Genomic DNA, 57,671 nt, shown 5'->3' on the forward strand with positions numbered 1-57,671 from the left:
CGGTAATTAAAATCTCCGCCACGGCGTTGAGCATCTGCGGTTCCAGTCCCAGACGCTGCGCATTATCCCGGCAGTGGGCCCACTGGCGCAGATGATTGATCCACATTTTGTGCGCCTGATAGCCTGTTTCGTGACCTTCTGACGCTGAAGCGCGCGTTGGTTCGTCGGCAAAGAGATCGATCGCGTCATTAAATAAACCGCTAACCTGTTCTTCTCGCGACTGTCGGGTGCGCAGCAACGCTTCGAAGTTCTGTACCGGCGGTAACAGCCCGGCCAGCAGGTCGCCATGTCTGGCGGCCTGGGCCTGAAGACGCCGGATCACGGTTTCAACCGGTAGCCGCGCGTCATCAAACATCGGTAACAGATCGCGCACGCGGCCCCGCAGTTGTTCGCGTAACGCCTGTAAGCGCGCCTGTCGCTGTGGTGCCGATGTCGCCTGCGATAACCACTCCACCAAACGCTGCATACTGTGTTTATCCAGCGCCTGCAACGTTCCCCAGTGCACGCCAGGTTTACCCATCAACTGCTGGACGGCTTCATCCAGATTTTGCTGGGTGGCAAAACGGGCATCCTGTGGAGTAATAGCCCAGACGACGCCGGGTAACGCTGATTCATGCTGCGGCTGCGTGGCGTTAACCCACTCCAGTAAGTGACGGGCGGCGGTGGACGTTTGCGAGCGAGATGCCAGAGCATTGCAAATCACCAGAACATCGGGCTGTACCTGCTGACGGTAATGGGCCAGCATCCAGCCTAATTTCGCCCGCCATAACGGATGAGGATGACTGTCTGGCGCGACCGGAATATCCAGTAAATCAACGTTATCCAGTACGCTGTTTTCAACGGTTAGCACCAGTTCGCGGGTAAGCAGCGCCAGAGAATCAAGCGAAAGGCTGACCGCATTGAGCAGTCGGCCTTCCTTAACCGGATGCACCACCACATCGCTTTGCGTATCGCTGGCGGTTAGCGCCATTTGCGTCAGGAAGTTTTCCGCCGGTAAGCCAAAATGATCGACCAGCAGGCTGAGCGGCGCCGCCAGTTCCCCGGCATGGCTGGTTTGTTGCAACATATGCGCCAGCGCCAGCCATTGCTGGGTGATCTCCGGCTGCTCTCCCCACAGTAATGCCCAGGCGTGCGCCCGTGTCGTGAGATCCAGTGCAGGCAAGAGCGAGGCAAAGTGTTGCCATGTCGCATCATCAATATGTTGTCTGGCGGACGGCAGGCAAGAGCGCCAGAAACTCGCGATGGTCGCAACCTCTTCAGCGGTAACGCCGGGGACGGGCTGCGGTTGGCGAAGCGATTGCCATTTCTCCAGGCGTGATGTGATAATGGATTTTTCAACCTGGCGACAAACGGGGGACGAGCTGGTCCAGGCAATAAAGATCTGCACCAGTTCGGCTTCACTGATCAAGCGCAGGCGCAACGGCCAGCCGTTCTCGTTTGAAAAAATGTCGCGCGTAAAGCGAATAGCCATATTCGCTGGCGCATGACCCGGATTGATGTGGCTGAAATAATCATAGTCACGGTCCGGCGTGATAATTTCCAGCTTGCCATTCTCGTTACCGCATAGCGTCGTTAACAGATGCGCTTTTGCGGATTGCGCATACCCGTACAGACCAACGCAGCCATGTGACGCGCAGGCGGCGTTGAGCGCTGACTCATCCGCCGCGGCAAGCGTAAGTTGCGCCAGCAGAGCGTCGGCTTCGTCATCCAGTCGCGTTGCGTAACGGCGCGTGTTGTTAACCCACTCGATAACAGCCTGGGTGGCGTTTAACGGTTTTGTCATTTCAGGTATACACTCCCGCTATCTATCCAGTAGTGGCTGCCGCTGTGGCGACGGTCAGCCAGCGTATTCAATTTTAATGTCAGCGCATCGGCGGCGACCGGCGTCCCGTCCTGGAGCCAGGCATCACTTAATATGAACGATTCCGGGGCGCTATCTTTGCTACTGCCGCGTAATTTCAGTCGCACATTCAGTACACCGTCGCCAGCGATGGTTTTCGCCAGTTCGGCGGAGTTAATGCTCAGGCAATAGAGTGGGGTTGCCGGCCAGCGACTGTTCGCCAGTTGACGAAAGCCCAACGTCACGTTGCCGCGTAGCGGAAAATGCAGGCGAGCGTCCAGCGTTGCGCCGGGTTTATCCAAATCGATCTCGTGATACCAGATATTTTCATCGCGAAGGGTATTAACGGTATTATCCAGTACGCCGAGATAACGCACAGTCGAATACGCGCCGATATCAGCCGCTTTAAAATTGAAACGCGGCAGACGTAAGTCCAGCGCCAGGCTGCATAACATCGCGCCCACCGCAGCAGTGGATTTTGGATTACCGATACGCCCTTGTTGACTGAAGGGATACCATTCATGTACCTGATACTTATCCATCCACACAATGCGATTAACCGGCACCGGTTGTAAGTGCCGGATGAGCGCCTGTACGCCGGGTAAGCAGGTCGGTCTCCCCGTCACCAGCAAGATATCGCAGTGATAGTGGGAGATCGCTTCGCAGACCGCATGAAGCGGCGTTGTCAGCGTAAACTGACCGGCCAGCAGAGCCTCCTGAAGCTGGCTAAACTGGATTTGCAACGGCACATTGAATATATCAAATGTCGGCGAACCAGACGGTAAGGCATGATCGATCGCCTGCTGGATATAGTTCATCACGTTGCTCGTTGGGCGGCGGATCAGCAGATCGCCAAATGTTGCATGTAAACCAGCAAACGGATCGTTAATGTCGCTTTGCTCCCAGGCGGAAAGTACCGCATGGCCCAGCGGCATAAATAATTGCAGCGCCGTTTGCTGGCGCAAAATGGCCTGAGTATCAATTCGTCCCGAATCGCCAAATAAGGTCGCCAGCAGGGCGGCGGCATCCGTAACGCCTGCCCGTTGCAACGCCGTTTGCAGGGAAGGGAGTACGCAACGCTGAATGATATCCAATAGCAGATCGTCCCCGGCGACTTTAAAACCTTCGCGAAACAGGAGATGAGGCGTAATTTTTACATTGGCCCCCACGCCGTCATCTAACTGATAGTGAACGATCGCCATATCCGTCGTGCCGCCGCCGATATCAATCGATGCCACGCGCAACGCGCGCCCGGGGACGACGCCGGGTTCAGGCTGGCGATCCGGTCTGGCGAGCGCATTAAAAAAGGATTCGGTACGCCCGGCGTAATGCGAAATGGCTTCGTTATAAAGCCATACCAGTTGGCCGCAACTTGCTTCATCCCATTCCATCTGTATTTCTGGTACCGGCACCACGCTTTTTTCACGCTGCTTAGGCGTGGTGAAATCCTCATCCTGCGGATGCCAGCCCATGGCTTTCCAGACCAACGCCAGTGCTTCAAACATTCGCTGGCGGAAAATTTCTCGCTCCTGTTTCGGCATGGCGGAAGGCAGCGTTAAAATCAGGGTGCGTAGCTGGCGCGGCGAGGCGGGAAAGCCGAGCCGCAGCCGGGTGGCGACGCTGTTAATTTGCCCCAGCGCCTGAGCCAGAATTTCGCACAACATATGCGTCATCAAGGTGCTACGGCTGTATTGCGGCGAAAAAACCGGTAGCCTTTCTTCATGCGGCAGGCGGAATAACGGCTGTCCGTCATCGTTCATCAGATTCATCAGCGGAAACGCGGTGGCAAGCGGTTCGCGCTGCGTTTTACCGTGGATCTGGCTAAAACGCCAGTCCTGCAAGGCGGGGGTTTCATCCCACAGGTAGCGGCGCGGGCTGGAGATGCCGCTGCTGCCTTCGGTGCCCACACGCTGCATAGCAAGGGCGCGAGCCTCGTCGCCCACACGCACAATGGAAGGCCACACAAAGGCGTCGTCTCGTCCGCTTTCGACAGAAAAGTGTTGCTTGCCAAAGCGTGCTTCCGAGAATTCCACCCGGCTGGTAAATAAAGGATCGTTCAGAAACTGCGGCTCGCTTAAAGAACGCACCTGAAGCTCTGCCGTCTGGCGTAACCCGTCATTCGCATCGCCATGATCCTCGATCAAGACGCCGCAGGTATGCGTATTGCCGACATCCAGAATCAGATCGACCGGGATTGCGGGCGTGCTTAACGTATGTGTCACAAACTTTACTTCCGGCACCGTAAGCTGTTCGCCTAACAGCGTCAGTAAATTCAACCAGTGCGCCTGATACTCAAAGCTACGCAGCGCTTGTTGTATGGCCTGTTCCGGACGGTTTTCCACCTGTGAGGCATACTGAAGAAACGACTCGCGCAGCCAGCCGTCAATCCATGTCTGGTCAAGAAAAACGGCAACTTCTTCATCGCGCCAGGCGAGCGCAAAACGTGTGCCATTGAGCAGATCGTTTTCGCAAGGCGCCAACGCCGCAGGCATATTTTTTGCCAGTTGACTGTCGAAGGCGAGGGTGATGCGGTGTGTGTTTCCGGCGCTATCTGGCTCGCTGAGTTTACGTACCTGAATGCGCGCCCAGTTATCCGGCCCGTCAATAAAGGTACGCGGCGGATTAAAACGCAGGAACGGCAGGGGGAGCCAGATTCCGTCGAGTACATCCAGAGAATAGTGCAGCGTCTGAGTGCTTTCCGGTTTCACGACTTCGGGTTGGCCGCCAGCACGTCCAGGCAACGTGTAGCGCCCGCTGGTCAGATCAAAATCGAGGCGCAGTAGCGGGCCGTTTGCCGTTTTGCGCACAAAACGTCCGTAGTGGGCCGACTCTTGCGGCGTTAAGCCAAAATCAAGAAACTGGACGCCGCTGTTTGCAATGAGCGTGACGCTCTGTTTGTAATCACACAGATTGACCAACATAAAATCAGGCACCTATCTTTTTAAACGTCAACGGAATTGCCGCGTGGTCGCCATAACGGGCGGTACAGGTTGCGACGTCATTGACGCCTGCTTTACAGGTAATTTCCGGCATCGGATAACGTGAACCGTCGGTGCAGCGCGCATTGCCGCGACTTTTAATCATCAGCTCGCCCGTTTGATGCAGACCAGAGAAAATTTCCGCCCGACAAACCACGTTATCGCCATGTACTACGCGCGCGATACCTTTGTTATTTTGGATCTGATAACGCAGAGAGGGCGGCTTGCCGGTAATCGGATCTTTGACATCCACGCTGACCCGCCAGCTACCGTTTAAAAAGCGCGTGGTTCCAAGCTTCATCTGCGTACTGTCCATCACCAGCGCGTCTTTGGGGATAGCGGCAATGATAACAGGCGCTTCCGGCAGCGGCGCCGCTTTGGGGGCGGGCGTCACCTCAGCGCGATGCAGCGGCAAATGCGCCGTGAGTTCAGGCAAGGGGGTAACGTCAGTTTTCGCGGTAGCGACAGGCGCGGCGCGAACAGGAGAGGCCCCGTCAACGGATGAAGATGGCCAGAAAAAAGGCGTGGCGACGGCGGCGATAACCACGGCAGCGACAGGTAAGCTCCACAGCGGTAGACGGCGAGCTCTTTTCGCCTCAGCAACCGGGATAGGTGCGGCAGGCTTCGGCTCGCTAACGATAACGGGCAGCGCAACAGGTTCCTCCGGCATTTTCGGCGGCTCAATGACAGACGTTAACAAAGGTTCATCCGCCTGACTAAATGCCGCCTCTACCAACGGCTTTGCTTCGGGTTCCGGCTCCGGCTCGACCAGAGGGATGTCGGGGATTGCCTCGGTGACCCGCAGGCAGTCCAGCACATCATCGCGTGTATTTTCGTTGAGATTAACGAATCCCCAGAAGGTGATAACCGGTTTGCCGTTAACCAGGAAAACATGATTTTCGCCGGGAAATTGCGTCGCTTTCTCAAGTAGCGACCCAAATAGCTGAAGCGCTGTTTTACCGGATTGCAGACTTTTTCGACTGAGTGCAGCCGCGCTTTCAAAAGTGCTGGCTAAATAACGTAAAGCCCGAGAACGTGTCTCTTCGTCAGCCGCTTTCCACGCTATCGCCTGACCTTCAATCGGCGAATACCAGTCAACCCGATCGCCATTATCGTTAAGTTGCGGAATCGCCAGACAGTCAACCATCGCCTGCTGTTTACGCAGACGAAGCGTTTCGCGAATTTGCAATGCTGATTCAAATACGGCCTGACCGCCGCCGCCCACGGCCTGATAATCATCCAGATTGCCGCTGCGCAAGAGAGATTTTGCCACGTTGTTATCCCTTAGACTTCTTCACGCGTCTACTTTACGGGGTCTATACGCAAGCAAACGGCGGAAGAAAGGCAAAAAGGCGCGAATTCTCGGTCTATTAAGCCCCGTGTTTCCACTTGACGTAAGTTAAATCAGGAGGGCGGCGGCGAATTACCGCATCGGGCGACAATAACGCGTATAATAGGCGAATCATGCTGTTACAGAATAAAGAGTAGGAGAGCTTATGTCGCACCTGGAGGAAGTGAGCGCCCGCGTGGATGCCGCCATCGCGGAGAGCGTAATTGCCCATATGAATGAATTGCTGATTGCCTTGAGCGATGACGCTGAATTACGTCGCGAAGATCGTTATGTGCAGCAGCAGCGTTTGCGCACGGCTATCGCGCATCACGGCAGGCAATATCAAGAAGATCGGGACGCGCGCCGCGAGCAGCTCACCAAAGGCGGCACGATCCTGTAACCCATTAAAACTGGCGCTTCGCAATCAGCCATGCGCCAATGACCAGCAACAGCGCGCCAAACGCCGGCCCGACCATTGCGCGTAACGTGACGCCGTGGCTACGCGCGATATCCAGCGCCAGTCCGCCGATTAACTGGCTGGCGACCAGTACCGCGATAGTCGTCGCGGCGCCAACGTTCTGATACCCGCTAATGCTGGCAAATACAAAAAATGACCCCAGAAAACCGGGGATCAATGTCCACCAGCGCACGCTGGCGACCAGCTCGCCGAAGCCCGTAGCGCCTTGCTTAAACCACAATATCGTCACAAATAAAACGATCCCTACCAGCGAGTTCAACAGCATAGCGATCAGAATCGTCGATGATGTCTGCGTAATACGCACCATAATACTGTTTTGTACCACCAGCCCGACGCCGGCGGCGATCAAAAAGATAAGCGTCAGCGACTGGTTCATCAGCAGGCGTCCGGCGCGGCGTGTTCATCAAGCTGGAGCTGCATAAACGTAAGATCTAACCAACGGCCAAATTTTACGCCGACCTGCGGCATTTGCGCGGTAACGGTAAATCCCAGCGAATGATGCAGGCGTATCGAGGCGGCATTCTGTGACTCAATACCGGCCACCATCACATGCTTGCCGCAGCGTCGGGCTTCGTCGATCAGTCTGCTGAGCAGTTTTCGCCCCAGTCCTTTCCCCTGGTGCGCCGGATGAACATAAACCGAGTGCTCGACGGTATAGCGAAAACCGTCGAAACTGCGCCAGTCGCCAAATGATGCATAGCCAGTCACCACGCCATTTTCTTCGCTTACCAGCACCGGATAGCCCAGTAATTGACGGGCCTCATACCAGGCAAGGCGATTATCCGTATCGACCGTCCGATCGTTCCAGATGGCCGCAGTATGTAATACCGCATGGTTATAGATTTCGGTAATCGCGGCGCAGTCTGCTTTATCGGCAAAGCGAATCGTCATAGGGAACCCCAGGGAATGTTTACGATAGTGTTAGAAATACTATTGAAGGCGGCATAAATCAACGAATTAGCGCAAGAATTCATATTTAGCGAGAGGGGAAAGAAAGTCGTTCATAAAAGCGCACAGCCTGATATCTGAGAGTGTTTAACTCCCTCAGATAGCGAATGTTCGACTATTATTGATGGATTATGCCAGGCATGAGGAGAATAGAATGAAGCAACAGACCAACCGAAATCGTCGTTGGGTTTTGGCCTCGCGTCCCCACGGCGCGCCGCAGATGGATAACTTCCGCCTCGAAGAAGATGACGTCGCGACGCCCGGTGAAGGGCAGGTGCTATTGCGTACCGTTTTTTTATCACTCGACCCTTATATGCGTGGCCGCATGAGCGATGAACCCTCTTATGCGCCGCCTGTTGAACCTGGCTGCGTTATGGTTGGCGGTACGGTCAGTCGCGTTGTCGCGTCAAACCATCCTGATTACCGACCAGACGAATGGGTGTTGAGTTACAATGGTTGGCAGGATTATGACATTTCAGATGGCGAAGGGTTGGTAAAGCTGGGTGATAATCCGCAACATCCTTCCTGGTCGCTGGGGATTTTAGGAATGCCGGGGTTTACCGCCTATATGGGGTTACTGGATATCGGCCAGCCGAAAGAGGGCGAAACGCTGGTTGTCGCCGCCGCCACCGGCCCCGTAGGCGCAACGGTTGGGCAAATTGGCAAGCTGAAGGGCTGCCGGGTCGTGGGTATTGCTGGCGGCGCGGAAAAATGCCGTCATGCGACAGACGTTTTGGGATTTGATCTGTGCCTTGATCATCACGCTGATAATTTCCCACAACAGCTTGCGCAGGCCTGCCCGCAGGGTATCGATATCTATTATGAGAATGTCGGTGGTAAAGTCTTTGACGCCGTCTTACCGCTACTGAATACGTCGGCGCGGATTCCGCTCTGCGGTCTGGTCAGCGGCTACAATGCGACAGCGTTGCCGGACGGTCCAGACAGACTGCCGCTGCTGATGGCGACATTACTTAAAAAGCGTATTCGTCTGCAAGGTTTTATCATCAACCAGGACTATGGTCACCGGATACATGAGTTTCAGCAAGAAATGGGGCGTTGGATCAAAGAAGGGAAAATACATTATCGGGAGCAGATTACTGATGGGCTGGAAAATGCGCCAGAAGCGTTTATGGGGCTGCTGGCGGGGAAGAACTTTGGCAAAGTCGTGATACGTTTAGCGGACGATGCGTAAAGAAAAAATGGCGGCATTATGTCGCCATAAAAATGTGCAAATTTTAAAATTGCGGCTTTACTTATATTCATCATTCAGATCGCGGTGGGGCAGCTTATCTCCCTCAGCGGCCTGAACCGGTCAAAAATCTCGATACATGAAGGAATGACGGAGATAAAACGGTTGCCATAAAGAAACCTGTATTGTTGTAAAAGATGAGAATATCACGCAAGTAAATTATCACTTTTATTTATTTGGCCGTTCAGGCCTGGATTATCTTTTTTACAATTAAGTTCCGAAACTTCTTCGGGACTCGATTGCGATGTTGTTCTGCCAAGAGGTGAAGGAAGGAAAATGCCGGGTACGGAAAAAACACAACATATAAGCCTGACCACACAGGTTGAAAATCGGTTAAAGCATCAATTGTCTATTGGCGCATTAAAACCAGGCGCAAGGCTTATCACTAAAAATATCGCTCAAGAGTTAGGCGTCAGTATTACGCCAGTGCGTGAGGCCCTGTTAAGGCTGGTCTCTTCCAGTGCTTTGGCGGTGGCGCCAGCACAGGCGTTTATGGTGCCGGAGATCTCGCTGCAAAGTTTGCTGGAAATTAATACGATTCGTACTGCCCTGGAGGAGATGGCGGTGGTCGCCGCTGCGGGTAAGATTACCCCGGATCGCGAGCAGACGCTGAATGCGCTATTAGATGAATTTCAACAGGCGCTGGAAAGTGGCGTTATGGAGAAAATTCTTTTGGCCAACCGCGCATTCCGCTTTGAGATCTACCACTACGCGGATATGCCAACGCTGTATGCCATGATCGAGCAATTATGGGTACGCCTGGGGCCAAGCCTGCATTTTTTATATGATAATTTTAAACTTGATGATTATCAAGACGGCGTTAGTCTGTACAGAAAATTGCTTAATGCGTTAGTGACAGGTGATAAAGAAGCCAGTCGCCACTGCCTACAGAACGTTTTGCAACAAAACGTAGCGACGATTAAAAATCAGTACTTCATGTAACCTTTATGAAACTATGACTTATCAATAGCGGGGATTCCCCGCTATTGCCGGATATTTATTCAAATTGCCATGCCAGATTAATCCCCACGCCATAGTTACGCCCTGGCGCTGGCTCATAATATCGGCCATTAGATTCATTAACGATCACCGAACCGATATATTCTTTATCAAATAGATTATCTACCCGCCCAAAAATATCGACGGTAAGCTGACTGTAATTAAATTTATACCCTGTATTTAGTCCAACAACGGTATACGAAGGCACTTTGGCGGTATTTTCATCATTGGCCATGATATCGCCCATATAACGAACGTCTGTTCCGGCGTACCACCCCTCATCCGGGATAAAACCTAATGAGGCGAATCCCATATTACGGGCGATGCCGGGCATCCGGTTTCCATCACAGTTTTGCCCCTGACAAACGTTACTGCGATAGGTCGCATCCAGCCAGGTCCATGATGCTTTCACCCGCCAGTCGCCGGCGAAGCGCTGGTCCAACGCGAGCTCTGCGCCCTGGCGGCGTGTTTTGCCCGCGTTTTTGTAGGTAGTGCGTCCTCCCATACTGCTGGCGACGACAATTTCATCATCAGTATCGGTTTGAAATAACGCGGCGGTCAACAAGCCATTGCCAATCCGCGTTTTACTGCCGACTTCCACCGTATCATTGGTCGACGGTTTGAGGTCAAAGTTGAACCCGCTTTGGCCGTCAGCGCGATAAGAAAGTTCATTGATAGTGGGAGTTTCAAATCCGCGACCGGCAGCAAGATAGAGATTCCAGGCGTCAGTTAACGCATATTTTAGCGATCCGGCGGGTAGCCAGTGGTGATAGCTGGCGTCGCCGCTGTCATCGCCATTGCCGGGCGCGATATAGTGATCATTAGAATCGAACCACACGGAACTGTAGCGCACGCCAGCATCCAGCGAGAGTTTTTGCGTAAGCTGCCACTGGGTTTGCAGATAAGGATCGACATTCCACATCAAGTTACGCTCATCCCGGCGTAAATCGCCTTTATGCCCAAACTCAGGGGTGCCGTTGTTGAGACGGAAGTTATTGTAACCCTTGCGGTTTTCGCTCATGTTTTCATAGTTTACTCCGCCAGTGAAGGTGACCGGCACACCTAATTCTCCCCGGTGAGTCCAGCGGGAATCAATGCCCTGATAGTGGCGTTGCAGTGTAATTACGCCGCCAGCCTGGGCTGGTTTTAGCTGTGCCACCAAGGGAATAGACTGGTATTGCGTGGTTTCCCGCTCTCCGGCGTAGGCCATCACGCTGATATCATCCTGCGCGCTGAGCTGACGTTCATAACGCAATCCTGCCTGAGTTTGTTTGATGGTTTTACGCGTATTGTACTGTTCAGCGCGCGGCGCCTGTTGCGGATCGGCTTTCCATTCAGATTCGGTAAGTCCGCCGGGATCGTCCGCCTTAATGTCCACACTATTAAAAATCAGCGAGAGTTTACTGACATCGTCAAGGCGCACGCCCAGTTTGGCATTAGCCAGATTTTTTTGCGCGCCGCTGTGATCGCGGTAGCCGTGGGTGGTGAAACGGGTAGTCGATACCGTGTAATCCACGTCGCCAGGCTGTGTGCCGTCACCCATCGCGCCCGTGGCTTTTAGCCCATAGCGCCAGCTTCCATAACTGCCGTAGTAGCTGCTGGCCTCAAGGGTAGGCGGCTGTCTGCCGGTTTCGGTGGTGACATTTATCACGCCGCCGGAAGCATTGCCGTATAGCGCTGAGAAGGGGCCGCGTAACACTTCAACGTCTTGTATGCTGTTAATATCAATATTCGAAATCTGGCCTTGTCCATCCGGCATGGTGGCGGGAATGCCATCAACATACAGACGAATGCCGCGCACGCCAAAGGCGGAACGCGAGCCAAATCCACGGATAGAGATTTGCAGATCCTGCGCGTAGTTCTGCCGGTTTTGCACCTGCAATCCCGGGACGCTGGTTAAAGACTCAGATAAATTGACGCGCGGCGTCGCCAGACGCATGTCTTCTCCCTCAATGACGCTAACGGCGGCAGGTGTATCCAGTTCGGATACGGTTTGCGGCGTTGCGGTGACTATCATGGTTTGTTCATTGGACGTGCTGGCGGCCTGAAGGACCGGGGAGAAGGTCAGAGGCAATAAGAGGGCGGGATAAAGTCGCTGTCTAACGGAAATAATTTTCATGAAAATGCCGGATAAATGTAAGCGTATCAACGGAAAACGTGACATTAAGGGTAGTCAATATGTAAAGTTTTGAAATTTTAATCGCACATTAAGTTAAGAAAATGTGCGGTATTTAAGAGCCATGACATTCGCAGGCGAGGAAAAGCTCCACTTTCTGATAAATAATGATTATTATTCTCAACTTATAATAAGTGCGGAACGAAGATCCCGCGCAGCGAAGTAGTGTGAAGCAGCTATACACGTTTTTATCAAAGGGAGTCGTCATGCACTTACGTCATCTTTTTTCGCCGCGCCTGCGTGGTTCTTTATTGTTAGGTTCGCTCCTCGTCGCATCCTCATTTAGCACGCTGGCGGCGGAAGACATGCTGCGTAAAGCGGTAGGCAAAGGCGCTTATGAGATGGCCTGGAGTCAGCAAGAAAACGCGCTCTGGCTGGCTACATCGCAAAGCCGTAAACTGGATAAAGGCGGCGTAGTTTATCGTCTCGACCCGGTGACGCTGGAAATCACGCAAGCGATTCATAACGATCTCAAGCCGTTCGGCGCCACCATCAATGCCGCGACCCAAACGCTGTGGTTTGGCAATACCATTAACAGCGCTGTTACCGCGATTGATGCCAAAACGGGTGATGTAAAAGGTCGTCTGGTACTTGATGCGCGCAAACGTACTGAAGAGGTTCGTCCGTTACAGCCCCGTGAGCTGGTTGCCGATGCGGCGACCAACACGATCTACATTAGCGGTGTTGGTAAAGAGAGTGCTATTTGGGTAGTGGATGGCGAAACCATCAAACTGAAAACGACGATCGAAAATACCGGCAAAATGAGTACGGGTCTGGCGCTCGACAGTAAAGCGCAACGCCTGTACACCACCAATGCGGATGGCGAATTTATCACCATCGATACCGCCAGCAATAAAATTCTCAGTCGTAAGAAGTTGCTGGATGACGGTAAAGAACACTTCTTTATTAACCTGAGTCTCGATACCGCAGGTCATCGCGCGTTTATCACCGACTCGAAGGCGACTGAGGTTCTGGTTGTCGATACCCGTAATGGCAATATTCTTGCCAAAATCGCGGCGCCTGCCTCTTTGGCCGTCCTGTATAACCCGACACGTAACGAGGCGTATGTGACGCACCGTCAGGCAGGGCAGGTCAGCGTGATCGATGCGAAGACCTATAACGTTGTTAAAACGTTCGATACGCCGACGTACCCGAATAGCCTGGCGCTATCGGCAGACGGTAAAACGCTCTACGTCAGCGTGAAGCAGAAATCGACACGTGAACAGGAAGCGACGCAGCCGGATGATGTTATTCGCATTGCTCTGTAAATAGGGTATGGAGGGGGAAACCCCTCCAGTCATCTCTTTAAACGCACCGATACGCCTCGTTACACCCCGCCGATAGCCTGATGATTCTGTGAGAATTACACTGCCTTTTTGCTGTAGTTAACTCATTATATTCACGAGGAAAATATGAAAAAGTTATTTATATGCTCAGGTTTGGGCATGATGTTTTTTATGCTTGCGGGTTGTACAACCAACTATGTGATGACGACGAAGAATGGGCAAACGATCGTAACTCAGGGTAAGCCACAGTTAGATAAAGAGACGGGGATGACCAGTTATACCGATCAGGAAGGCAACCAGCGGGAAATTAACAGCAATGATGTGGCGCAGTTGATTAAGGCTGACTAAGCATTGGGCGCGATGCGGTGTTGGCGGCAACGCGCATTAAACCCGGCAGGCCTGGGGCTGCCGGGGAAGGGTAATGTTATGTCGCTGCTTCTTCTTTCAATACGACACTCTCTGTCGAATCCGCCGTCACTGGCGCAGTTCGATGGATCTCCGCCACGCGACGTCGCACGCCAAACCAGCCGGCGACCAGCAGAATGGCGATCAGCGGCAACGAGGCGATAGTGTAAGTTCCATTCGGGTAGTCAAACGCCATGAGTACCAGCACGCTTAGTAAAAACAGCAGCGTTAGCCAGGAGGTAAAAGGCGCGCCGGGCAGTTTAAAACTGACGTCTGCGGCTTTGCCTTCTTTTATCGCCTGGCGTAAACGCATCTGGCACACCATGATAAACGCCCACGACGCGATAATGCCGAGCGAGGCAAAATTAAGAACGATCTCAAACACGCGGGAGGGGACCAGGTAATTCAGGAACACGCCGACCACGTAAACCACCAGAGTCGCCAGAATACCCGCATAGGGCACATGCTGACGGCTCATTTTCGCCATGAATTTCGGCGCGGAACCCCCCATCGACATTGAACGTAAAATTCTCCCCGTACAGTAAAGCCCGGAGTTCAGGCTGGAAAGCGCGGCGGTTAACACCACGATATTCATAATACTGCCGATATAAGGCACGCCAAGTTTAGAAAAGAAGGTGACAAACGGACTTTGCCCCGCCTGATAGGCGTTCCACGGCAGCAGCAAAACCAGCAATACGACCGATCCTACATAGAAAAGACCAATACGCCAGATCACGCTATTGATGGCTTTTGGCACCATCGTCTGTGGATCTTTGCACTCCCCAGCGGCGGTACCGACCAGTTCAATCGACGCAAAAGCGAACACCACGCCCTGAATCAGTACCAGCGCGGGCAACAGGCCGTGCGGGAAAAAGCCGCCATTATCTGTAATCAGGTGAAAACCGGTGGCATTACCCTCAAGCGGTTGACCGGTACCGAGAAAAATCGTGCCTACCACCAGGAAGATAACAATGGCGAGTACTTTTATCAGCGCGAACCAGAACTCCATTTCGGCAAACCATTTTACGCCGATCATGTTCATGGTACCGACAATGGTTAACGCGCCGAGCGCGAACACCCATTGCGGAACGTCGCCAAATGCGCCCCAGTAGTGCATGTATAACGCCACTGCGGTGATATCGACGATACCGGTCATCGCCCAGTTAATAAAGTACATCCAGCCTGCGACGTAGGCCGCTTTTTCACCCAAAAATTCACGGGCGTAGGAGACGAAGCTCCCGCTGGAAGGGCGATGCAATACCAGTTCGCCCAGCGCGCGTAAAATGAAAAAAGAAAAAATGCCGCATATCAGATAGACCAGCGCCAGTGCCGGTCCGGCCATTTGCAATCGGGCGCCTGCACCTAAAAATAAACCGGTGCCAATCGCGCCGCCGATAGCAATCATCTGAACCTGACGATTCCCCATCGCTTTGTGATACCCCTCTTCATGGGCGTTCAGCCAGCGTCGTTTCGCCGCATGTTGTTCTGCGGCGTGCGTAGTCTGTGTTTTCATTACGTTACCTGTTATAGCCTGTCCTGACAGAAAAATTCCTTATGCCGCGACGGGCGCTCACCAATCGATTGCCTGCAATGGCGAATGCCGCTTTTCCCTGATTCTGTGACAGGGATAAAACCGCCGGCGGAGCATCCTACCTGCAATTGTTAAATGACGCAAAACATACGGAAAGAACAAAATGAGGATGTCGTGTTTATTTGTGCGGTCAGATGTGGTGCGGTGTGGTCACGATTCAGCCAGATAAGCTTTCAGCACAAATCCGCAGTGATTGCGCTGCGCAATAATTAACCAGCGTTAATCCCTGCAGGGATTTATGGTCATAGATATGACCTCGAACGATAAACCACCTGACGATATTGAAGCAGCATAAGATAAGGCCGTTGCGTCTGTTATTCTCATTTTCTCCTGAAAATGTATGCCTTTGAGCAATTTTGTTGATTGACATATCGTCATAATGAGAGAGGAGTAGGACATATAAAGCTATTGAGCAAAATTTGAAGGAGTAGGATATGCCACATACATCAGTTTCTACCTATGGCAGAGCTTTATCAGGAAATAAGCTACCTCATGTTGCTGCAGGAGATTATGAAAATAAATTATCAACAAAAATCATGAAAGGCATCTTGTATGTGCTTACCGCAGGACTGGCCTACGGATTTACGCGAGTAATTGAACATTATTGCAATGTTACGCCTAAAGTTGAGGAGTTCTGTGCCAATGCAGGGAATATCCATGATCACCTTGCTGATGCTGTATGTGATGGACTGTATGCTGTAGATGTCGAGCTTTCTGATGGTCGGAGGTTAATATTCGAACAACTCTCGCTGATAGCTGGAGGTAAGCCAATCGTCAGGATATCGGATGGCGAACATTCCGTTGAGGTTGAGGGAACCTTTGAAGATATTTGTATGAGACTGGAAGAGGGCTTTTTAGAAGCGCCAGCGTACTATCATTATGATATTGATAAAGACCATAAAACCGTCAGAGAACGAATAGCAGCATATAATGCCTTACCTCAGGCATTAGGCGCCATTCCGAGTTTAGAACATTATATCGCTCGGGCCAGCGACATGCCGGAGGCGAAAGCGCAACGGGCGGCCGACATAAAAGAGCGTTACCGTAACTATTTGGACACTTATTAAAAAGCGTTTATGTTTAGCCAGTTTTGTTAGAAATCAGACTCGCTGAGCTGGCGTTAAAAATTTTAACACGCCGCTATTTTGGCGGCGTGTCGCAAAGAGATTCTCAGAACCCGATTTCCGTTTGTACGCCAAAATTCCACGTACCTCCGGCGGCTGTAGCCGACCTGTCTTATTTTTTCAAAAGTATCCAACGCTATTCCACGGATAGGGTATCCTGTTGCGCAGCGATATCCGCCTCAGCCTGTGTGCCGAACGCAAGCATTAATGTTAATGGAAGCCTCAGATGACCTCTTTTTTACATGCTTATTTTACGCGATTACATTGTCAGCCGTTGGGGGTTCCTACGGTTGAAGCGCTCAGAACGCTTCACTTAGCGCACAACTGCGCGATTCCTTTTGAAAATCTGGATGTTCTACTGCCTCGTGAAATACAGCTCGATGAGACGGCATTAGAGGAGAAACTGCTTTATGCCCGACGCGGTGGATACTGTTTTGAACTGAATGGCCTGTTTGAACGTGCGTTACGCGACATCGGTTTTAACGTCCGAAGCTTATTGGGGCGGGTCATTCTGTCTCATCCCGCCAGTTTACCGCCACGCACGCACCGTTTGCTGCTGGTTGATGTTGAGGATGAGCAGTGGATCGCAGACGTGGGGTTTGGCGGCCAAACGCTAACCGCGCCGCTTCGTCTGCAGGCTGAAATTGCTCAGCAAACGCCGCATGGCGAATACCGCCTGATGCAGGAGGGGAGCACATGGATTTTACAATTCCGCCACCATGAGCACTGGCAATCGATGTACTGTTTTGATCTGGGGGTGCAGCAGCAGAGCGATCATGTGATGGGCAATTTCTGGTCGGCTCACTGGCCGCAATCCCATTTTCGTCATCATTTGTTGATGTGCCGCCATTTGCCTGATGGCGGCAAGCTGACATTAACGAATTTCCACTTCACGCGTTACCACCAGGGACATGCCGTTGAACAGGTCAATGTACCGGATGTACCGTCGTTGTATCAGTTACTTCAGCAGCAGTTTGGTCTCGGCGTAAATGATGTAAAGCACGGTTTTACCGAGGCGGAGCTGGCCGCGGTAATGGCTGCATTTGATACCCATCCGGAGGCGGGAAAATAATTTTTTGCCGCGAGGATTTGCGGGCCTGACAAAGATTAAAAAGTAATAGCCCATTCGGCATGAAACAGAATGACCGCCTGGCCGGAGATGGTGACGTTTTCCGGCTGGTTATCGCGAATGGTGACGGTAACATCAACAGTACCCTCTTTGCCTAAAGCGCGCCCCTGATGGCCTTGAATCTGCAGCGTTTTACCGTCATGCGCCATCAGGCCATGATGGACGAGCCATGCCCCCATCGGGCCATTGGCGTTTCCCGTTACCGGATCTTCCACAATTCCTATCGCCGGGGAAAACATTCGCCCATCGGTTTCGTTTTTTCCCGGACGAATCTGGAAAGGAAAAAAGCCGTTACAGCCAATTTGCTGGCTGATTGCCGTCAGGGCTGCCAGATTCGGAGAAAGGGCATCAATATCAACGTCTGGTTTGAGCAGGATCATCACTTTTGCATGTCCTGTTGAAGCCACCTGAATTGGCGCTCCCGGCACGATATCATCTTCAGTCAGGTTCAACGCGGTGATGATGGCAGCCCGAATCTCTCCGACTAGCGGTGGTTCAAAAGAGGGCTGACCTTGTTCCAGCGTGATGCGATAGTCGTTGTGTTCGGCATGAATTTCAACGCGATGACGGCCCGCTAACGAGGTTTGCCAGACGGTGGTGTTTCCCAACCCCAGTACCGTTGCCCGAACATAATGCGCGGCCACGGTGGCATGACCACAGATGGGGACTTCTACTGTCGGTGTAAAGTAGCGTATGCGCACATCACTCTCTTCGCTTTTTAGCAAAAAGGCGGTTTCCGAGTGACGAAGTTCACGGGCAATCAGCTGCATCTGCGCGTCGCTTAGCGTATCCGCATGTAAGACAACGCCAGCAGAGTTGCCGCGAAAGGGTTCGCTGGTGAAGGCGTCAACATGGTAAATCTGCGGTTTCATTGATGTTCTCCTTTGACTGAAGAATCATCATAGCCTGTGCGTTGCCGAATGACGACGCCCAGGCGTTTTTCTTTGCCCGGTAGCGTACCCCCGGGCAAAGAGAATTAGCGGCGGGTACGAACAATCTGGTAGCGACGGGTGAAATACTCAAACGGCGCGCTCCAGACATGAACCAGGCGGGTGAACGGGAAGAGCAGGAAAATAGTCATTCCCAGCACCAGATGAACGCGGAAAACAAACGCCACACCGCTCAGCATTTCCGAAGACCCGCCGTGGAAGGTGACAATACTTTGCGCCCAGCCCACCAACTTCATCATTTCGCTGCCATCCGGATATTGCGCCGAAAACGGAATGGTGCTCAGGCCAAGCAGGCACTGAATCAGCAAAATGCTCATGATGATAATATCAGGTGTAGTGGATGTCGCCCGCACACGCTGATTGGTCAGACGACGCCACAGTAATCCCGCGCCGCCGATCAACGTTAATACGCCGCACACGCCGCCGAGGATCATCGCCATCTGCTGTTTTACCGCAATTGGCAGGAACCAGGCATACATCCAGTGTGGCGTCAGCATCCCGAACAGATGGCCAAAAAAGATCCCCAGAATGCCAATATGGAACAGATTCGACCATATCACCATCCCACGCTTATCCAGCATCTGGCTGGACGACGCGCGCCAGGTATATTGTCCGTAGTCATAGCGCAGCCAACTGCCGAGGAAGAATACCGTGGCGCAAATATAGGGGTAGATGTCGTAAAAAAAGACGTTCAGGTACTGTATCATTTCGGGCCTCCCGCGCTGACGTCGACGTACTGCGGCGCCGCGTCCTGGCTAAAGCGTCGTTGATAATGGTGTAACGGTGAACTGTCACAGGTCGTGGCGTTATCTTCGATAAACTTCACCTGTTCTTCTTCCCAGACGGCATCCAGTGCCTGACGGGTATCATCCCGCGATTCCTGAACAATCTGTTTGGTGACACTGTCACTTGTAAGCGTACTGCCCGCCAGCGTCAGCAGGGCGTCAAACAGTTGATACCACGGCGCTCCTCGCTGTTTCAGACGACCGCCCAGCAGCGCCAGAATAGGGGCAATATTCTGTAATCCCTCGCGAGCTTCCGCTTCCGGCAACACGCTTAAGTACTCCAGATAGAGCGGCAGATGATCCGGCAGTTCGCGGCAGTTGAGCTGCAGGCCCACGGTTTCATACTGGCTTAACAAATCGACCATCGCCTGGCCGCGATCGCGGGACTCCGCATGAACATGCTCGAATAACAGCAATGAAGTGGCGCGCCCGCGGTCAAACACTTCACACCATTCTGCTTGTTTATCCAGTAACGGCGCATAAAGCAGCTCGCGAGTGAAGTCGGTCAGCATTGGCGCATCGTGTTGGATAAGGGCAAGCGCTTCATCCCGACATTCCCACAACTCGTCGTCCGGATACTCCATCAACAGGCCAATCGCTTTGAGGATTTGCATTATTCCCCCTCCGCTTTATCACGCACTTCGGTGATATTGATGGCATCAATACGGCTACTGTTGAACAGGTTGAATTTGGTATCCGAGCCGTGACAACCGTCGCCAAAAGTAAAGCCGCAGCCGTTGCGCTCCGGAAAGGCGTCGCGCGCCATTTCCCGGTGGCTGGTGGGAATGACAAAACGATCTTCATAATTGGCAATCGCCAGGTAGCGATACATCTCTTCAACCTGTTGTACGCTCAGACCCACTTCGTCAATCGCGCGGGTATCCGTCACGCCTTCAACCGTCTGCGAGCGCATGTAGTGGCGCATCGCCATCATCCGCTTTAGCGCCCGAATGACCGGGCCGGTATCGCCCGCGCTGAGCATATTGGCCAGGTACTGGACCGGAATACGCAGCGTCTCCACCGCTGGCAGAATATTGCCATTGTGCGGCAACCCGCCCGCGTCGGCGTATGACTGGATGGGCGATAGCGGCGGTACGTACCAGACCATCGGCAGGGTACGGTATTCCGGGTGCAGCGGAAGCGCCAGCTTCCAGTCCATCGCCATTTTGTACACCGGCGACCGTTGGGCGGCGTCGATGACGTTTTGCGGGATGCCCTGTTTAAGCGCCTCTTCGATGACCGCCGGATCGTGCGGATTGAGAAACACATCGCACTGACGTTCATACAAATCTGTCTCGTGTTCGGTACTGGCCGCGTCTTCAATCCTGTCGGCGTCGTAGAGCAGAACGCCAAGATAACGGATGCGCCCGACGCAGGTTTCCGAGCAAACGGTCGGCTGGCCGGATTCAATACGCGGATAGCAAAATATGCATTTCTCAGACTTGCCGCTCTTCCAGTTAAAGTAGATTTTTTTGTACGGGCAGCCGCTGATACACAAACGCCAGCCCCGGCATTTATCCTGGTCGATTAGCACGATGCCGTCTTCTTCACGCTTATAAATAGCGCCACTTGGGCAGGTGGCGACACAACTGGGGTTCAGGCAGTGTTCGCACAGGCGCGGCAGGTACATCATGAAGGTGTTTTCGAACTGACCGTACATCTCCTTTTGTATGTTGTCGAAGTTACGGTCGCGGGCGCGTTTTTCAAACTCGCCGCCGAGCAGCTCTTCCCAGTTTGGCCCCCAGATCACCTTGTCCATCCGTTTTCCGTCAATCAGTGAGCGAGGACGGGCTGTGGGCTGATGCTTACTCTCCGGCGCATGATGTAAATGCTGATAATCGAAGGTAAAGGGTTCATAGTAATCATCGATTTGCGGAATCACCGGGTTGGCGAAAATTTTGCTAATTACCCCCATTTTGCCGCCCAGACGGGGCCTTATCTTGCCATTAACATCACGAACCCAACCGCCTTGCCACTCCTGCTGGTCTTCCCAGTTTTTGGGATAGCCGATGCCCGGTTTAGTTTCGACGTTATTGAACCATGCGTATTCCATCCCTTCACGTCCGGTCCAGACGTTTTTACAGGTGACGGAGCAGGTGTGACAGCCAATACATTTATCGAGATTCAGTACCATCCCAACCTGTGAGCGTATTTTCATTTTTTCGCCTCCTGTACCTGATCCCGGCCCTCATCATCCAGCCAGTTAATGTTTTTCATTTTCCTGATCATGATGAATTCATCGCGATTCGAACCCACGGTTCCGTAATAGTTGAAGCCGTAAGCCAGTTGCGCATAGCCGCCGATCATATGCGTCGGTTTTGGACAGACCCGGGTCACGGAGTTATGGATCCCGCCGCGCATCCCGGTCACTTCCGAGCCCGGAATGTTCATAAGCCGCTCCTGGGCGTGGTACATCATGGTCATACCCGGCGGAACGCGCTGGCTGACCACCGCACGAGCGGTAAGGGCGCCATTAGCGTTGAAGGCTTCAATCCAGTCGTTATCTTCAATACCCAATTCACGGGCATCGGCTTCGCTGATCCAGACAATCGGCCCGCCGCGCGACAAGGTCAGCATCAGCAGGTTTTCGCTGTAGGTGGAGTGAATTCCCCATTTTTGGTGCGGCGTCAGGAAGTTAAGCGCTTTTTCCGGGAAACCGTTGGGCGGAATTTCTCGCATTTCGCTGACGCTGCGGGTATCAATCGGCGGACGATATGCCACCAGGCTTTCGCCAAAAGCGCGCATCCACGCATGATCCTGATAGAGTTGTTGCCGCCCCGACAACGTACGCCACGGGATCAGTTCATGTACGTTGGTATACCCGGCGTTATAAGAGACATGTTCGCTTTCCAGTCCTGACCAGGTCGGGCTGGAGATAATTTTGCGCGGTTGCGCCTGGATATCACGAAAGCGAATTTTCTCATCTTCTTTATTGATGGCCAGATGGGTGTGCTCGCGCCCGGTCATCTCGCCCAACGCCTGCCAGGCTTTCACCGCCACCTGGCCGTTAGTTTCCGGCGCTAAGGCAAGAATCACTTCCGAAGCATCCAGCGCGGTGTCTATTCGCGGACGTCCTTTCGCCGGGCCATCGTGTTTGGTGTAATTGAGCTTACCGAGGAAATCGACTTCATCTTGCGTATTCCAGGCAATCCCCTTACCGCCGTTGCCTAATTTATCCAGCAGGGGACCCAGCGAGGTAAAACGTTCATAGGTGGCCGGATAATCGCGTTCAACCACGACGATATTGGGGGCGGTCTTGCCCGGAATAAGTTCGCACTCGCCTTTACGCCAGTCGAGAATATCAAATGGCTGCGCCAGTTCCGCCGGGGAATCATGCTGGAGCGGGTGTAACACCACATCGGTTTCCTGTCCGAGATGTCCGACACACACTTCAGAAAAGACGCTGGCGATACCTTTGTAGATCTCCCAGTCGCTTTTGGATTCCCAGGCAGGATCGACCGCGGCGGAAAGGGGGTGGATAAACGGATGCATATCCGAGGTATTCATATCGTCTTTTTCATACCAGGTGGCGGTCGGCAAGACGATATCGGAAAACAGACAGGTACTGGACATACGGAAATCAAGCGTGACCAACAGATCGAGCTTGCCCTCAATCGCGGCGGACTGCCATTCCACCTCTTCAGGCTTAATTCCTTCGCTGGAACCCAGCGCTTCGCCCTGAATACCGCTGTCGGTGCCCAGCAGATATTTGAGCATATACTCATGACCTTTCCCGGAGGAGCCGAGCAGGTTAGAGCGCCAGACAAATAAATTTCGCGGGTGATTATGACCACTGTCAGGCTGTTCGCAGGCAAAACGGATAGCGCCTGATTTCAACGCCTGCACGGTATAATCCGCCGCAGACAGCCCGGCTTTATCGGCGCTCGCTTTCACGCTGAGCGGGTTAAGATTAAGCTGCGGCGCCGAGGGTAGCCAGCCCATACGTTCCGCGCGCACGTTGAAATCGATCAGGTGTCCGGAAAATTTAGCCGGATCGGCCAACGGCGACAGCAACTCTTGCGCAGTCAGTTTTTCATAGCGCCACTGGCTGGCATGGTTGTAGAAAAACGAGGTACTGTTCATCTGACGCGGCGGGCGATTCCAGTCCAGCGCGAAGGCCAGCGGCAGCCAGCCGGTTTGCGGCCGCAGCTTCTCCTGGCCGACATAGTGCGCCCAGCCGCCGCCGGTTTGTCCAACACAGCCGCAGAACACCAGCATGTTAATCATCCCACGGTAATTCATATCCATGTGATACCAGTGATTCACTCCCGCGCCGAGGATGATCATCGAACGACCGTGAGTTTTATGGGCGGTCTCGGCAAATTCACGCGCAATAGTTTCGATATGTCGACGCGGCACGCCGGTAATCTGTTCGCCCCAGGCCGGCGTGTAGGCTTTTACGTCGTTATAATTATTGGCGCTATGGCAGTCATCCAGGCCACGATCCAGCCCATAATTAGCCAGCACCAGATCGTAAACGCTGACGACCATCCGCTCGCTACCGTCCGCCAGAGCCAGGCGTTTCACCGGTAACTGACGTACCAGCACCGGTTCCTGCCGCACGCTGCGAAAATGTGGGTTTTCGTTACCGCCAAAATAGGGGAAGGCGACACCCGCCACGTCATCATGCTGACCAAGTAAAGAGAGCGACAGTTCAGTTTCGACGCCCGCCGCCACCGGTTCCAGGTTCCATTTTCCCTTTTCGCCCCAGCGAAAACCGATAGAACCATTGGGCGCGACCAGTTCGCCCGTACTGTTGAGCGCGACGGTTTTCCATTCCGGATTATTGGCTTCTCCCAGTCCATCCACCAGATCCGACGCGCGCATCATACGCCCCGGTACATAACTGCCGTCTGCGCGCTCATCCAACAGGACCAGCATTGGCATATCGGTATAACGGCGGCAATAGTTAAGAAAATAGTCGCTGGGATTATCGAGATGAAACTCTTTTAAAATGACGTGACCCATGGCCATCGCCAGCGCGCTGTCAGTACCTTGCTTTGGCGCCAGCCACTGATCGCACAGTTTAGCGACTTCGGAATAGTCCGGGGTGATGGCGATTGTCTTGGTGCCTTTGTAGCGCACTTCGGTAAAGAAGTGGGCGTCCGGGGTACGCGTCTGCGGCACGTTAGAGCCCCAGGCAATAATGTAGGCTGAGTTATACCAGTCGGCGGACTCCGGCACGTCAGTCTGCTCGCCCCAGGTCATTGGAGACGCGGGCGGAAGATCGCAATACCAGTCATAGAAGCTCAGGCAAGTACCGCCAAGCAATGACAGATAACGTGTTCCGGCGGCGTAAGAAACCATCGACATCGCCGGAATAGGTGAAAACCCCGCCACACGATCCGGACCATAGGTTTTGATTGTCCAGACGTTAGCGGCGGCAATGAGCTGATTCAGCTCTTTCCAGTTCGAACGAATAAAGCCGCCATGTCCGCGCACCTGTTTGTAACTTTGGCATTTTTGCGGGTCGTTCATTATAGATTCCCATGCCAGTACCGGATCGCTGTGCCGGGAAAGAGCCTCGCGCCACAGTTCTATCAGCCGCTTACGCACCAGAGGGTATTTCAGACGGTTGGCGCTATAGAGATACCAGGAGTAGCTGGCGCCGCGCGGGCAGCCGCGCGGTTCATGGTTCGGTAAATCGGGACGCGTGCGCGGGTAGTCGGTTTGCTGGGTTTCCCACGTCACCAGACCGTTTTTGACATAAATTTTCCAGCTACAGGAGCCCGTGCAGTTGACGCCGTGGGTTGAGCGCACGATCTTATCAAACTGCCAGCGCTGGCGATAACTGTCTTCCCAGTCGCGGTTGGTATGCATCACCTGACCATGGCCGTCGGCAAAGGTATCGCCTTTTTGTTTAAAGTAACGAAAGCGATCCAACAGTTTACTCATGACATTTCTCCTGCTTCGATAAATTTTCCGCCATCCTGTCTATTTGGCGTTAAACCATTGCCGGATGGCCGTCCTACAGGTGTGTATGTTGTTATTGTTGTTTAGGCTTACGACGCCCGTAGACCAGCCAGGTCAGCAGGACGCAAGCGAGGTAAAACAGCAAAAAGATTTTCATAGCGCCCACCGGCGAGCCGGTCAAGGCCAAAGAGGTGCCAAACGCTTTTGGAATAAAGAAGCCGCCCACAGCGCCAATAGCGGAGATAAAACCGAGCGCGGCGGCGGTATCCGTCACCGCTTCGCGCTGCGCCTGCTCATCGCTCCCGCCGCGCAGTTTGACGTTGTAGAGCGTGATCTGACGGAAGATCACCGCAATCATCTGGAAGGTAGAACCGCTGCCGAGACCCGCTGTCAAAAATAGGCCCATAAAAACAAGATAGAACGCGCTAAAGCTGCCCGCGCCGGAGCCTGGCAGCGTGAGGAATAGCAAGGCGGTAAACAGCGCCATAAAGATAAAATTAATGAGCGTGACGCGAACGCCGCCGAATTTATCGGAGATCACGCCGCCTGCCGATCGCGCCAGCGCGCCGATAAAGGGGCCAAAGAACGCCAGTTGCAGAATGTTTACGTCGGGAAATTGCGTTTTGGCGAGCATGGCGAAACCTGCGGAAAAGCCGATGAATGACCCGAATGTCGCCAGGTACAGCAGGCTAAGCAGCCACAGGTGCAGACGTTTTAGCACCGGCAATTGCGAGGCGACAGACGCTTTTGAACTGCCGATATCGTTCATACCAAACCAGGCGGCAAGCGTCGCGACAGCCAGTAACGGCACCCAGATCCAGGCGGCGTTAGTGAGGGCGAGCAGGGAGCCATCAGGTTGCGGCACGCCCTGGACGCCTAAAAAAGTAAATATCGGCAGAAAAATAACCAGCGGCGCAATCAACTGCATCACACTGACGCCAAGATTTCCCAGTCCGCCGTTAATACCCAACGCGCTACCTTGTCTGGCTTTTGGAAAGAAAAAACTGATGTTGCCCATACTGGACGCGAAGTTTGCCCCCGCAAAACCGCACAACAGAGCGATGAGCATAAATACCCCGAAAGGGGTGGCGGGATTTTGCACGGCGAATCCCAGCCAGGCGCAGGGAATAATCAATATTACGGTACTTAATACGGTCCATTTACGGCCACCAAACAGTGGCACCATAAAGGAGTAGGGAACGCGTAATATTGCGCCGGAAAGAGAAGGTAATGCGGTTAATAAAAAGAGTTGGTCGGTGGTAAAATTAAATCCAATTTTATTGAGGTTGACGGCAACAGCGCTAAACAACATCCAGACGCAAAATGCCAGGAGCAAACAACTTACTGAAATCCATAAGTTTCTTCTGGCGATGCCTTTCCCTTTATTCTCCCAGAAGGCTGGATTTTCGGGTCGCCAGTCACTCAAGAGATAACGGTTATAATTCTCGTTTTGTCGTGTCATTTTACCCCTCACATGCGCATATCATTTGAGAAAAAACACAAAAAAGAGACAGAGCGTCACGCGCTCTTTTGAGAACTTATTGAAGTTTTTTTAGAATATTGAGTGAAAGAATAGATAAAAAACCAGGCCAGCGCGGCGCGAAGAGGAGATATAATGTTTCTTAATTGTTACTATTTGTAAACTAAAAGTGATTTTTATTAAATTATTTGTAACTTTACGCAAAGAGTTCAAGCGTAATCATCCGATCCAGATGGTATTTAAACGCGGGATCGGCCATTTCCGGAATACCCAGCACATACATACCGTCCAGCCCGCACACCAGTGCGATAAGCCGCCAGGCGATATCCGTGGCGTTAGCAGTAAACGTAAATTCTCCTGCCTGTTTGCCCTGCTCGATAATTGTGACCGTTTCCTCATGCCACATCTGCATCGTGAGAAGATAAGCATCTCTGATGTGCGGATCCCGATCGGCCAGAATTTGCGCCTCTCGCCACAATTTTATGTAAGGCTCAAAGCCGCCGTCTTCGCTACCCAACATAGCGTGAAGCCGTGCACGCCAGGTGGCGGGCGGCGGAACTTGCCCGGCATCAAGCAGGGTGCGGATCAAATGGACAAAGGCCAGCGCTTTGAGCTCGCCCGCCGAGCTGAAGTGGTGATGCACCTGGCCGGCGGCGACATCGGCTTCTGATGCGATTCGTCGCACCGTCATGGCGGTAAACCCCTCTGCCAGCGCCACGCGCATCGCCGCTTGCAGGATCACTTTGCGGCGTTCATCCCGGTTAAGGTAACTCATATTTTCCCCACATTAGCCAATGCGCGCAGTGTAACAAAAAGCTGGACATTCGTTCAACTTACCGTAGGATCCTGAAACTGGACAAGCGTCCAAATTTGAGTTTTTGAAGGGAGAGTTATGTTTCGTCAGTGGTTAACGTTAGTCATTATTGTGCTGGTCTATATTCCTGTCGCCATTGATGCCACGGTCTTGCATGTCGCCGCTCCGACACTGAGTATGACACTGGGGGCCAGCGGCAACGAGCTGCTGTGGATCATTGATATTTATTCTTTGGTCATGGCTGGCATGGTGTTGCCGATGGGCGCGCTTGGCGATCGTATCGGTTTTAAACGCCTGCTGATGCTGGGCGGGACGCTCTTTGGCCTGGCATCATTAGCGGCGGCGTTTTCGCATACCGCCAGTTGGCTTATCGCCACCAGGGTATTACTGGCTATTGGCGCGGCGATGATTGTACCGGCGACGCTGGCCGGGATACGCGCCACCTTTTGCGAAGAGAAGCATCGCAACATGGCGCTGGGCGTCTGGGCAGCGGTAGGTTCGGGCGGAGCGGCGTTTGGACCGCTCATCGGCGGCATCTTATTAGAGCATTTTTACTGGGGATCGGTTTTCCTGATCAACGTGCCGATTGTGCTGGTCGTCATGGGCTTAACCGCCCGCTATGTTCCTCGCCAGGCGGGCCGTCGCGATCAACCGCTCAATCTTGGCCATGCGGTGATGCTGATTATTGCCATTTTGCTGTTGGTCTATAGCGCTAAAACCGCGCTGAAAGGGCATCTGTCGCTGTGGGTTATCTCGTTTACCCTGCTTACCGGCGCGTTGCTCCTGGGACTCTTTATCCGCACACAGCTTGCGACATCGCGTCCGATGATTGATATGCGACTATTTACCCATCGCATTATCCTGAGCGGCGTCGTGATGGCGATGACCGCGATGATCACTCTGGTGGGTTTTGAGCTTCTGATGGCGCAAGAGCTGCAGTTTGTTCACGGGCTATCGCCTTATGAGGCCGGGGTATTTATGCTGCCGGTGATGGTCGCCAGTGGATTCAGCGGGCCGCTTGCGGGCGCGCTGGTCTCGCGTCTGGGACTACGGCTGGTCGCGACGGGCGGCATGGCGTTAAGCGCGCTGAGTTTTTATGGCCTGGCGATGACGGATTTCAGCACCCAGCAATGGCAGGCCTGGGGGCTGATGGCGCTGCTGGGATTTAGCGCCGCCAGCGCATTGCTGGCTTCCACGTCGGCAATTATGGCCGCTGCGCCGGCAGAAAAAGCGGCGGCGGCCGGCGCGATAGAAACGATGGCTTATGAACTGGGCGCGGGACTGGGCATCGCCATTTTCGGTCTGTTGTTAAGCCGTAGCTTCTCCGCGTCTATCCGTCTGCCTGCCGGGCTTGAGGCGCAAGAGATTGCCAGAGCGTCATCTTCAATGGGAGAAGCCGTGCAGTTGGCGAATAGCCTACCGCCCACGCAGGGGCAGGCAATACTGGACGCCGCCAGACACGCCTTTATCTGGTCGCATAGCGTGGCGTTAAGCAGCGCCGGGAGTATGCTTCTTTTGCTGGCGGTAGGGATGTGGTTCAGCCTGGCAAAAGCCCAACGCCGATAACATAACGCCTGATGAGATAAGCGCTTAATGCGCTAGCTGGCAGGGGGAGTCCATTTCCTCAACCTCTTTACCGCTGAGGCGTGCGTATTGCCCCGTCAGTCGCCAGAAGGCAGGCTGGGTTTCGGTATAAATTTCCGCAGCCAGAATCAGCCGACGGCGATCAACTTCGTTCAGTTCCAGTAAGGTCCAGGGAATAAAATAGCGATCGGTATCGGTAAGCCGAAACCACAGCGGACACCCGCAGCCGGAACAGAAGTAGCGTTCGCCGCGCGAAGAGGATGAAAAGTATGGCGGTTCCGGGGAAAGGGGGGCTAGCTGTGGTTGCCCGCAGGCTTCCAGATACATGGCTATTCCACCCGACCATTTTTGACACAGCGTACAATGGCAGGCATAGACATCCAGCATTTCGACGTCAACGGTAAAATGGCTCTGTCCGCAAAGACAACGACCAGTGAACGTCTGCACGGCATACTCCTTATGACCGAGTCTACATCAAGAGAAAAAGCCAGCCCTGAAAGGACTGGCTTTGTATTCAGACTACAACAAAATTAGAACTGGTAGTTCAGACCAACAGCAACGATGTTGTCAGTGCTGATCTGCGCAACATTTTTAGTGAAGTTGGTGTCATCCAGCAGGTTGATTTTGTAATCAACGAAGGTGGACATGTTTTTGTTGAAGTAGTAGGTAGCACCGACATCGATGTACTCAACCAGATCCTGGTCGCCGTAAGCACCCAGATCTTTACCTTTGGATTTCAGGTAAGCAATGGACGGACGCAGACCGAAGTCGAACTGGTACTGAGCAACAGCTTCAAAGTTCTGAGTTTTGTTAGCAATACCGTCGATTTTACCGAATGTGGTCATATTCAGCGTTTCGGAGTAGGTGGTCGCCAGATAGATATTGTTCGCATCATATTTCAGACCAGCAGCCCACACTTCCGCATTCTGGCCAGAAGCATACAGGCCATTGGTGCCGTTGCGCACCTGACGGTCAGTACGGTCAGACTTCGCATAGGCCGCACCCACGCCAAAACCTTCGTACTCATACGTTGCGGACAGACCGAAACCGTCGCCGTTTGCTTCTACTTCATTGTCACGATCGTTTTTGCCCTGATACTGCGCGGCAAAGTTCAGACCTTCAACCAGACCGAAGAAATCGGTGTTACGGTAGGTGGCAACGCCGGTAGCACGCTGGGTCATGAATACGTCAGTCTGGGTCCAGGTATCGCCACCGAACTCTGGCAGAACGTCGGTCCATGCGCCGATGTCGTAAGCAACGCCGTAGTTACGACCGTAGTCGAAAGAACCGTATTCAGCGAATTTCAGACCAGCGAATGCCAGACGGGTTTTGTCTTTGTCGGAACCTTCAGATTCAGTACGGTTGCCTTTGAATTCATATTCCCACTGGCCAAAACCAACCAGTTGGTCATTGATCTGCGTTTCGCCTTTAAAGCCCAGACGCGCGTAAGTTTTGTCACCATCACTTCCGTTATCATCAGAGAAATAATGCTGAGCGTGAACTTTACCGTACAGATCCAGTTTATTGCCGTCTTTGTTATATACCTCGGCTGCATTTACAACGCCTGCTGCCAACAGGGAAGTCACTGCCACTGCCACTAACTTAAGTTTCATTTTAATAATCCTTATAATTTTCTTAGCGTGTTTCCTCAACCATTGTTAAACGAGGCGTTTGTCAATGGCAGACTATTTTTAAATGACGGAGTGGCATAAGTTCAATAATAAGTTTCATAAGATTACAAATTATTTTAATTTGTGTGATCGAGATCTCCTTAATACATTTGAGAGTATTAATTCAAATAGGGACTGTCTAATAAGATATATTTTCGGAGGGGACTATTGGGCTGTTTATGGTTTTATTTTTGGTAGTAACGATTGATTATTATATGCACTAATAACAGTTGCGAGCTAACGTTAATTATATATTTGTTAATATAATTATATCATTACATTAACATATTTAACGATTTTATAAAATTCATTTTTACCAGCGCAATCCTGGTATGGCGCAGGAGGAACACGTGAAAATGGAAAATCGTCAAATACGCACAGGCAATAGATAAAAGCGTAGTTGTGTTATGAAGAGTGTCAAGGTACAGCGGGTCGATTTAATATCAATATCGGCCCGCCCGTCGCTATTAGCGCCGCCGCGTTGCCAGCCAACAAAGTAGTGAACCTACGCAAACCATGACTGCGCCTTGCCAGAAGGAGAATGACAGTGGTGAGCTGAGTAACAGCGCTGCCAGAGCAGAGGACATGACGGGGGTAAAATAAGACCCTACGGCCATGATAGTCACATTGCCATGAAGTATGCCCACATTCCATGCTGCGTAGGCAAACCCCAACGTTAATGCCGCGGTAAAAAGTTTAGCAATCACCGGTAGGCTAAATATCATGGCAGGTTGCGGCGTAAGAAAATAGTGTAACCACAGCGCCACGGCGGTGAGTAACACAAAGACGGTGATACCGTTAAAACCACGCGCATATTTATTTGTGACAGTGCAGTACGTCGCCCATATAAACGCCCCAAGAAATGCCAGGAAATAACTTAGCGGACTGGTGGCGACATTGCTGATAATTTCTTCGGCATTAAGACCATTCTCGCCCCCCAGAACCCAGCAAACGCCAGTAAGTGCAATAAGCAATCCAGGAACAATAAGCCAGTTAGTTTTTTGCCCGTTAAAAAGAATGGCAAACAGAATGGTCAGGCTGGGCCATAAATAGTTAACCATGCCGACTTCGATAGCCTGATGGCGAGTGGCGGCATAACCGAGAGAAAGCGCCAGGCATATTTCATAACTGACAAACAGTACACTGCCTGCGATGAGGTATCGCCCCGGGAAACGACGGATATCAGGTAATCCGACGGTAAAAATCAGCAGCAGGCCGCTTAATGAATAGATCATGGCTGCGCCGCCTACCGGTCCGAGACCTTCGCTGACGCCGCGAATTAACCCAACCATCGTGCTCCACAGAACGATGGCAACAAGCCCTATTAGCGTTGCTTTTTGTGATGTCATGCTTTGTGACTGTCCTGAATACCACGCAAAATAAACTGCCACTTATAGCACTTTTTCCGGGGGCGATGCCATGCAGTGTCATTTTTTAGTACCTCCCTGGAGTTATTGCAGTTTAAAAATAGGGCTATTTAGTAGCGGAACCGTTTCAATATTGATTTGACGCAAAAAAGTTATCGATTTTGCTGTTAGTTTCCTCGCGAAGTTATACACGCATCCTGGACTGAGGTTTTGCTGCAGTTCGAAGGAGGCGTGCATCCGTGGAAAAAAGAGGAAAGCAATGGACGTCAGCCGCAGACAATTTTTTAAAATCTGCGCGGGCGGTATGGCGGGAACAACGGTGGCCGCACTGGGTTTTACCCCTAAAATGGCCCTGGCTCAGGCGCGAAACTATAAGCTGTTGCGCGCAAAAGAGATCCGTAACTCCTGCACATACTGTTCCGTAGGTTGCGGGCTATTAATGTATAGCCTGGGAGATGGGGCAAAAAACGCGAAAGAAGCGATTTACCATATTGAAGGCGACCCGGATCATCCGGTAAGCCGTGGCGCGCTGTGCCCGAAAGGGGCCGGTTTGCTGGACTATGTTCACAGTGAAGATCGCCTACGCTATCCGGAATACCGCGCGCCGGGTTCCGACAAGTGGCAGCGCATTAGCTGGGATGACGCTTTCACTCGTATTGCTAAATTAATGAAAGCCGACCGCGACGCCAACTTTATTGAAAAGAATGAGCAGGGCGTCACGGTTAACCGCTGGCTCTCTACCGGAATGCTGTGCGCCTCGGCGGCCAGCAATGAAACGGGTATGCTGACGCAGAAGTTTGCGCGTTCTCTCGGTATGCTGGCGGTAGATAACCAGGCGCGCGTTTGACACGGACCAACGGTAGCAAGTCTTGCTCCAACATTTGGTCGCGGTGCGATGACCAACCACTGGGTGGATATTAAAAACGCCAACGTCGTGATGGTGATGGGCGGCAATGCCGCAGAAGCGCATCCGGTGGGTTTCCGCTGGGCGATGGAAGCGAAAAACAATAACGATGCGACGCTGATTGTCGTTGATCCACGCTTTACGCGTACGGCGTCGGTGGCGGATATCTATGCGCCAATACGTTCCGGTACAGACATTACCTTTCTGTCCGGCGTTTTGCTGTACCTGATCGAAAATAACAAAATCAACGCTGAATACGTTAAGCATTACACCAACGCCAGCCTGCTGGTGCGGGATGATTTTGCCTTTGATGACGGTCTTTTCAGCGGCTATGACGCCCAAAAGCGTCAGTACGATAAATCCTCCTGGAACTACCAGTTCGATGAAAACGGCTATGCCAAACGTGATGAAACGTTGACGCACCCACGCTGTGTGTGGAATCTGCTGAAGCAGCACGTTTCGCGCTATACGCCGGACGTCGTGGAAAACATTTGCGGTACGCCGAAAGCAGACTTCCTGAAGGTGTGTGAGGTGTTGGCCTCTACCAGCGTTCCGGATCGCACTACCACCTTCCTGTATGCGCTGGGCTGGACGCAACATACCGTCGGGGCGCAGAACATCCGTACCATGGCGATGATCCAGTTGCTGCTCGGCAATATGGGGATGGCTGGCGGCGGTGTGAACGCTTTGCGCGGCCACTCTAATATTCAGGGTTTAACGGATTTAGGACTGCTCTCCACCAGCCTGCCGGGTTACCTGACGCTACCGTCAGAAAAACAGGCCGATCTGCAAACTTATCTGGCAGCGAATACCCCCAAAGCGACGCTGGCCGATCAGGTCAACTACTGGGGTAATTATCCTAAGTTCTTCGTCAGCCTGATGAAATCTTTCTATGGCGATGCGGCGCAGAAAGAGAATGACTGGGGCTTTGCCTGGCTGCCTAAGTGGGATCAGTCCTATGACGTGATCAAATATTTCAACATGATGGATAGCGGGAAAGTCACCGGCTATTTCTGTCAGGGCTTTAACCCGGTGGCGTCCTTCCCGGACAAAAACAAAGTGGTGCAAAGCTTAAGCAAACTGAAGTATCTGGTCGTTATCGATCCGCTGGTGACTGAAACGTCAACGTTCTGGCAGAACCACGGCGAATCTAATGATGTTGATCCGACAACGATTCAGACCGAAGTCTTCCGTCTGCCGTCTACCTGTTTTGCGGAAGAGGATGGCTCTATCGCTAACTCCGGTCGCTGGTTACAGTGGCACTGGAAAGGTCAGGACGCGCCGGGCGAAGCGCGTAACGACGGCGAGATTCTGGCCGGTATTTACCATCGTCTGCGTGAAATGTATCGCGCAGAAGGCGGTAAAGGCGCCGAACCACTATTGAAGATGAGCTGGAACTACAAGCAGCCGGATGAACCGCATTCAGAAGAAGTGGCGAAAGAGAACAACGGCTATGCGCTGGAAGATCTCTATGACGCCAACGGTACACTGCTTGCCAGGAAAGGCCAGTTGTTGAGCAGTTTTGCATTACTGCGCGATGACGGTACGACATCCTCCTCCTGCTGGATTTATACCGGTAGCTGGACGGAGCAGGGCAACCAGATGTCCAGACGTGATAACGCCGACCCGTCAGGGCTTGGCAATACACTGGGTTGGGCGTGGGCGTGGCCGCTAAACCGTCGCGTATTGTATAACCGCGCTTCGGCTGATCCGCAGGGTAAACCGTGGGATCCAAAACGGATGCTGATCCAGTGGAACGGCGCGAAGTGGACAGGGAACGATATTCCGGACTTTAACAACGCGGCGCCGGGGAGCGGGACCAATCCGTTTATCATGCAGCCGGAAGGGCTGGGACGTCTGTTTGCTATTGATAAAATGGCGGAAGGACCGTTCCCTGAACACTACGAGCCGATGGAAACGCCGCTGGGCACTAACCCGCTGCACCCGAATGTGGTCTCGAACCCGGCGGCGCGTCTGTATGAAGAAGATGCGCTGCGCATGGGTAAGAAGGAGCAGTTTCCGTACGTGGGCACGACTTACCGCCTCACAGAGCATTTCCATACCTGGACCAAACATGCGCTACTTAACGCTATCGCTCAGCCGGAACAGTTTGTGGAGATCAGTGAGACGCTGGCGGCAGCGAAAGGTATCGCTAACGGCGACTATGTGAAGGTGAGCAGTAAACGCGGGTTTATTCGCGCGGTCGCGGTGGTAACTCGTCGTCTTCGCACCCTGCATGTCAACGGTCAGCAGGTTGAAACGGTGGGGATCCCGATTCACTGGGGCTTTGAGGGTGTCGCGCGCAAAGGCTATATCGCCAATACTCTGACGCCAAATGTCGGTGATGCCAACTCGCAAACGCCGGAATACAAAGCGTTTTTAGTTAACATCGAGAAGGCGTAAGGGAGGCGAACATATGTCTATGGAAACGCAGGACATTATTAAACGGTCCGCAACAAACGCCATCACGCCGCCTCCGCAGGCGCGTGATTACAAAGCCGAAGTCGCGAAACTGATCGACGTCTCCTCCTGTGTCGGCTGTAAAGCCTGCCAGGTAGCCTGTTCTGAATGGAACGATATTCGCGATAACGTTGGTCATTGTGTCGGGGTGTACGATAACCCTGCCGATCTCAGCGCCAAGTCCTGGACGGTGATGCGCTTTACCGAAACCGAGCAGAACGGCAAGCTGGAGTGGCTGATTCGTAAAGATGGTTGTATGCACTGTGAAGATCCAGGCTGTCTTAAAGCCTGTCCATCTGCCGGGGCTATCATCCAGTACGCGAACGGGATTGTTGATTTTCAATCTGAACACTGTATCGGCTGTGGTTACTGTATCGCCGGGTGTCCGTTTAATATTCCGCGCCTCAACAAAGAGGACAACCGCGTTTATAAATGTACGCTCTGCGTCGATCGCGTCAGCGTGGGCCAGGAACCGGCCTGCGTCAAAACTTGTCCGACCGGGGCTATTCACTTCGGCACCAAAAAAGAGATGCTGGAACTGGGTGAGCAACGCGTGGAGAAGTTAAAAGCGCGTGGCTTTGAACATGCCGGTATCTACAACCCGCAGGGCGTCGGCGGTACGCACGTCATGTATGTGCTGCACCATGCCAATCAGCCGGAGTTGTACCACGGCTTGCCGAAAGATCCGCAGATCGATACCTCAATCAATCTGTGGAAAGGGGCGCTAAAACCGCTGGCCGCAGCGGGCTTTATCGCCACTTTCGCCGGTCTGATTTACCACTACATCGGTATTGGCCCGAATAAAGAAACGGACGACGATGAGGAGGATCATCATGAGTAAGTCGAAAATGATTGTGCGCACGAAATTTGTCGACCGCGCCTGTCACTGGACGGTGGTGATCTGCTTCTTCCTGGTAGCGCTGTCGGGGATTTCGTTTTTCTTCCCGACGCTACAATGGCTGACGCAAACCTTCGGCACGCCGCAGATGGGACGTATTTTGCACCCGTTCTTCGGTATTGCCATTTTCATCGCTCTGATGTTTATGTTCGTGCGTTTCGTCCACCACAACATCCCGGATAAAAAAGACATTCCGTGGCTGAAAAATATTGTCGAAGTATTGAAAGGCAATGAGCATAAGGTGGCGGATGTCGGCAAATACAATGCCGGACAGAAGATGATGTTCTGGTCCATTATGAGCATGATTTTTGTGCTGCTGGTGACTGGCGTGATTATCTGGCGTCCGTATTTCGCGCAGTATTTCCCCATGCAGGTGGTGCGTTATAGCCTGTTAATTCATGCGGCGGCGGGCATTATTTTAATGCACGCGATCCTCATCCATATGTATATGGCATTTTGGGTGAAAGGCTCGATTAAAGGCATGATCGAAGGGAAGGTCAGCCGTCGCTGGGCGAAGAAACATCATCCACGCTGGTATCGTGAAATCGAGAAGGCGGAAGCAAAAAAAGAGAGCGAAAAAGGTATTCAGTAATTCTTTCGCGATCTGATAAACAAGGCGCTATCCTCGTAGCGCCTTGTTTTCATCTGCTGTCTGTATACTCAGACGACCACAGCAAATCGTTTAACGACGGAAATCGATGACCATACGGCCACGAATTTGCCCTTGTTCCATCTCTTTAAAAATAACGTTGATATCTTCAAGCGGACGTAGAGCGACTTTTGGTACGACTTTTCCTTCCGCCGCGAACTGGAAGGCTTCGGTCAGATCCTGGCGTGTCCCCACCAACGAACCGACAACCTGAATGCCATCCAGCACCAGGCGAGGGATATCAAGGTTCATGGCTTCTGGCGGCAGTCCGACTGCCACCACGCGGCCTCCGGCGCGAACGGCATCTACTGCGGAATTAAACGCCGCCTTAGCGACCGCGGTAACCACCGCTGCGTGCGCGCCACCGGTTTTTTCCTGCACAATTTTAGCCGCATCTTCCGTACGTGAATTAATGGTCAGATCTGCGCCCATTTCCTCGGCCAGTTTCAGTTGTCCATCATTGACATCAATGGCGATCACTTTCGCATTGAAAACGTTTTTCGCGTACTGCAAGGCCAGATTACCCAGACCGCCCAGACCGTAGATGGCAATCCACTGGCCAGGTTTAATATGAGAAATCTTCACCGCTTTATAGGTGGTAACGCCCGCGCAGGTAATACTACTTGCCGCCGCAGAGTCCAGACCTTCCGGTACTTTCACCGCATAATCCGCGACGACAATACACTCTTCGGCCATGCCGCCATCTACCGTGTAACCGGCATTTTTCACGTTGCGGCATAAGGTTTCATTGCCCGTATTGCAATACTCACAGTGTCCGCATCCTTCATAAAACCACGCGACACTCGCGCGATCGCCGGGTTTCAGCGAGGTGACACCGGGACCGACTTCCGCCACGACGCCAATGCCTTCGTGTCCCAGAATGACGCCGGTTTTGTCACCGAAATCGCCGTTTTTCACGTGTAGATCGGTATGGCATACGCCGCAGCACTCCATTTTTAGCAAAGCTTCACCGTGGCGAAGGGGACGCAGCGTTTTCTCAGTAACATCAACCTGATGATCTTGTGTGACAACAGCAGCTTTCATAACCTTCTCCTTTTATTAATAGTGAACTGCATAGCAGGTAATAGCAGGTAAGGCGCTATTACCTCTTTAGGATTAATATTTCTGATGAGTTATGCAAGGCGGCAGAAATACAATGTAATAGTTTAGCCAGGATTATCCTGATAAATCCCCGTTCAATACATAAAGGTGGCTAATATTAGTAGCTTGACAAATAAGCAGGGAAAGGAATTCAGGTGTGTCGACAGACTCGCCAAAACTAAAGAAGAAAGTGATATCCGGCGGCATTCACCGCCGGGTACGTATTAAATGGAAGTCCGACGGTAGTCGCGGTATTCCGGTTTCCAGAAGTTATCGTCAATCGCCTGTTGCAGCGCTTCCGCTGAGGTTTTCACCGCTACGCCTTGTTGCTGCGCCATTTTACCTACGGCAAAAGCGATAGCGCGCGACACGACCTGGATGTCTTTAAGCGCTGGTAACACTAATCCTTCGCCGTTATTCACCAGCGGAGAATGTTTCGCCAGCGTCTCACTGGCTGACATCAGCATTTCATCAGTAATGCGCGATGCGCCGGAAGCGATAACCCCCAGACCGATGCCGGGGAAAATATAGGCGTTATTACATTGTGCGATCGGATAAACCTTATCTTTCCAGATGACCGGCGAGAATGGGCTGCCGGTTGCCACCAGCGCGTTGCCTTCCGTCCAGGCGATAATGTCCTGTGGCGTGGCCTCCACGCGAGAGGTGGGATTAGAGAGCGGCATGACGATCGGGCGAGGGCAATGCTTATGCATCTCGCGGATGATCTCTTCAGTAAAGAGCCCGGTCTGGCCGGAAACCCCGATCAGAATATCCGGCTTCACGTTACGCACCACATCCAGCAGCGACAACACGTCATTTTCGGTATCCCAGTGCTGGAGATTGTCGCATTTCTGCACCAGTTTTGCCTGGAACGGCAATAAATTTGGCATCCGGTCCGTCAACAGGCCGAAGCGATCGACCATAAAAACGTTCTGTCGGGCGGCATCTTCGCTTAAACCTTCACGCTGAGTCTGCGCGATGATCTGTTCAGCAATCCCACATCCGGCGGAACCCGCGCCGAGGAAAACGATTTTCTGCTCGCTAAGCTGACTGCCGGCAGCGCGGCTGGCGGCGATCAACGTACCGACGGTCACGGCTGCGGTGCCCTGAATATCATCGTTAAAGGAGCAAATCTCATCACGATAGCGCGTCAACAGCGGCATTGCGTTTTTCTGCGCGAAATCTTCGAACTGTAGCAGGATATCTGGCCAGCGCTGCTTAACGGCCTGAATAAACTCATCGACGAACGCATAATACTCATCGTCGGTAATGCGCGGATGACGCCAGCCCATGTAAAGCGGATCGTTGAGTAACTGTTGATTGTTGGTGCCGACATCCAGCACAACGGGAAGGGTATAGGCCGGACTAATGCCGCCGCAGGCTGTGTATAATGACAGCTTACCGATAGGGATCCCCATCCCGCCGATGCCCTGATCGCCAAGCCCCAGAATCCGTTCGCCATCCGTCACCACAATAACTTTAATGTTGTGGTTAGGCACATTCTGCAAAATGTCGTCCATATTGTGACGGTTCGGATAAGAGATAAATACGCCGCGCGCCCGGCGATAAATCTCAGAGAAGCGCTCACAGGCCGCGCCCACGGTCGGGGTATAGATAACCGGCATCATCTCTTCAAGATGGTTTTGCACCAGTCGATAAAAGAGCGTTTCGTTGGTATCCTGGATGTTACGCAGGTAAATATGCTTATCGATTTCTGTTTTAAACCCCTGATACTGGAGCCAGGCGCGTTCGGCCTGTTCTTCAATCGACTCGACGACCTCTGGCAGCAGCCCTGACAAATTGAAGTTGCGGCGCTCTTCTACGCTAAAAGCGCTGCCTTTGTTTAACAGGGGGAATTCCAGCAATACAGGGCCAGCGTAAGGGATATAAAGGGAACGTGCTTTCTTGGTTGTAGTTTCCATGTTACTCACTCTTTTTCGAATAACTGTCCCTGGCACCGTCGTTTATCATCATATATTGCCTTCCACCAGGGAACCGACCCTGAGTATAAAGCATTGTGAGACGTTAAGGTCATTCCTATAAACAAAAACACCATTGCAGATGCAATGGTGTTTAACGTCATTTCAGGACTGTACGATTACTTTTGGCTATCGGCGCGGCGCTTTCTGCCGGTTGGGTTATTCACCACGCTGCTGGTGTCGCCTTCAGTAACAACCTTACGCTGGTTGGAAATTCTGTAATCCAGTCCAAGTATATGACGAGCCTGACGGTTCGATTTCATGTTAACTCCTCAATCCTGTTGCTAGTTTTAAGGACAAATTCGCTTACGCGAAAGAAACGTAACCCCTAAGGTTGCCGATACAGCATAGCAGGTTTTACAGAGTCGGGTGCTGCCCGCTTACCACATAGTTGATGGTCTGCTGGTAGATGTCACTGAGGATGTCATTGTCGGAAGCCTCAACCCATTTGGTCAGCTCCATTAAAATATCATCTTCAGTGACAACGCCTAACTCCGCGCGTAATCCTTGTTCAATCGCGTTGACCAGGGCTGGTTGTGCTGCTGAGGTATTTGCTGAGTGATAAGTAAACATATAATGCCTCCGTGAACATGTATTTATTTAGTACGGCTCGCAGAAAATTAATTCGTATTCAGCATGGCAAATATTTTTGCGGCTGTGGTTAAGATTAGTCCTGGAGTTATTTTAACGCAAGACGGAACTCTAATTGCTTACCCCAGAAGAAAATATATTACGTTTGCCAATTACATATCCTCATACAAATAGTGGTCAATTAATATACATTTAAAAGGCTAGTTATTGCGATTTTTATCCTTTATTACAACGAGATAAGACAAATCTTAATTTGAATTAAAATATACATAATGGAATACGCCTCCAGAAGAAAAAGTAAGGATAAAAGGAGGGATATATTCTTTAAAGAAAGTGAGGCCTGTTGGTTTAATATCCATCATTGAAAAAGTATACAACTATTTTCTATATCTGAAGTGCGGGTAATCGACAACATGCTACCTCCATCGGCATGGACAACGCAGATTAGCAGCATGGTCTATACTTTATTTTTTGAGCCAACAGGAGAGCAAAAATGACAATCCATAAGAAAGGTCAGGCACACTGGGAAGGCGACATCAAACGAGGTAAAGGTACTGTATCAACAGAAAGCGGCGTGCTTAATCAACAACCGTATGGATTCAATACCCGGTTCGAAGGCGCGCAGGGAACCAACCCGGAAGAGTTAATTGGCGCCGCACATGCGGCCTGTTTCTCCATGGCGCTATCACTCATGCTGGGAGAGGCTGGATTTACGCCGACATCCATTGACACCACCGCTGACGTATCGCTTGATAAGGTGGAGGCGGGCTTCGCCATTACCAAAATTGCGCTACAAAGCAAAGTCGCGGTAGCAGATATTGATGCTTCAACTTTCGATCAAATCATCCAGAAAGCAAAAGCCGGGTGCCCGGTATCGCAGGTTCTGAATGCGGAAATCACCCTCGACTACCAGCTTAACGCCTGATAACCTCTCCAGCCCGGTAACGATGGGTTGATCGGGCTGATGAATATACCTTCAGACGGAGGGCTCGCTCCCGGCTGCCGTATTTCTATCACCTCAACGTACCGTAGACCACGTCAGTGGCTATTGTCGTGGCCTACTTTTTCGCCCTAAAATCTGCTCGCCATGTTGCTTTATTCATCAAACATCAAAATCAGTCAACGTAAATATCAATAATAGCCATATCGCGGAGGGTGATCTTTATTCCTGAGAGAGGAGGGGTATTATTTTCTGCGTTCTACATTAACGGGTTAACGCGCAGATGTAGAGGTTATTTATATAATTATTGGAGCAACAACAATGAATAAATTCTCCCTTGCTACAGCAGGTATTATCGTGGCAGCGCTGGTAACCAGTGTTAGCGTGAATGCGGCAACAGATACTACTAAAACAAACGTTACGCCTAAAGGTATGAGCTGCCAGGAGTTTGTTGACCTCAATCCGCAGACGATGGCGCCAGTCGCTTTCTGGGTGCTGAATGAAGATGAAGATTTTAAAGGCGGGGACTACGTTGATTTCCAGGAAACTGAGACGACAGCAGTGCCGCTGGCCGTTGAGCTTTGTAAGAAAAACCCGCAGAGTGAATTAAGCAAAATAAAAGACGAAATCAAGAAAGAACTCTCAAAATAAGAGTAAACTGATATCAAAACCCGGCCTGTGTGTCGGGTTTTACTATTTGTGACGCCGTCACAAATAACATCTTCCATTTCTTCTACCAATCACGTGGTATTGCACTATTTTCATTAGAGCCCTTTCACTATATGGAGACCTAATGAAAATTTTACCGCTGGCACTCTTTATCATTTCTTTTCTGGCCGGATGCGGCGCCAATAATACGCCGCCGCAAACGCCTATTCCCGGGGAAAAAACCTCTGCCAAATTACGTACCCTGGAAACAGGCGCGGCGGCTATTCAATCCAGACCACCTGTCGATGCCATCAGTACCTACCTTGACGGGTTCCATTTTTATAGCGGTGATAAAAACGGACAGATGGAAGCGCACCATTACGTTACCGTCCTGAACGAAGATGTCATGCAGGCGGTGATTTACGACGGCAATACGAAAAACGCGCGCCTGATGGGGGTGGAGTACATTATCAGCGAACGTTTATTTAAAACGCTTCCTCCCGAGGAGAAAAAACTGTGGCACAGCCACCAGTACGAGGTGAAATCCGGTAGCCTGGTGGCGCCTGGCTTACCGCAGGTCGCTGATAAAGCGTTGATGAGTAAGATTGTTAATACTTATGGCAAGACCTGGCACACCTGGCATACCGACCGGGATAAAACCCTGCCAATGGGTATCCCTGCGCTGATGATGGGCTTTACTGGCGACGGCCAGCTTGACCCCGCGCTGCTGGCCGATCGGGATCGCCGTCTGGGAATTGATACCCAAGCCATTAAACGCGAGCGGCAGGATCTGCCTGAGCATCCCGTTGTTAAGGGGGCTAACGCCTGGGAGCAGGGGGAGGTTATCCAGCTACAGCGTGTTCAGGGCTCTGGCGAACACGGGCGAGGCGATACCGCGCACTTCGGTACATCTGAGCAATCCCGACAATAATTCCACGGTTTTACACGCAGATAGGAAAAAGAATGCCTGTTAAGTGACAGTGTCACGTAAAAATTAGCCCCATAGTCTATGCTTGTTTTTCGGATGCTGTAGAGGTTATGGGTTAAACGGAGCGACAAATGAGTTCAAAAATTTTTTGCAAAAGCTGGGGAGCTGAATATATCGCCGCTGATGTCGTCCGCTTTCGTCTTTGGGCCACCGGTCAGCAAAAGGTTATGCTCAGGCTTGCGGGTAAAGACCAGGAAATGCAGGCGAGCGGTGACGGCTGGTTTACGCTGGATGTATCCGGGGTGACGCCAGGTACGGAGTATAATTTTGTACTCAGCGATGGCATGGTGGTCCCCGATCCGGCTTCCCGCGCTCAAAAAACTGACGTCAACGGTCCGTCATATGTGGTTGATCCAGGCAGCTACACGTGGCGCAACACCGGGTGGAAAGGTAGCCGTTGGGAGCAGGCCGTGGTGTATGAGATGCATACAGGCACGTTCACTCCGGAAGGCACCTTCCGCGCCGCAATAGCGAAGCTGCCTTATCTCGCTGAACTCGGCGTTACCGTTATTGAAGTGATGCCCGTTGCGCAATTTGGCGGCGAGCGTGGCTGGGGCTATGACGGCGTACTGCTTTACGCGCCGCATTCTGCCTATGGGACGCCGGATGATTTCAAGGCGTTTATTGACGCCGCGCATGGGTATGGTCTTTCCGTCGTCCTGGATATTGTGCTGAACCATTTCGGCCCGGAAGGAAATTATTTACCGCTATTGGCACCGGCGTTTTTCCACAAAGAGCGCATGACGCCGTGGGGAAATGGTATCGCCTATGATGTCGACGCCGTGCGGCGCTATATCATCGAGGCGCCGTTATACTGGCTGACAGAATACCATCTCGACGGCTTACGCTTTGACGCTATCGATCAGATTGAGGACAGTAGCGCCAGGCATGTGCTGGTTGAAATCGCACAACGTATTCGGGAAGACATTACCGACAGACCCATTCATCTGACCACCGAAGATAGCCGCAATATTATTTCTCTGCATCCCCGTGATCAGGATGGCAATGCGCCGCTGTTTACCGCCGAATGGAATGACGATTTTCATAATGCCATCCACGTTTTTGCGACCGGAGAGACCCAGGCCTACTACAACGATTTTGCTGATGCCCCGGAAAAACACCTCGCAAGAGCGCTGGCCGAAGGATTCGCTTATCAGGGAGAAATTTCACCACAAACCGGCGAACCTCGCGGCGTAAAAAGTACCGGACAACCCCCGGTCACCTTTGTGGATTTTATTCAGAACCACGATCAGGTCGGTAACCGCGCCCAGGGCGACAGACTGATAACCCTGGCGGGCGCTGAACGAACAAAAGTATTGCTCGCCACGTTGCTGCTTTCACCGCATATTCCGCTGCTTTTTATGGGCGAAGAGTATGGCGAAAGCCGTCCTTTTCTTTTTTTTACCGATTTCCATGGGGATTTAGCCCGCGCCGTTCGTGAAGGTCGCGCAAAAGAATTTGCCGATCATGCAGGGGAAAATGTTCCGGACCCGAATGCGCCAGAGACCTTTCAACGCTCAAAACTTAACTGGAAGCAACAGCACAGTGAAGAGGGTAAAGCGTGGCTGGCGTTTACCCGCGAACTACTGCTTTTGCGCCAGAAGCATATCGTGCCGCTGTTGTCCGCTGCCCGTGAGAGCTCAGGAACGGTATTGCAAACCGCGCCCGGGTTTATTGCCGTTAGCTGGCGTTTTCCGGGAGGAACACTGTCACTGGCGCTGAATATTAGCGCCACGACGGTATTACTGCCCGATTTACCGGGTAAGACCCTCTTCGCCTGGCCTAATGAATCCACCGGGTCGCTTTCCCAACATTCTCTTATTGTTCGCTTAGCCCAGGGAGAGTCTGCATCATGATCCCAACTGCAACGTATCGCCTTCAGTTTCGTAATGGCATGACCTTCGATCGCGCTGCGGCGCTGGTGCCTTACCTTAAAAATCTGGGTATCAGCCATCTTTATGCCTCACCCATCTTTACCGCCACCAAAGCGTCAACGCATGGTTATGATGTCACCGATGCGAATGAGATTGAGCCTTCTATTGGCGGGCGCGAAGGATTTGAAAGACTGGTAGCTGAACTTAAAGCGCAAGGTCTGGGATTGATCATCGATATTGTGCCTAATCACATGGCCAGCTCGCTGGAAAACGCCTGGTGGCGCGACGTGCTTGAATATGGCAAGGAGAGCCGTTACGCGCGCCATTTCGATATTGACTGGTCGCGCCGACTGACGCTGCCTTTTTTAGGCGACACGTTTGACGCCGTGCTGGAAAACGGAGAAATTGCGATCAAGCCCGATCCCGCTACGGGTAAACCCACGTTCGCCTATTATGATAACTATTATCCGCTTGCGCCGGCGACGTGGCAGGGGCGCGAGGCTGAAATACTGGCGCTTACCGATAAAGCCGCTATTGCTGATTTGCATGAGCGCCAGCCGTGGAAATTAATGTCCTGGCGCGATGCCGCTCGCTCGCTCTCATATCGGCGTTTCTTTGAGGTCACAGGGCTGGTAGGAATGCGGGTGGAAGATAAAACCGTCTTCGACGATACACATCGGCTGATTCTGGAGCTGGTCAGAACAGGGGCGGTTGACGGTTTACGTATCGATCATATCGACGGCCTTGCCGATCCGAAAGCCTATCTTGCGCGTTTACGTCAGGAAGTGGGGCCGGCGTGCTATATCACCGTGGAAAAAATTCTCGCTAAAGGCGAGCAACTTCCTGATGACTGGCCGGTTTCCGGCACCACAGGCTATGAATTTATCGCCTCGCTGGCGGAGGTGCTGGTTGACGATGAGCAGATAGACAATCTGCGCCAGGCTTACGAGACCGTTAAAGGCGCGCCAGTGGATATGCGGGCGGAATTACGGGCGGCTAAATTGCTGATGGTCGATCGCAATTTCGAGGGGGAATTTACCCGGCTGCTCGCGCTTGCGCTGTCGATTGCCAGCGAGCTACAGATCGCACAGGAAGAGAGCGTCGTTCGGCAGGCGTTACGCGAGTTATTAATTGCCTTTCCCGTATATCGCACTTACGGCACGGCAGAAGGGCTACCGCCGACCGATATTTGCCTGTTACACCGTATTGTGGAACGGGTAAAGACGCTTGAAAATCCTCCGCAGCCAGAAGCGCTTACATTTCTGAGCCGCCTTCTTACCGGCGATGTTCCCGCCTCCAGCCAGGAGGAGGCGACACAGTTTCGCGTTCGATTCCAGCAACTCACCGGTCCGCTGATGGCGAAATCGGTAGAGGATACGCTTTTCTTTCGTCAAAACATGGGACTGGCGTTAAATGAAGTCGGCGCCGAGCCCGTCACGCATCACTTCTCCATTGAACGCTTTCACCATGAGATGAAAACCCGACAGGCGCGACAGCCTGATGCGCTATCCGGTACGTCGACCCACGATACCAAGCGAGGCGAGGATGCGCGAGCACGCCTGTATACGCTTACCGAAGCGCCGGAACAGTGGAGCGAATGCCTTGCCCGCTGGCGGCAGATGAACCAGACCCATGTCAAATTTTTAAATGATGGCACTGCGCCAAAATCGGCGGATACGTGGATGTTATATCAGGCGCTGACCGGCGTCTGGCCCCCGATGCTACAACCACAGGACGAAACTGGCCTAAACGCGCTGAAAATACGCTTTGAAGCCTTTGTGGAGAAAGCGCTACGCGAAGCGAAGCTGCGTACCGATTGGGTGGACAGTAATGAGGCTTACGAAACGGCAATGCTTGATTACGCCCGTTATTTACTGGCGCCGGATAATCAGACATTTTTGCAGGATTTTTATCGTTCCTTGCAACCCTTCATCCGCGCAGGGCTGGTTAACAGCCTGACGCAGACCGTTATCAAATTAACCGCGCCGGGGGTACCTGATATCTATCAGGGGAGCGAGGCGTTAAATTTTAGTCTTGTCGATCCCGACAACCGCCGCGAACCGGATTTCGCCACGCTGGCGCAGCAGTTAGACCAACTAACGCCGGGAGTTTTCTCGCGCGAAGAGAGTTGGCTGAACGGGCAGGTGAATCAGTATGTCACCGCTGCATTACTGCGTCTGCGTCAGCAGAATCAGGAGCTCTTCCGTTTTGGCGACTATATACCGCTGCGGGCTGTTGGTCAGCGTGCCGACAAGGTCATCGCTTACGCCAGAGTTAATCATGATGATGCGCTGATTGTTGTTGCGCCCCGACTGGTGTTCGCCGAATGTGACGGCTTATTGTCACAATCGCATAGCGGTTTCTGGGCAGGAACCGACATTATTATACCCGGACAGCTTAATCAGCATCGTTATCGCAATGTGCTTACCCAGGAGAGGTTAATGCCTGGTGAACGCCTGTCGTTGGCCTCACATCAGGGCGGCGTACTGGTTTTAATGAGCGACTGAGTTTATGTGTTGATGTGCCGTGACAGGACAACGTTTACCGTGGGTGGAGAAAGAGAATGACAACAAACAGGGCTTTTGAAATCAGATCAGGATACAGCCATACGCTTGGCGCAAATTATGACGGCGAAGGCGTGAATTTCGCTATTTTTTCCGCCCATGCGGAACGCGTCGAGCTTTGTCTTTACGATCCGAGCGGGGAGCATGAAATCGCTCGTCTGGAGTTACCGGAATATACCGACGAAATATGGCACGGCTATGTCCCGAAGTTGCAGCCCGGCGCGCTGTATGGGTACCGCGTTTACGGTCCTTATGACCCGGAAAATGGTCATCGTTTTAACCCCAATAAGCTGCTTATTGACCCTTATGCCCGTGAGCTGGTGGGCGATATTCAGTGGAACGATGCGCATTTCGCGTATCAATTACTTCATGACGATAAAGATTTGACCTTTGATGACCAGGATAGCGCGCCATTTACGCCTAAATGCCGGGTGATTGATCCGGCTGAGGCGAATTGGGAGGATAGACAACGGCCTTCCATACCGTGGTCGAACGCCATTATTTATGAAACGCATGTAAAAGGCTTTACCCAGCTTAATTCCGCGATCCCTGAGCCTCTACGCGGTACGTTTGAGGGCATGGGGCATAAAGCCAGCGTGGATTACATTAAAAGTCTGGGGATTACCTCCGTCGAGCTTTTACCCGTTCACTGGTTCCCGGACGATCAGCATCTGCTCGATAAAGGGCTGAAAAATTTCTGGGGATACAACTCGCTGGGCTTTTTTGCGCCGGCGACGCGCTACTATGGTCCAAAAGGTATTCAGGGATTCCGCAATATGGTGCGCGCTTTCCATGATGCCGGCGTCGAAGTGATACTGGACGTGGTCTATAACCATACGGCAGAAGGGAATGAGCTTGGCCCCACGCTGTCATTTAAAGGTATCGATAACTTCTCTTACTATCGCACGATGCCCGATCAGCATCGCTATTACATTAACGATACAGGGACAGGTAATACCGTCAATACCTCTCATCCACGGGTACTGCAAATGGTGATGGATTCCCTTCGCTATTGGGCGGAGTCAATGCATGTCGACGGCTTTCGTTTTGATTTGGGCACCATTCTTGGTCGTGAGCCGGAAGGCTTTGATCAGAGAGGCGGCTTTTTTGATGCGGTAACGCAAGACCCGGTGCTGGCAAAACTGAAACTGATTGGCGAACCCTGGGATATCGGACCGGGCGGCTATCAGGTTGGCGGCTTTCCACCAGGGTGGGGCGAATGGAATGATAAATACCGAGATACGGTGCGCGAATACTGGAAAGGTGACAACGTCACAAATGATTTCGCCGCACGCCTGCTGGGTTCCGGCGATCTCTATGATTTGCGCGGCCGTCGCCCCTGGTCAAGCGTTAACTTTATTACTGCCCATGACGGCTTCACGCTGAACGATCTGGTGTCTTATAACGACAAACATAATGAAGCCAATGGCGAAGATAATAATGACGGGCATAATGATAACCGCTCCTGTAACTATGGCGCAGAAGGGCCAACCGACGACGAAGGCATCAATGCGATACGCGAGCAACAGAAACGCAATTTCCTGACCACCTTGCTTTTCTCGCACGGCACGCCGATGTTATTAGCGGGCGATGAGTTTGGCCGCAGTCAGATGGGCAATAATAATGGCTACTGTCAGGACAGTGAAATATCGTGGGTCCACTGGGATAATTTGCCGGAAACCGCCAATGCGCTACGAGAGTTTACCCGTCATCTGATTCAACTGCGCGCCATGCAACCGTTGCTGCGCCGGGAGAGCTGGCGCGACGGTCTGGAGATCCGCTGGTTTAACGCCGGCGGAGGGGCGCAGCAATCCGAACAATGGGATGAGGGATCGACGATAGGCGTATGCATTAGTCGACCCGATCTTCAGCCAGAAGCGGGGATCTGGCATGACGCCTTACTGCTTTTCAATCCGTTTGAAGGCAGCGTACCGTTCCGTATTCCGATGTGGGGAGAAGGCGGCTGGGTACTTGAACTGACGACTGCCGATAACGCGCAGCAGGGAATGCGGATTACCGAAGAAATGGATTTCGATCTGGCCGGGCGCAGCATCGTGTTATTCAGACGCCCCTGATAGTGAAACCGCGCTCCGGACCCAACCGGCCTTGATGGCCGGTTTTTTACTGGCGCTCAGGCGATATCATGCCGCAGAAATAACACCGTTGTCAGTTTACCGCCCGAAAAATTCATCCGCCTATTGGTATTCCTTTGATTGTCTTCACCGATATTCGCTTCAGGCCGTCTATTGCCATTTCAAGGTAGGTACGTGGACATCCCAGATTTAAACGGATAAAACCGCTGCCCGCCGGGCCAAAGCCGCTGCCCATTGAAGGAGCAATACCCGCGACATCCGCCATTACCCATTTTAGCTGTTCGTCATCCAGTCCCAGTTTTTTACAATCCATCCATAATAAATAGGTTCCCTGCGCCGGGACAATTCTTGCCCAGGGAAGGTGCTCTGTCGCCTGTTCAACAAACCAGCGGCGGTTTTCCGCCAGGTAATCCAGTAGCGAATCCAGCCACTGTCTGCTTTCATTCCATGCGGTAGTCGCCGCCTGAACGGAGAGGGCGTTAAAGACGTCCAGCCCATGAGCGTCCAGACGAGACAGGAAACGCTGGCGAAGCGTAGGATCGGGAATGAGAAAATTAGAAATTCGCAACGACGATAAGCCAAACGTTTTGCTGGCCGCAGTGGCGGAGATGACCCGTTTATGCCAGCGCTCCCCTAAATGCAGTACCGAGGTAAAGGTTTCGCCGGGCAGCAATAGATCGGCCCATATTTCATCCGAGATGAGAGTGACATCATAAGCTTCACATAATAAAAGCAGTTGCTCCAGCTCGTTGGCCGACCAGCAACGCCCGGTTGGATTATGTGGATTACACAAAATCATCAGCGGAGGGCGCTCATGGCGAAACAGCCTTTCCAGTTGGCAAAAATCCATCTGGTAGCCGTCGTCCGGCGACTCGCTAAGGGGATTCTCCAGCAGTTTTCTACCATTAAGCGTGATTATTTTGGCGAAGGAGCCATAGTATGGTCCCTGTACCACTACGCCGTCGCCTGGATGCGTCAACATTTGCACTAAGAGCGCCAACCCTGGTACGACGCCTTCCACGCTGCATACCCATTCCTGTTTTAACGTAAGCTGGTGGCGTGACGAAAACCAGTGAAGCAGGGCGTTAAAATAGGCCTCATCACGTTCACTATAGCCAAATACGCCGTGCTCGATTCGCTGATGCAATGCCGCCTGAACCTCAGGCGGGCAGGCAAAATCGAAATCAGAAACCCACATCGGCAGCAGTTTCCCTGCGCCGTCGCCAAAGTGACGCTCAATAAAATCCCACTTTACCGAACCAGTATTGTTGCGATTGATAATCTGGTTAAAATCCATCTTGTTTCCTTATTATTTCGTCACTGACGTTTGCGGCGACTTTTCTGAAGCGGAGGCAGTTCTGGCAATACCAACTCCGCTAAAACCATAAATTAATGCGAAGAAGATCGCCGCATAGCACTGGATAGCCCAGGGCAGAAGATCAAGCGTGCTAACGCCCAGCGTGGTTGCCATGTAGACGCCAGCCGAGGTCCACGGCAGGAGAGGTTCGATAACGGTACCGGCATCTTCTATCGTCCGTGAAAGGTTTTTAGTATCCAGCCCCATACGACGATAGGCATCTTTAAACAGTTCGGCGGGAACTAACAATGCCAGTTTACCGTCGCTGGTCGCTCCTGTGACCAAAATTGTGGTGCCGATAGTGGCGGCAATGAGTTGACCAACGCTATGAATAATGGTCAGCAGTCGGTTAATGATGATCGTTAACGCGCCGGTTAACGTTAGCGCTCCGGCAAATGAAAAAGCGCAGAAAACTAACAGTATTGTTCCCATCATCGAGAACATTCCGCCCCGGTTTAGCAGTCGCGGAACATCGGCCACGACACCTTCTGCGCCTTGTGGGAACATGGCGATATCAAATCCATCAATGAAAGCGTCCAGTCCCTGTTTGATGCTCAGTCCCTGCATGATGACGCCGAGGAACAAGGCAAGTACGCAGGCGCTTAACATTAATGGGATGACAGGCTTTTTGCGAATTGCGCCCCACAGTACGATCACCGGCGGCAAAATAAGAACAATATTAAAATGGTATAGCGACTCCAGCGAGTGGATGATGTCCGTAACGCGCTGCGGCGTGGCCACCTCGCCCAGCATATTACTGTGTCCGGCGATAAGATAAACCACGGCGGCAAGCAGGAAACTTGGCAGGGTCGTCCAAAGTAAATGCTGAATATGCTCAAACAGAGTAGTGTCTGCGACAATCGCGGCAAAGTTAGTCGAGTCGGACAACGGTGAGATTTTGTCGCCGAAATAAGCGCCAGAAACGACGGCGCCAGCTGCTGCTGCAAGAGACACGTCCAGCCCGGCGGCAACCCCCATTAACGCAACGCCAACCGTCCCGGCGGATCCCCACGATGTACCGGTACAGACGGAGACCACGCTGGTTAAAAAGAAGGCTGCAATCAAAATATATTCCGGGCTTATGAGTTTTAGCCCCCAGTACACCATGTAGGGAATGGTGCCACTAAACATCCAGGTGCCAATCAAACCGCCCACGCAGATCAGGATCATGATAACCGGCATTGCCTTAGCCAGTTTATCCACCACTGAGTTGATGATGTCTTCCCAACAGTATCCTTGCCACCATGCAATGCCTGCCGCTACCGCCGCAGAGCATAGAAGGAGCGGTTCGATACGTAGCCCCATGATGCCGTAACCGATAATCAACAATAGCAACATGGAGATGACTGGGATTAGCGCTAAACCCAATGACAGCGTTTTCTTCTTGTTTTGTGATGCACTCATAATGGAGCTCCGGTCAGTAAGGTAGCTCAAGGGTAGGGGGATACGCTTCCCACTACTGTGATCCATTACTTTCGTCCATGTAACCGATTACATGAGAAGGGTTAATTTGACAGCCATCACGGTTTTTACTGTTGACGACGCATTCACCGTGAAAAATAGGGCGCGACAGAATCGCGGATCACCAGTTCGGCATTGAAATGATTGCTGCTGGGCGGCGGCGTAATGCCCTGGTATAACTGTATCGCCAGTTGCGCGGCACAACGCGCCATTTGTTCGACCGGATAATGCATTGTTGTTAACGCCGGATAAAGATACCGGGCCAGCACCACATCATCAAAGCCGACAATAGAGAGCTGTTGCGGAAGCTGAACGCCGCGTTGATGAAGAATACGCATAATGCCAGCGGCCATCACATCGTTAAACGTGACCGCTGCCGTAAGGGGAAGCCCGCTATTAATAAGTTGATGCGCGGCCCGCTCGCCGCCTTCTTCGTTAAACGGAACGCTAATCACCCAGCGAGGGTCTGGAGAAATACCATATTCTTCCAGCGCTTCACGGTAACCATCAAGGCGTTCCTGACGATCGATAATTGGCAAGTCAGATGTCACACAGGCAATGCGCCGATGCCCGTTCGCCAGGAGATATCGGGTCGCTTCCCTGGCGGCGCTGCGATTTTCCAGCCAGATACACCGGTTGGCCATACCGGCGATATAACGATTCACAACAACCAGCGCTGGAAAGTGGGCTGCGTAGCGCAGCAGCTCTTTATCCGGTAATCGGCTGGCGTGTACAACAATAGCCTCACAGCCTTGATTAACCAGAAAATCCAGTCCCGCTTTTTCCATTTCTTCATCGTGGCCGCCGCTACATACCATCAAGCGATACTGCTGCTTACGAGAAACATCTTCTACGCCGCGAGCAAGGTGGGCAAAAAAAGGATCAGCCAGATTGCCGGTTAACAATCCGAGCATATCGCCGCTACGTTTCGCCAGCGCGATAGCGGCGGCATTCCGGCGATAATTGAGATCGCGCATGGCTTTCTCTACACGTTCGCGCGTGACGGGTTCAACCCACGCGGTCTGGTTAATGACACGTGATACAGTCGCGGTTGATACACCGGCCAAAGATGCAACATCCTTTATTGTCGCCATGTTAAGCTCATATTTGTTCGTTTAAAGGGTATCAAAGCCATTGATTATCATGTTACGTGGAAATCAGTGCAATCACTGCGGCGCAGCCTGAATTTATAAACATTTTTAAAATCATCCTAAATCCTGGTAACTGCAAATTTTAGTAGCTACCTCAATGAGTTATTGACCACTGAATTTTCTACGATAACATGACTAACAATATACACATGATAAGAACCACTACACTGGGAAATCGTTGCGTGGTGGTTCGGAGATAGATGATGAGTAGTATTACAAAAAGCATACAGAATGAATATGTTTTATTGATGGAAAACGCTTTTTCTGAAAAATATAAATATGCATTCAGAAATTTAGAACTGAAAGAATTACGTAGATTCATCCTGAAGGAGCTAATTAGCTCTCCCGAGTTAGATAATCAACTTACAAACCTAATGGTGTTGCTAAATAAATTTTGGGATACTCACGCCGCGGCGCTTATAACAGAAGTGCGGGCGTCTAAAAGTTATCGATTATTACTTCCGATTCAACGCTTTGGTTATAACATATCTAATCACCTTAGATCTCTGGGGATTTATTTTGATAGCATCATAATGGTTGATCCATTACATTTTCCTTCTCTTAGCTCTCTGCATTCATTTTTGTCATTGCCACCAGATAATAGTTATGTCCGCATGCGCAGGTTGGTATTACTTGAACATGTTTCCAATCTATTTCGCGCCATCCCATTTATGACTATTGATGATGATTATCCAATTTTTCTAATCGTTCCTGAATTACTGGATTTTGATAAAGAACGCAATCATGAACAATCTGCCGCTTTTCTAAGTCAGCTCTTTTTTAAAGATAGAAAAATGGATTACGCTACTTATTTAGCGTTTCTTGAGCACTTTGGGAGAAATGAAGAAACATTCCAGAAGATCCTAATAAATAAAGAATTATTAAAAACATTGCTTAATAATTTCAATAACATCGAAAAAGAGGTCTGGGTTTACGATACAGATTTAAAGAGTTTTACAACAAGAGAGGTAGATCTTCTGGATTACGATCTGCCGTCAGCTATAGCAACCTTACTGGGTAAGGTTGAAGGTGCAATTTATGCACAACGATCAACTCAATTATCGGCAACACTATTAGGCATTGATCCGGTTATTTATAGTAACCATATGTTTTTACATGAATGGACTACGGAGCAGTTGGTCAAGGATTATGGTAAATTAAATCCTCTTTCTTCTGAAGAGCAAGCGATTACAATGGGCCTTTCAGCCGCGGAAGTAAAATTCCTTACTGCGCTTTCCGATCTGGAATTAAAAAAGATTAGAGAAAGAGGTCAACTGGAATCCTTAAGGCATGAACTAAGAATCTCAAGGCATGACTTGCAAGGAAAAACACCAGATCAAATGCAAGATGCGGCAGATAATTTTTCAAAACATTTAATCAATGTGGTCGAAGAGTATGGAAAGTCGCATGAATCAGCCATTAAGAATTCAAAGAAAAAAAAGATCTCATCTGGATTAATTTTTGCAGGAACAGCCACGTTAGGTATAGCTTCACTTGCCATGCCGCAATTGACATTACTTTCAGCAGCAGCAACGGGAATTGGCCTGGCCTTTGGAGGTAAAAGTCTGGCAGATATTTTTAGTGAACATAAAGCACATAAAAATGAAATCCAGATATTAGAAAAAACACCCGTATCGCTTTTGTATGGGGCATATAAAAAGAAATAGTAATACTGTGTATACCGTCTGGTAGCGGAAGTCTGGCATTTGATAGTTTTTGAAGCAATTGTCGTAAAGTTACTCAAACAATCATTTCGGCTTTGCTGATAAGCACAGCGGCTTGTCCGGTGGTGAGCCGGTAGTCACAGGGTAGGGGAGGAATACATCCTATGGCGTTTCAATGTCTGAAAACACTACCACATCTTGTGTCAGAGGGCCGCTGCGCGCCAGGCCGTTTCGCAAAGTTCGATTGCTTTTGCAGTCAGTACTGCCCTTAACAAATGGCCAGCTCGTTCACGACCTCAGCTACGCTCTTGATGCTGCGGATATTTCCGATGCCCGTGCCCAGCGCAATGTATCCTTCATCTGTATTACCTTCCAGCATGCCGATACGCAACCCGCGTAAACCTCCCATCGTCTGGGCCAGTTCTTCATTGCTTGCACCAGCTTTATCCATCGACACGAGCTTGTCAGCCAGCTTGCCAGGAAGTGAGCGGTAGTAATCTGGCAGGGTACGGAAAAGCAGCAAATCCAGGCCGTTAGCATTAATGATTTTATCCTTTACTGACTGCGGCACACGGCTTTCTTCTGTCCCAATAAACACCGAACCAGCAAAGACACCCTCTGCTCCCAGCGCATGGGCAGCACGGGCGGTACGGCTATCGGCAATCCCGCCTGCAGCCATGACGGGAACACTTTGCACCGAGTCCGCAATCAGCGGCACGATAGAAAAGGTGCCAAGCGCGGTGCCAGGCAATGTGCCACCTTCATCAAAACCTGTTGCAACAATAATGTCGGCGCCGGCTTTTTCCGCTAAACGTGTATTTTCAGGTGTCGGATTAATATCGCGGTAAATAATTGCAATACCCGACTCTTTTAGTTCATTAAACAGCGAAGTGATAATAGCTCCTTCTCCGTAACCGGTATAAACAACAGCTTTTACTCCCTCTTCCTTTATTACCTGTAGGATAGGCGGAGTCCAGATGTCGTTTTCAGGGGTTGGAATAAGGTTCACCCCGAATGGTTTTTCGGTAAGTTTTTTGGTTTTACGAATTTCTTCACGCATTTTTTCTGCTGTTTCTTCAGGCGTTGATACAGCAGTTTCCGCTGTTAAGCCCGCATTTGGGCCAAGCACACCCAAACCACCGGCGTTGCTTACGGCTGCAACCAGTCTTGCATCGGTAAGCCAGGACAGTGGGCCTTGTATAACAGGTTTTTCGATACCCAGGATCTGGCAGATACGGTTGTACTTCATGACGTGATCTCCTTCGAACAAATTTTCAGCCAGCCTTTTAGGCAGCTGTGGTAGTTAATTAATCTGAAGAAGATCTTAAGCCTCTTTATTGTTACGAAAAACCATCCAATCTTTAAAACAGAATTACTGATAAAGTAACAATAGTCAGGTCGGATATGCACGAAAGAGCGTTATCAGAGATGTGCATCCGGACCAAAAACCTCGCACAGCCAGTCGATGAATACGCGGACTTTAGGTGCCAGATACCGACGATCCGGGTAAAGCAGTGAAACCGGTTTTGGCGGGGGCGGGAAATCAGTGAGGATCTCTGTCAGCTCTCCACTGGCAATAAAGGGTGCAAGAGACGGACGCAATCCGTGTAGAACACCCAACCCCGCCAGCCCGCATGAAAGAAACGCTTCTGAATTGTCTACCAGGATGCTGGAGGGAATTTTTATTGACGCGATACTGCCATCAACCGTGAATTTCCACTCCATTATCTGCAGGCTGTGATTACTGAAAAAATTTACAGCCCGGTGGGACTTCATCAGCTCATCGATAGAGTGCGGCGTGCCATGCTTCGCAAGATAAGATGGCGCAGCACAAGTCACCATGGCTGCCGTACCCAGACGTCTGGCAACAAAACTGGAGTCATTAAGCTCACCAAGTCGTATGACGCAGTCCACACGCTCGGCAATCAAATCAATCTTGCGATCGGACGTGCCAAGTACAATCTCAATATCCGGGTATCGGTTCTGAAAATCTCCAAGAGCCGGAATGATGACTGCCCGGGCGAGCGTAATAGGGACGTCAAGGCGCAGGCGGCCTTTCGGCGGTTGCGTGCTGGAAAATAATCGCCGGACGTCGTCCAGCTCGCTTAAGAGCGACAGGCAACGCTGGTAAAACTCTTCCCCTTCATCCGTCATACTGACCTGTCGTGTTGTGCGATGCAGGAGCTTAACGCCCAGATCATGTTCCAGATTCTGAACGGCGCGGGTAACAGCAGGGCGGTGCAGCTCAAGCAC

General features: G+C 51.7%; 44 protein-coding genes (2 of these 44 only partly in view). 18 read left to right on the forward strand and 26 right to left on the reverse strand.

Translation table 11 applies throughout. The features are described from left to right. The 3 genes in view from srfC to srfA are tightly spaced (at most 4 nt apart) and all read right to left on the reverse strand, a layout consistent with a single transcriptional unit that may run on beyond the window. Positions 1-1,783: the 5' portion of a virulence-associated effector SrfC gene (srfC, locus tag ACLJQD_RS07315; protein WP_017441329.1), read on the reverse strand. Its footprint begins 362 nt before the window's first position; the window shows 1,783 of its 2,145 coding nt (coding positions 1-1,783); the start codon lies at positions 1,781-1,783; its stop codon lies beyond the left edge, outside the window. Further along, positions 1,780-4,761, reverse strand: a complete 2,982-nt coding sequence (locus ACLJQD_RS07320) for a virulence factor SrfB (protein WP_017441330.1) — start codon at positions 4,759-4,761, stop codon at positions 1,780-1,782. The genes srfC and ACLJQD_RS07320 overlap by 4 nt, the downstream gene beginning before the upstream one ends. 4 nt (positions 4,762-4,765) lie before the next feature. Continuing rightward, the gene (srfA, locus tag ACLJQD_RS07325; RefSeq protein WP_017441331.1) at positions 4,766-6,091 is read right to left on the reverse strand and encodes a virulence-associated effector SrfA; all 1,326 of its coding nucleotides are present in this window, start codon (positions 6,089-6,091) and stop codon (positions 4,766-4,768) included. Between the two features lie 223 nt (positions 6,092-6,314). Here srfA and ACLJQD_RS07330 point away from each other — a divergent pair, with 223 nt between their 5' ends. Continuing rightward, positions 6,315-6,548 carry a YdcY family protein gene (locus tag ACLJQD_RS07330; protein WP_000018720.1) on the forward strand — a complete coding sequence of 78 codons (234 nt, stop codon included), beginning with the start codon at positions 6,315-6,317 and terminating at the stop codon, positions 6,546-6,548. Positions 6,549-6,552: 4 nt separating this feature from the next. Here ACLJQD_RS07330 and ACLJQD_RS07335 read toward each other — a convergent pair whose 3' ends face one another. After that, complete coding sequence (locus tag ACLJQD_RS07335; protein ID WP_017441332.1) at positions 6,553-7,002, reverse strand: DMT family transporter; 450 nt, start codon at positions 7,000-7,002, stop codon at positions 6,553-6,555. Then, entirely contained in the window at positions 7,002-7,517 is a 516-nt protein-coding gene (gene mddA, locus ACLJQD_RS07340; RefSeq protein ID WP_000155373.1) for an L-methionine sulfoximine/L-methionine sulfone acetyltransferase, read from the reverse strand. The genes ACLJQD_RS07335 and mddA overlap by 1 nt, the downstream gene beginning before the upstream one ends. Positions 7,518-7,728: 211 nt before the next feature. Here mddA and ACLJQD_RS07345 point away from each other — a divergent pair, with 211 nt between their 5' ends. Together ACLJQD_RS07345 and mcbR are read left to right on the forward strand one after the other, a co-directional pair. Continuing rightward, positions 7,729-8,766 (forward strand): NADP-dependent oxidoreductase, encoded by a 1,038-nt coding sequence (locus ACLJQD_RS07345; RefSeq protein WP_001517827.1) that lies wholly within the window; start codon positions 7,729-7,731, stop codon positions 8,764-8,766. A gap of 333 nt (positions 8,767-9,099) precedes the next feature. Next, entirely contained in the window at positions 9,100-9,765 is a 666-nt protein-coding gene (gene mcbR / locus ACLJQD_RS07350) for a colanic acid/biofilm transcriptional regulator McbR (protein ID WP_017441333.1), read from the forward strand. Positions 9,766-9,820: 55 nt separating this feature from the next. On the opposite strand, the gene pqqU is transcribed toward mcbR, so the two are convergent. Then, positions 9,821-11,941, reverse strand: a complete 2,121-nt coding sequence (gene pqqU / locus ACLJQD_RS07355) for a TonB-dependent receptor PqqU (RefSeq protein WP_017441334.1) — start codon at positions 11,939-11,941, stop codon at positions 9,821-9,823. Between the two features lie 263 nt (positions 11,942-12,204). On the opposite strand from pqqU, the gene ACLJQD_RS07360 reads away from it, so the two are divergent. After that, the gene (locus tag ACLJQD_RS07360; RefSeq protein WP_000550638.1) at positions 12,205-13,266 is read left to right on the forward strand and encodes a YncE family protein; all 1,062 of its coding nucleotides are present in this window, start codon (positions 12,205-12,207) and stop codon (positions 13,264-13,266) included. A gap of 144 nt (positions 13,267-13,410) precedes the next feature. Beyond that, the gene (locus tag ACLJQD_RS07365) at positions 13,411-13,632 is read left to right on the forward strand and encodes a YgdI/YgdR family lipoprotein (RefSeq protein ID WP_000732362.1); all 222 of its coding nucleotides are present in this window, start codon (positions 13,411-13,413) and stop codon (positions 13,630-13,632) included. 76 nt (positions 13,633-13,708) lie between these two features. On the opposite strand, the gene ansP is transcribed toward ACLJQD_RS07365, so the two are convergent. Beyond that, positions 13,709-15,202 (reverse strand): L-asparagine permease, encoded by a 1,494-nt coding sequence (ansP, locus tag ACLJQD_RS07370; RefSeq protein ID WP_000857112.1) that lies wholly within the window; start codon positions 15,200-15,202, stop codon positions 13,709-13,711. A gap of 512 nt (positions 15,203-15,714) precedes the next feature. Between ansP and ACLJQD_RS07375 the strand changes: the two genes are divergently transcribed. Then, positions 15,715-16,347, forward strand: a complete 633-nt coding sequence (locus ACLJQD_RS07375; RefSeq protein ID WP_017441335.1) for a hypothetical protein — start codon at positions 15,715-15,717, stop codon at positions 16,345-16,347. A 283-nt stretch (positions 16,348-16,630) separates the two neighbouring features. Further along, the gene (nhoA, locus tag ACLJQD_RS07380) at positions 16,631-17,476 is read left to right on the forward strand and encodes an N-hydroxyarylamine O-acetyltransferase (RefSeq protein ID WP_000200329.1); all 846 of its coding nucleotides are present in this window, start codon (positions 16,631-16,633) and stop codon (positions 17,474-17,476) included. Positions 17,477-17,511: 35 nt separating this feature from the next. Here the strand turns inward: nhoA and ACLJQD_RS07385 are convergent, their stop codons facing one another. The 7 genes from ACLJQD_RS07385 to ACLJQD_RS07415 form a co-directional block, all read right to left on the reverse strand. Continuing rightward, complete coding sequence (locus ACLJQD_RS07385; protein WP_000804298.1) at positions 17,512-18,405, reverse strand: PhzF family isomerase; 894 nt, start codon at positions 18,403-18,405, stop codon at positions 17,512-17,514. 104 nt (positions 18,406-18,509) lie between these two features. Then, the gene (narI, locus tag ACLJQD_RS07390) at positions 18,510-19,190 is read right to left on the reverse strand and encodes a respiratory nitrate reductase subunit gamma (protein ID WP_017441336.1); all 681 of its coding nucleotides are present in this window, start codon (positions 19,188-19,190) and stop codon (positions 18,510-18,512) included. Continuing rightward, positions 19,187-19,882, reverse strand: coding sequence for a nitrate reductase molybdenum cofactor assembly chaperone (gene narW, locus ACLJQD_RS07395; protein WP_001166293.1), 696 nt, complete (start codon positions 19,880-19,882; stop codon positions 19,187-19,189). The genes narI and narW overlap by 4 nt, the downstream gene beginning before the upstream one ends. Beyond that, positions 19,882-21,426 carry a nitrate reductase subunit beta gene (narH, locus tag ACLJQD_RS07400; RefSeq protein WP_000702580.1) on the reverse strand — a complete coding sequence of 515 codons (1,545 nt, stop codon included), beginning with the start codon at positions 21,424-21,426 and terminating at the stop codon, positions 19,882-19,884. Before narH ends, narW begins: the two co-directional genes overlap by 1 nt. Continuing rightward, positions 21,423-25,163: a nitrate reductase subunit alpha gene (locus tag ACLJQD_RS07405; RefSeq protein ID WP_017441337.1), complete on the reverse strand. Its 3,741-nt coding sequence runs from the start codon at positions 25,161-25,163 to the stop codon at positions 21,423-21,425. Before ACLJQD_RS07405 ends, narH begins: the two co-directional genes overlap by 4 nt. A gap of 91 nt (positions 25,164-25,254) precedes the next feature. After that, the gene (locus ACLJQD_RS07410) at positions 25,255-26,643 is read right to left on the reverse strand and encodes a NarK family nitrate/nitrite MFS transporter (RefSeq protein ID WP_000198251.1); all 1,389 of its coding nucleotides are present in this window, start codon (positions 26,641-26,643) and stop codon (positions 25,255-25,257) included. A 214-nt stretch (positions 26,644-26,857) separates the two neighbouring features. Then, positions 26,858-27,436 (reverse strand): TetR family transcriptional regulator, encoded by a 579-nt coding sequence (locus tag ACLJQD_RS07415; protein WP_017441338.1) that lies wholly within the window; start codon positions 27,434-27,436, stop codon positions 26,858-26,860. 117 nt (positions 27,437-27,553) lie between these two features. Between ACLJQD_RS07415 and smvA the strand changes: the two genes are divergently transcribed. Continuing rightward, positions 27,554-29,041 carry a methyl viologen efflux MFS transporter SmvA gene (smvA, locus tag ACLJQD_RS07420; RefSeq protein WP_017441339.1) on the forward strand — a complete coding sequence of 496 codons (1,488 nt, stop codon included), beginning with the start codon at positions 27,554-27,556 and terminating at the stop codon, positions 29,039-29,041. Between the two features lie 24 nt (positions 29,042-29,065). Here the strand turns inward: smvA and ACLJQD_RS07425 are convergent, their stop codons facing one another. From ACLJQD_RS07425 to yddG, 3 genes are all read right to left on the reverse strand, one after another. After that, positions 29,066-29,446, reverse strand: a complete 381-nt coding sequence (locus ACLJQD_RS07425) for a GFA family protein (RefSeq protein ID WP_014343841.1) — start codon at positions 29,444-29,446, stop codon at positions 29,066-29,068. 143 nt (positions 29,447-29,589) lie between these two features. Next, positions 29,590-30,672 (reverse strand): porin OmpD, encoded by a 1,083-nt coding sequence (gene ompD / locus ACLJQD_RS07430; RefSeq protein ID WP_000769043.1) that lies wholly within the window; start codon positions 30,670-30,672, stop codon positions 29,590-29,592. Between the two features lie 524 nt (positions 30,673-31,196). Further along, the gene (gene yddG / locus ACLJQD_RS07435) at positions 31,197-32,078 is read right to left on the reverse strand and encodes an aromatic amino acid efflux DMT transporter YddG (protein WP_017441340.1); all 882 of its coding nucleotides are present in this window, start codon (positions 32,076-32,078) and stop codon (positions 31,197-31,199) included. Positions 32,079-32,355: 277 nt separating this feature from the next. Here yddG and fdnG point away from each other — a divergent pair, with 277 nt between their 5' ends. Genes fdnG through fdnI form a run of 3 tightly spaced genes read left to right on the forward strand, consistent with a single transcriptional unit; the run spans position 32,356 to position 36,950 of the window. Continuing rightward, positions 32,356-35,403: a formate dehydrogenase-N subunit alpha gene (fdnG, locus tag ACLJQD_RS07440; RefSeq protein ID WP_077684034.1), complete on the forward strand. Its 3,048-nt coding sequence runs from the start codon at positions 32,356-32,358 to the stop codon at positions 35,401-35,403. A 13-nt stretch (positions 35,404-35,416) separates the two neighbouring features. Beyond that, a complete protein-coding gene (gene fdxH / locus ACLJQD_RS07445) occupies positions 35,417-36,301 on the forward strand; it encodes a formate dehydrogenase subunit beta (RefSeq protein ID WP_000061599.1) in 885 nt (294 codons plus the stop codon). Then, positions 36,294-36,950 carry a formate dehydrogenase-N subunit gamma gene (fdnI, locus tag ACLJQD_RS07450; RefSeq protein WP_000045658.1) on the forward strand — a complete coding sequence of 219 codons (657 nt, stop codon included), beginning with the start codon at positions 36,294-36,296 and terminating at the stop codon, positions 36,948-36,950. The genes fdxH and fdnI overlap by 8 nt, the downstream gene beginning before the upstream one ends. Positions 36,951-37,040: 90 nt before the next feature. Here fdnI and adhP read toward each other — a convergent pair whose 3' ends face one another. From adhP to bdm, 4 genes are all read right to left on the reverse strand, one after another. Beyond that, the gene (adhP, locus tag ACLJQD_RS07455; protein WP_000642447.1) at positions 37,041-38,051 is read right to left on the reverse strand and encodes an alcohol dehydrogenase AdhP; all 1,011 of its coding nucleotides are present in this window, start codon (positions 38,049-38,051) and stop codon (positions 37,041-37,043) included. 281 nt (positions 38,052-38,332) lie between these two features. Then, positions 38,333-40,030, reverse strand: coding sequence for an NAD-dependent malic enzyme (locus ACLJQD_RS07460; protein WP_000450511.1), 1,698 nt, complete (start codon positions 40,028-40,030; stop codon positions 38,333-38,335). 176 nt (positions 40,031-40,206) lie between these two features. Further along, positions 40,207-40,350, reverse strand: coding sequence for a stationary-phase-induced ribosome-associated protein (gene sra, locus ACLJQD_RS07465; RefSeq protein ID WP_000841559.1), 144 nt, complete (start codon positions 40,348-40,350; stop codon positions 40,207-40,209). Positions 40,351-40,444: 94 nt separating this feature from the next. Beyond that, positions 40,445-40,660 (reverse strand): biofilm-dependent modulation protein, encoded by a 216-nt coding sequence (gene bdm, locus ACLJQD_RS07470; protein ID WP_000495700.1) that lies wholly within the window; start codon positions 40,658-40,660, stop codon positions 40,445-40,447. A 511-nt stretch (positions 40,661-41,171) separates the two neighbouring features. On the opposite strand from bdm, the gene ACLJQD_RS07475 reads away from it, so the two are divergent. The 6 genes from ACLJQD_RS07475 (at position 41,172) to glgX (ending at position 49,767) form a co-directional block, all read left to right on the forward strand. Further along, positions 41,172-41,603 (forward strand): OsmC family protein, encoded by a 432-nt coding sequence (locus ACLJQD_RS07475; protein ID WP_000152297.1) that lies wholly within the window; start codon positions 41,172-41,174, stop codon positions 41,601-41,603. Between the two features lie 336 nt (positions 41,604-41,939). Beyond that, entirely contained in the window at positions 41,940-42,269 is a 330-nt protein-coding gene (hdeB, locus tag ACLJQD_RS07480; RefSeq protein WP_001032161.1) for an acid-activated periplasmic chaperone HdeB, read from the forward strand. A 142-nt stretch (positions 42,270-42,411) separates the two neighbouring features. Beyond that, entirely contained in the window at positions 42,412-43,197 is a 786-nt protein-coding gene (locus ACLJQD_RS07485; protein ID WP_017441342.1) for an OBAP family protein, read from the forward strand. Positions 43,198-43,325: 128 nt separating this feature from the next. After that, a complete protein-coding gene (treZ, locus tag ACLJQD_RS07490; protein ID WP_017441343.1) occupies positions 43,326-45,110 on the forward strand; it encodes a malto-oligosyltrehalose trehalohydrolase in 1,785 nt (594 codons plus the stop codon). Beyond that, positions 45,107-47,635 (forward strand): malto-oligosyltrehalose synthase, encoded by a 2,529-nt coding sequence (treY, locus tag ACLJQD_RS07495; protein WP_017441344.1) that lies wholly within the window; start codon positions 45,107-45,109, stop codon positions 47,633-47,635. Before treZ ends, treY begins: the two co-directional genes overlap by 4 nt. 56 nt (positions 47,636-47,691) lie before the next feature. Next, positions 47,692-49,767, forward strand: coding sequence for a glycogen debranching protein GlgX (gene glgX, locus ACLJQD_RS07500; protein WP_017441345.1), 2,076 nt, complete (start codon positions 47,692-47,694; stop codon positions 49,765-49,767). 112 nt (positions 49,768-49,879) lie between these two features. Here glgX and ACLJQD_RS07505 read toward each other — a convergent pair whose 3' ends face one another. The 3 genes from ACLJQD_RS07505 to ACLJQD_RS07515 form a co-directional block, all read right to left on the reverse strand. Continuing rightward, the gene (locus ACLJQD_RS07505; RefSeq protein ID WP_017441346.1) at positions 49,880-51,082 is read right to left on the reverse strand and encodes a MalY/PatB family protein; all 1,203 of its coding nucleotides are present in this window, start codon (positions 51,080-51,082) and stop codon (positions 49,880-49,882) included. 12 nt (positions 51,083-51,094) lie between these two features. Then, on the reverse strand, positions 51,095-52,546 hold the full coding sequence (gene nhaC, locus ACLJQD_RS07510) for a Na+/H+ antiporter NhaC (protein WP_017441347.1): 1,452 nt from the start codon (positions 52,544-52,546) through the stop codon (positions 51,095-51,097). 143 nt (positions 52,547-52,689) lie between these two features. Next, the gene (locus tag ACLJQD_RS07515) at positions 52,690-53,697 is read right to left on the reverse strand and encodes a LacI family DNA-binding transcriptional regulator (protein WP_000201071.1); all 1,008 of its coding nucleotides are present in this window, start codon (positions 53,695-53,697) and stop codon (positions 52,690-52,692) included. A 257-nt stretch (positions 53,698-53,954) separates the two neighbouring features. Between ACLJQD_RS07515 and ACLJQD_RS07520 the strand changes: the two genes are divergently transcribed. Beyond that, the gene (locus ACLJQD_RS07520) at positions 53,955-55,421 is read left to right on the forward strand and encodes a hypothetical protein (RefSeq protein WP_017441348.1); all 1,467 of its coding nucleotides are present in this window, start codon (positions 53,955-53,957) and stop codon (positions 55,419-55,421) included. A 265-nt stretch (positions 55,422-55,686) separates the two neighbouring features. Here the strand turns inward: ACLJQD_RS07520 and ACLJQD_RS07525 are convergent, their stop codons facing one another. Together ACLJQD_RS07525 and ACLJQD_RS07530 are read right to left on the reverse strand one after the other, a co-directional pair. Next, positions 55,687-56,667 (reverse strand): NAD(P)H-dependent flavin oxidoreductase, encoded by a 981-nt coding sequence (locus ACLJQD_RS07525; protein WP_017441349.1) that lies wholly within the window; start codon positions 56,665-56,667, stop codon positions 55,687-55,689. Positions 56,668-56,840: 173 nt separating this feature from the next. Beyond that, positions 56,841-57,671: the 3' portion of a LysR family transcriptional regulator gene (locus ACLJQD_RS07530; RefSeq protein WP_001176641.1), read on the reverse strand. It continues 78 nt past the right edge of the window; only the last 831 of its 909 coding nucleotides appear in the window; its start codon lies beyond the right edge, outside the window; the stop codon is at positions 56,841-56,843.

The sequence above is a fragment of the Salmonella sp. SAL04214 genome, from assembly GCF_046550615.1.
Classification (GTDB): domain Bacteria; phylum Pseudomonadota; class Gammaproteobacteria; order Enterobacterales; family Enterobacteriaceae; genus Salmonella; species Salmonella enterica.

Bases quoted from the DNA above. Each gene is read 5' to 3' on its own strand.
- pqqU (WP_017441334.1), bottom strand. From the start codon at position 11,941: ATGAAAATTATTTCCGTTAGACAGCGACTTTATCCCGCCCTCTTATTG.
- smvA (WP_017441339.1), top strand. From the start codon at position 27,554: ATGTTTCGTCAGTGGTTAACGTTAGTCATTATTGTGCTGGTCTATATT.
- fdnI (WP_000045658.1), top strand. From the start codon at position 36,294: ATGAGTAAGTCGAAAATGATTGTGCGCACGAAATTTGTCGACCGCGCC.
- ACLJQD_RS07515 (WP_000201071.1), bottom strand. From the start codon at position 53,697: ATGGCGACAATAAAGGATGTTGCATCTTTGGCCGGTGTATCAACCGCG.
- ACLJQD_RS07345 (WP_001517827.1), top strand. From the start codon at position 7,729: ATGAAGCAACAGACCAACCGAAATCGTCGTTGGGTTTTGGCCTCGCGT.
- ACLJQD_RS07405 (WP_017441337.1), bottom strand. From the start codon at position 25,163: ATGAGTAAACTGTTGGATCGCTTTCGTTACTTTAAACAAAAAGGCGAT.
- fdxH (WP_000061599.1), top strand. From the start codon at position 35,417: ATGTCTATGGAAACGCAGGACATTATTAAACGGTCCGCAACAAACGCC.
- ACLJQD_RS07520 (WP_017441348.1), top strand. From the start codon at position 53,955: ATGATGAGTAGTATTACAAAAAGCATACAGAATGAATATGTTTTATTG.
- ACLJQD_RS07475 (WP_000152297.1), top strand. From the start codon at position 41,172: ATGACAATCCATAAGAAAGGTCAGGCACACTGGGAAGGCGACATCAAA.
- ACLJQD_RS07365 (WP_000732362.1), top strand. From the start codon at position 13,411: ATGAAAAAGTTATTTATATGCTCAGGTTTGGGCATGATGTTTTTTATG.
- glgX (WP_017441345.1), top strand. From the start codon at position 47,692: ATGACAACAAACAGGGCTTTTGAAATCAGATCAGGATACAGCCATACG.
- treZ (WP_017441343.1), top strand. From the start codon at position 43,326: ATGAGTTCAAAAATTTTTTGCAAAAGCTGGGGAGCTGAATATATCGCC.
- ACLJQD_RS07335 (WP_017441332.1), bottom strand. From the start codon at position 7,002: ATGAACCAGTCGCTGACGCTTATCTTTTTGATCGCCGCCGGCGTCGGG.
- nhoA (WP_000200329.1), top strand. From the start codon at position 16,631: ATGACCTCTTTTTTACATGCTTATTTTACGCGATTACATTGTCAGCCG.
- ACLJQD_RS07360 (WP_000550638.1), top strand. From the start codon at position 12,205: ATGCACTTACGTCATCTTTTTTCGCCGCGCCTGCGTGGTTCTTTATTG.
- sra (WP_000841559.1), bottom strand. From the start codon at position 40,350: ATGAAATCGAACCGTCAGGCTCGTCATATACTTGGACTGGATTACAGA.
- ACLJQD_RS07415 (WP_017441338.1), bottom strand. From the start codon at position 27,436: ATGAGTTACCTTAACCGGGATGAACGCCGCAAAGTGATCCTGCAAGCG.
- nhaC (WP_017441347.1), bottom strand. From the start codon at position 52,546: ATGAGTGCATCACAAAACAAGAAGAAAACGCTGTCATTGGGTTTAGCG.
- ACLJQD_RS07320 (WP_017441330.1), bottom strand. From the start codon at position 4,761: ATGTTGGTCAATCTGTGTGATTACAAACAGAGCGTCACGCTCATTGCA.
- narW (WP_001166293.1), bottom strand. From the start codon at position 19,882: ATGCAAATCCTCAAAGCGATTGGCCTGTTGATGGAGTATCCGGACGAC.
- hdeB (WP_001032161.1), top strand. From the start codon at position 41,940: ATGAATAAATTCTCCCTTGCTACAGCAGGTATTATCGTGGCAGCGCTG.
- ACLJQD_RS07375 (WP_017441335.1), top strand. From the start codon at position 15,715: ATGCCACATACATCAGTTTCTACCTATGGCAGAGCTTTATCAGGAAAT.
- narH (WP_000702580.1), bottom strand. From the start codon at position 21,426: ATGAAAATACGCTCACAGGTTGGGATGGTACTGAATCTCGATAAATGT.
- narI (WP_017441336.1), bottom strand. From the start codon at position 19,190: ATGATACAGTACCTGAACGTCTTTTTTTACGACATCTACCCCTATATT.
- mcbR (WP_017441333.1), top strand. From the start codon at position 9,100: ATGCCGGGTACGGAAAAAACACAACATATAAGCCTGACCACACAGGTT.
- ACLJQD_RS07385 (WP_000804298.1), bottom strand. From the start codon at position 18,405: ATGAAACCGCAGATTTACCATGTTGACGCCTTCACCAGCGAACCCTTT.
- ansP (WP_000857112.1), bottom strand. From the start codon at position 15,202: ATGAAAACACAGACTACGCACGCCGCAGAACAACATGCGGCGAAACGA.
- ACLJQD_RS07505 (WP_017441346.1), bottom strand. From the start codon at position 51,082: ATGGATTTTAACCAGATTATCAATCGCAACAATACTGGTTCGGTAAAG.
- ACLJQD_RS07525 (WP_017441349.1), bottom strand. From the start codon at position 56,667: ATGAAGTACAACCGTATCTGCCAGATCCTGGGTATCGAAAAACCTGTT.
- ompD (WP_000769043.1), bottom strand. From the start codon at position 30,672: ATGAAACTTAAGTTAGTGGCAGTGGCAGTGACTTCCCTGTTGGCAGCA.
- ACLJQD_RS07460 (WP_000450511.1), bottom strand. From the start codon at position 40,030: ATGGAAACTACAACCAAGAAAGCACGTTCCCTTTATATCCCTTACGCT.
- bdm (WP_000495700.1), bottom strand. From the start codon at position 40,660: ATGTTTACTTATCACTCAGCAAATACCTCAGCAGCACAACCAGCCCTG.
- mddA (WP_000155373.1), bottom strand. From the start codon at position 7,517: ATGACGATTCGCTTTGCCGATAAAGCAGACTGCGCCGCGATTACCGAA.
- ACLJQD_RS07330 (WP_000018720.1), top strand. From the start codon at position 6,315: ATGTCGCACCTGGAGGAAGTGAGCGCCCGCGTGGATGCCGCCATCGCG.
- treY (WP_017441344.1), top strand. From the start codon at position 45,107: ATGATCCCAACTGCAACGTATCGCCTTCAGTTTCGTAATGGCATGACC.
- ACLJQD_RS07485 (WP_017441342.1), top strand. From the start codon at position 42,412: ATGAAAATTTTACCGCTGGCACTCTTTATCATTTCTTTTCTGGCCGGA.
- ACLJQD_RS07425 (WP_014343841.1), bottom strand. From the start codon at position 29,446: ATGCTGGATGTCTATGCCTGCCATTGTACGCTGTGTCAAAAATGGTCG.
- yddG (WP_017441340.1), bottom strand. From the start codon at position 32,078: ATGACATCACAAAAAGCAACGCTAATAGGGCTTGTTGCCATCGTTCTG.
- ACLJQD_RS07410 (WP_000198251.1), bottom strand. From the start codon at position 26,643: ATGACACGACAAAACGAGAATTATAACCGTTATCTCTTGAGTGACTGG.
- adhP (WP_000642447.1), bottom strand. From the start codon at position 38,051: ATGAAAGCTGCTGTTGTCACACAAGATCATCAGGTTGATGTTACTGAG.